This is a genomic window from Acetobacterium fimetarium, assembly GCF_014284475.1.
GTDB lineage: Bacteria > Bacillota > Clostridia > Eubacteriales > Eubacteriaceae > Acetobacterium > Acetobacterium fimetarium.
Window position 1 is genome coordinate 1 of the sequence record NZ_WJBC01000016.1, and the last position, 57,671, is coordinate 57,671.

The 57,671-nt window shown below is 47.0% G+C and carries 44 protein-coding genes, 1 other RNA gene, 2 riboswitches and 1 other annotated feature (1 of these 48 running past the window's edge); of the genes, 12 read left to right on the plus strand and 33 right to left on the minus strand.

Features of this window, described 5'->3' with window-relative positions; all coding sequences use genetic code 11:
• The first annotated feature begins 413 nt into the window (after positions 1-413).
• Positions 414-1,625 carry an ATP-binding protein gene (locus tag GH808_RS10775; protein ID WP_186842800.1) on the plus strand — a complete coding sequence of 404 codons (1,212 nt, stop codon included), beginning with the start codon at positions 414-416 and terminating at the stop codon, positions 1,623-1,625.
• A 258-nt stretch (positions 1,626-1,883) separates the two neighbouring features.
• On the opposite strand, the gene mcrC is transcribed toward GH808_RS10775, so the two are convergent.
• The 9 genes from mcrC to gltB form a co-directional block, all read right to left on the minus strand.
• Positions 1,884-2,933 (minus strand): 5-methylcytosine-specific restriction endonuclease system specificity protein McrC, encoded by a 1,050-nt coding sequence (gene mcrC / locus GH808_RS10780; protein ID WP_186842801.1) that lies wholly within the window; start codon positions 2,931-2,933, stop codon positions 1,884-1,886.
• Positions 2,930-5,431, minus strand: coding sequence for an AAA family ATPase (locus GH808_RS10785; protein ID WP_186842802.1), 2,502 nt, complete (start codon positions 5,429-5,431; stop codon positions 2,930-2,932). Before GH808_RS10785 ends, mcrC begins: the two co-directional genes overlap by 4 nt.
• A 489-nt stretch (positions 5,432-5,920) precedes the next feature.
• Positions 5,921-6,318: a transfer-messenger RNA gene (gene ssrA, locus GH808_RS10790) on the minus strand.
• Positions 6,319-6,329: 11 nt separating this feature from the next.
• Positions 6,330-6,788: an SsrA-binding protein SmpB gene (gene smpB, locus GH808_RS10795; RefSeq protein WP_186842803.1), complete on the minus strand. Its 459-nt coding sequence runs from the start codon at positions 6,786-6,788 to the stop codon at positions 6,330-6,332.
• Between the two features lie 134 nt (positions 6,789-6,922).
• On the minus strand, positions 6,923-9,091 hold the full coding sequence (rnr, locus tag GH808_RS10800; RefSeq protein ID WP_186842804.1) for a ribonuclease R: 2,169 nt from the start codon (positions 9,089-9,091) through the stop codon (positions 6,923-6,925).
• 16 nt (positions 9,092-9,107) lie between these two features.
• Positions 9,108-11,753 carry a DNA mismatch repair protein MutS gene (gene mutS / locus GH808_RS10805; protein WP_186842805.1) on the minus strand — a complete coding sequence of 882 codons (2,646 nt, stop codon included), beginning with the start codon at positions 11,751-11,753 and terminating at the stop codon, positions 9,108-9,110.
• The gene (gene miaB / locus GH808_RS10810; RefSeq protein WP_338000874.1) at positions 11,707-13,092 is read right to left on the minus strand and encodes a tRNA (N6-isopentenyl adenosine(37)-C2)-methylthiotransferase MiaB; all 1,386 of its coding nucleotides are present in this window, start codon (positions 13,090-13,092) and stop codon (positions 11,707-11,709) included. The genes mutS and miaB overlap by 47 nt, the downstream gene beginning before the upstream one ends.
• A gap of 778 nt (positions 13,093-13,870) precedes the next feature.
• Positions 13,871-15,346: a glutamate synthase subunit beta gene (locus GH808_RS10815; RefSeq protein WP_186842807.1), complete on the minus strand. Its 1,476-nt coding sequence runs from the start codon at positions 15,344-15,346 to the stop codon at positions 13,871-13,873.
• A gap of 17 nt (positions 15,347-15,363) precedes the next feature.
• Positions 15,364-19,947, minus strand: coding sequence for a glutamate synthase large subunit (gltB, locus tag GH808_RS10820; RefSeq protein WP_186842849.1), 4,584 nt, complete (start codon positions 19,945-19,947; stop codon positions 15,364-15,366).
• 448 nt (positions 19,948-20,395) lie between these two features.
• On the opposite strand from gltB, the gene ybaK reads away from it, so the two are divergent.
• Positions 20,396-20,881 carry a Cys-tRNA(Pro) deacylase gene (gene ybaK / locus GH808_RS10825; protein ID WP_186842808.1) on the plus strand — a complete coding sequence of 162 codons (486 nt, stop codon included), beginning with the start codon at positions 20,396-20,398 and terminating at the stop codon, positions 20,879-20,881.
• 65 nt (positions 20,882-20,946) lie between these two features.
• On the opposite strand, the gene GH808_RS10830 is transcribed toward ybaK, so the two are convergent.
• The 14 genes from GH808_RS10830 to GH808_RS10895 form a co-directional block, all read right to left on the minus strand.
• The gene (locus tag GH808_RS10830) at positions 20,947-21,954 is read right to left on the minus strand and encodes an RnfABCDGE type electron transport complex subunit B (RefSeq protein ID WP_186842809.1); all 1,008 of its coding nucleotides are present in this window, start codon (positions 21,952-21,954) and stop codon (positions 20,947-20,949) included.
• Positions 21,955-21,966: 12 nt separating this feature from the next.
• Positions 21,967-22,545, minus strand: a complete 579-nt coding sequence (rsxA, locus tag GH808_RS10835; RefSeq protein ID WP_186842810.1) for an electron transport complex subunit RsxA — start codon at positions 22,543-22,545, stop codon at positions 21,967-21,969.
• A gap of 13 nt (positions 22,546-22,558) precedes the next feature.
• Positions 22,559-23,149 carry an electron transport complex subunit RsxE gene (gene rsxE / locus GH808_RS10840; RefSeq protein WP_186842811.1) on the minus strand — a complete coding sequence of 197 codons (591 nt, stop codon included), beginning with the start codon at positions 23,147-23,149 and terminating at the stop codon, positions 22,559-22,561.
• A gap of 11 nt (positions 23,150-23,160) precedes the next feature.
• The gene (locus GH808_RS10845; RefSeq protein ID WP_186842812.1) at positions 23,161-23,784 is read right to left on the minus strand and encodes an RnfABCDGE type electron transport complex subunit G; all 624 of its coding nucleotides are present in this window, start codon (positions 23,782-23,784) and stop codon (positions 23,161-23,163) included.
• Complete coding sequence (locus GH808_RS10850) at positions 23,784-24,740, minus strand: RnfABCDGE type electron transport complex subunit D (protein ID WP_186842850.1); 957 nt, start codon at positions 24,738-24,740, stop codon at positions 23,784-23,786. Before GH808_RS10850 ends, GH808_RS10845 begins: the two co-directional genes overlap by 1 nt.
• A gap of 10 nt (positions 24,741-24,750) precedes the next feature.
• A complete protein-coding gene (rsxC, locus tag GH808_RS10855; RefSeq protein ID WP_186842813.1) occupies positions 24,751-26,082 on the minus strand; it encodes an electron transport complex subunit RsxC in 1,332 nt (443 codons plus the stop codon).
• A gap of 78 nt (positions 26,083-26,160) precedes the next feature.
• Positions 26,161-26,216 (minus strand) — a sequence feature (sodium ion sensor (DUF1646 type); this cis-regulatory element may regulate processes involved in with the transportation of sodium ions).
• Between the two features lie 103 nt (positions 26,217-26,319).
• On the minus strand, positions 26,320-27,123 hold the full coding sequence (locus tag GH808_RS10860) for a metalloprotease family protein (RefSeq protein ID WP_186842814.1): 804 nt from the start codon (positions 27,121-27,123) through the stop codon (positions 26,320-26,322).
• An 85-nt stretch (positions 27,124-27,208) separates the two neighbouring features.
• The gene (locus GH808_RS10865) at positions 27,209-27,604 is read right to left on the minus strand and encodes a hypothetical protein (RefSeq protein WP_186842815.1); all 396 of its coding nucleotides are present in this window, start codon (positions 27,602-27,604) and stop codon (positions 27,209-27,211) included.
• 39 nt (positions 27,605-27,643) lie between these two features.
• Positions 27,644-29,137, minus strand: coding sequence for an NAD(P)H-hydrate dehydratase (locus GH808_RS10870; protein ID WP_186842816.1), 1,494 nt, complete (start codon positions 29,135-29,137; stop codon positions 27,644-27,646).
• A 124-nt stretch (positions 29,138-29,261) separates the two neighbouring features.
• Positions 29,262-29,951 (minus strand): peptidoglycan-binding domain-containing protein, encoded by a 690-nt coding sequence (locus GH808_RS10875; protein WP_207722312.1) that lies wholly within the window; start codon positions 29,949-29,951, stop codon positions 29,262-29,264.
• Positions 29,944-30,681 carry a YebC/PmpR family DNA-binding transcriptional regulator gene (locus tag GH808_RS10880; RefSeq protein ID WP_186842818.1) on the minus strand — a complete coding sequence of 246 codons (738 nt, stop codon included), beginning with the start codon at positions 30,679-30,681 and terminating at the stop codon, positions 29,944-29,946. The genes GH808_RS10875 and GH808_RS10880 overlap by 8 nt, the downstream gene beginning before the upstream one ends.
• An 84-nt stretch (positions 30,682-30,765) precedes the next feature.
• Positions 30,766-31,569, minus strand: coding sequence for a GTP pyrophosphokinase (locus tag GH808_RS10885; RefSeq protein WP_186842819.1), 804 nt, complete (start codon positions 31,567-31,569; stop codon positions 30,766-30,768).
• A gap of 6 nt (positions 31,570-31,575) precedes the next feature.
• Complete coding sequence (mnmL, locus tag GH808_RS10890) at positions 31,576-32,520, minus strand: tRNA modification radical SAM protein MnmL/YtqA (protein WP_186842820.1); 945 nt, start codon at positions 32,518-32,520, stop codon at positions 31,576-31,578.
• A 70-nt stretch (positions 32,521-32,590) separates the two neighbouring features.
• The gene (locus GH808_RS10895) at positions 32,591-33,001 is read right to left on the minus strand and encodes a hypothetical protein (RefSeq protein WP_186842821.1); all 411 of its coding nucleotides are present in this window, start codon (positions 32,999-33,001) and stop codon (positions 32,591-32,593) included.
• A 139-nt stretch (positions 33,002-33,140) separates the two neighbouring features.
• Here GH808_RS10895 and GH808_RS10900 point away from each other — a divergent pair, with 139 nt between their 5' ends.
• The 3 genes from GH808_RS10900 to GH808_RS10910 all read left to right on the plus strand — a co-directional run bounded on the left by GH808_RS10900 (position 33,141) and on the right by GH808_RS10910 (position 36,239).
• Positions 33,141-33,923 carry a PP2C family protein-serine/threonine phosphatase gene (locus GH808_RS10900; protein WP_186842822.1) on the plus strand — a complete coding sequence of 261 codons (783 nt, stop codon included), beginning with the start codon at positions 33,141-33,143 and terminating at the stop codon, positions 33,921-33,923.
• Positions 33,924-34,082: 159 nt separating this feature from the next.
• The gene (locus GH808_RS10905) at positions 34,083-35,219 is read left to right on the plus strand and encodes an MGDG synthase family glycosyltransferase (RefSeq protein WP_186842823.1); all 1,137 of its coding nucleotides are present in this window, start codon (positions 34,083-34,085) and stop codon (positions 35,217-35,219) included.
• A gap of 174 nt (positions 35,220-35,393) precedes the next feature.
• On the plus strand, positions 35,394-36,239 hold the full coding sequence (locus GH808_RS10910) for a DegV family protein (protein WP_186842824.1): 846 nt from the start codon (positions 35,394-35,396) through the stop codon (positions 36,237-36,239).
• Between the two features lie 198 nt (positions 36,240-36,437).
• Here GH808_RS10910 and GH808_RS10915 read toward each other — a convergent pair whose 3' ends face one another.
• Positions 36,438-36,905 (minus strand): ribonuclease H family protein, encoded by a 468-nt coding sequence (locus GH808_RS10915; RefSeq protein WP_186842825.1) that lies wholly within the window; start codon positions 36,903-36,905, stop codon positions 36,438-36,440.
• Between the two features lie 7 nt (positions 36,906-36,912).
• Positions 36,913-39,324, minus strand: coding sequence for a leucine--tRNA ligase (gene leuS, locus GH808_RS10920; RefSeq protein WP_186842826.1), 2,412 nt, complete (start codon positions 39,322-39,324; stop codon positions 36,913-36,915).
• 317 nt (positions 39,325-39,641) lie between these two features.
• Here leuS and GH808_RS10925 point away from each other — a divergent pair, with 317 nt between their 5' ends.
• Complete coding sequence (locus tag GH808_RS10925) at positions 39,642-40,757, plus strand: alanine/ornithine racemase family PLP-dependent enzyme (RefSeq protein WP_186842827.1); 1,116 nt, start codon at positions 39,642-39,644, stop codon at positions 40,755-40,757.
• A 36-nt stretch (positions 40,758-40,793) separates the two neighbouring features.
• Positions 40,794-41,912, plus strand: a complete 1,119-nt coding sequence (locus tag GH808_RS10930) for an Ldh family oxidoreductase (RefSeq protein WP_186842828.1) — start codon at positions 40,794-40,796, stop codon at positions 41,910-41,912.
• A 248-nt stretch (positions 41,913-42,160) separates the two neighbouring features.
• Here the strand turns inward: GH808_RS10930 and GH808_RS10935 are convergent, their stop codons facing one another.
• Entirely contained in the window at positions 42,161-43,396 is a 1,236-nt protein-coding gene (locus tag GH808_RS10935; RefSeq protein WP_186842829.1) for a GGDEF domain-containing protein, read from the minus strand.
• 297 nt (positions 43,397-43,693) lie between these two features.
• Positions 43,694-43,790: riboswitch (NiCo riboswitch) on the plus strand.
• A gap of 120 nt (positions 43,791-43,910) precedes the next feature.
• Here GH808_RS10935 and GH808_RS10940 point away from each other — a divergent pair.
• Positions 43,911-46,439, plus strand: a complete 2,529-nt coding sequence (locus tag GH808_RS10940) for a cation-translocating P-type ATPase (protein WP_186842830.1) — start codon at positions 43,911-43,913, stop codon at positions 46,437-46,439.
• A gap of 98 nt (positions 46,440-46,537) precedes the next feature.
• Here GH808_RS10940 and GH808_RS10945 read toward each other — a convergent pair whose 3' ends face one another.
• Entirely contained in the window at positions 46,538-47,020 is a 483-nt protein-coding gene (locus tag GH808_RS10945) for an FMN-binding protein (RefSeq protein ID WP_186842831.1), read from the minus strand.
• Between the two features lie 270 nt (positions 47,021-47,290).
• A riboswitch (Fluoride riboswitch) is annotated at positions 47,291-47,350 on the plus strand.
• Positions 47,351-47,465: 115 nt separating this feature from the next.
• Between GH808_RS10945 and GH808_RS10950 the strand changes: the two genes are divergently transcribed.
• The 3 genes from GH808_RS10950 to GH808_RS10960 all read left to right on the plus strand — a co-directional run bounded on the left by GH808_RS10950 (position 47,466) and on the right by GH808_RS10960 (position 48,800).
• Complete coding sequence (locus tag GH808_RS10950; protein ID WP_186842832.1) at positions 47,466-47,906, plus strand: fluoride efflux transporter FluC; 441 nt, start codon at positions 47,466-47,468, stop codon at positions 47,904-47,906.
• Between the two features lie 11 nt (positions 47,907-47,917).
• Positions 47,918-48,055, plus strand: coding sequence for a hypothetical protein (locus GH808_RS10955; protein ID WP_186842833.1), 138 nt, complete (start codon positions 47,918-47,920; stop codon positions 48,053-48,055).
• A 100-nt stretch (positions 48,056-48,155) separates the two neighbouring features.
• Complete coding sequence (locus tag GH808_RS10960) at positions 48,156-48,800, plus strand: DUF3786 domain-containing protein (RefSeq protein WP_186842834.1); 645 nt, start codon at positions 48,156-48,158, stop codon at positions 48,798-48,800.
• Between the two features lie 54 nt (positions 48,801-48,854).
• Here GH808_RS10960 and GH808_RS10965 read toward each other — a convergent pair whose 3' ends face one another.
• From GH808_RS10965 to GH808_RS10985, 5 genes are all read right to left on the minus strand, one after another.
• On the minus strand, positions 48,855-50,411 hold the full coding sequence (locus GH808_RS10965) for an ABC-F family ATP-binding cassette domain-containing protein (protein WP_186842835.1): 1,557 nt from the start codon (positions 50,409-50,411) through the stop codon (positions 48,855-48,857).
• A gap of 224 nt (positions 50,412-50,635) precedes the next feature.
• A complete protein-coding gene (locus tag GH808_RS10970) occupies positions 50,636-53,041 on the minus strand; it encodes an MFS transporter (RefSeq protein WP_186842836.1) in 2,406 nt (801 codons plus the stop codon).
• Positions 53,025-53,498 carry a MarR family winged helix-turn-helix transcriptional regulator gene (locus tag GH808_RS10975; protein WP_186842837.1) on the minus strand — a complete coding sequence of 158 codons (474 nt, stop codon included), beginning with the start codon at positions 53,496-53,498 and terminating at the stop codon, positions 53,025-53,027. The genes GH808_RS10970 and GH808_RS10975 overlap by 17 nt, the downstream gene beginning before the upstream one ends.
• An 88-nt stretch (positions 53,499-53,586) precedes the next feature.
• Positions 53,587-54,507 (minus strand): DMT family transporter, encoded by a 921-nt coding sequence (locus GH808_RS10980; protein ID WP_186842838.1) that lies wholly within the window; start codon positions 54,505-54,507, stop codon positions 53,587-53,589.
• 39 nt (positions 54,508-54,546) lie between these two features.
• On the minus strand, positions 54,547-56,181 hold the full coding sequence (locus GH808_RS10985) for a C39 family peptidase (RefSeq protein WP_186842839.1): 1,635 nt from the start codon (positions 56,179-56,181) through the stop codon (positions 54,547-54,549).
• A 320-nt stretch (positions 56,182-56,501) separates the two neighbouring features.
• Here GH808_RS10985 and rsmH point away from each other — a divergent pair, with 320 nt between their 5' ends.
• Entirely contained in the window at positions 56,502-57,551 is a 1,050-nt protein-coding gene (gene rsmH / locus GH808_RS10990; RefSeq protein ID WP_186842840.1) for a 16S rRNA (cytosine(1402)-N(4))-methyltransferase RsmH, read from the plus strand.
• A gap of 83 nt (positions 57,552-57,634) precedes the next feature.
• On the opposite strand, the gene GH808_RS10995 is transcribed toward rsmH, so the two are convergent.
• Positions 57,635-57,671, minus strand: the 3' portion of a protein-coding gene (locus GH808_RS10995) for a hypothetical protein (protein ID WP_186842841.1). The gene runs 224 nt beyond the window's last position; the window shows 37 of its 261 coding nt (coding positions 225-261); its start codon lies beyond the right edge, outside the window — the gene reads right to left on this strand; it ends in the stop codon at positions 57,635-57,637.

Below are 57,671 nucleotides of genomic sequence, written 5' to 3' on the forward strand. Positions count from 1 at the left end.
CTTTAGTATTAACGATGCTTCTTCGGTCTCTTCACTTTCGTTCAGCTTCATGGCACATACCTGACTGATTATTCAGCCTTTTCCATTTGCGCTCAGCACCATAACTTTTGGTTACAGCACCCAAAGGCGGTTTGAAACCCACACCTGAATGTCGATTTCGAGAGGTCTACTCTCATCTCTTATAAAGCATGAATTCAGATTTTCTTCTTTCCTCCTTTCACTTCCCTGAATCCTTCAGGACACACTGAGGCACTTACAAATAATTCTTCTCCAGAAAACAGACATTCACAAAATTATACCTGACAAATTTTTCAAAGGTCATAGCAGATATTATTTTACGGTTATAACCGTAAAAACTATTTTATTTCTCTGCGTTTTGCGGTATAATACGGAATATGGAGGTGATAATAATTATGATCAAAAGACCACTTTACACGGAAAAGATTATGACGTATGTCAATACACCATTTGTAAAAATACTGACTGGTGTGCGTCGCTGCGGAAAATCGACAATATTAAAAATGGTGATGCAAGAACTTAGACAGCGCGGCATCGATGAACGTTGTATTTTACACTACAACTTTGATTCGCTGGAGTATGAGGAACTAAAAACAGCGGAAACTTTATTTTTTGAAATCAAGCAGCATCTTTCAACAGAAGCTAAAACCTATCTTTTCCTAGATGAAATACAGGAAGTGAAATTCTGGGAAAAGGTCGTCAATTCACTGATGACCGATTACGATGTTGATATCTATGTGACCGGTTCCAATTCAAGAATGATGTCATCGGAAATATCCACTCACCTTACGGGAAGATATATATCGTTTCGGATTTTTCCACTTTCCTTCGCTGAATATTTGGTTTTTCGCAAAACTTATACCGAAGTATCGGACAATCACTCAGAGCTTATAAATTACTTGAAATTTGGTGGTTTCCCAGCCATCCATCTGCAAAGTTATTCACAAGATGACGCATATACCATCATTAGAGATATTTACAACTCTACAATCTTTACAGATATTGTCAAAAGAAATCAAATTCGCAAAGTCGACCAGTTGGAACGCATCGTCCGTTTCGTATTTGACAATGTCGGTCGAACGTTTTCTGCTTCGTCTATATCAAAATATCTGAAAAGTGAGAATCGAAGCATTGACAATGAAACAGTTTACAGTTACCTGGCAAAGTTGGAAAGCGCCTACATTGTTCATCGATGCTCACGATATGATGTGCAGGGAAAAGAGATTTTAAAAACACAGGAAAAATTTTATCTAGCCGATCCCGCATTTCGATACGGCGTGTTAGGTTATTCCTCTGATAGTGTGGTAGCGATGCTTGAGAATATTGTCTATCTTGAACTGCGCCGCAGGGGATATGAAGTGTATGTTGGTAAGCTAGATAATATGGAGATTGATTTTATCGCGACAAAACAGGAAAGTAAACTGTATATTCAAGTGACACAGCAGATCAACTCACCTGAAACAGAACAGCGTGAATATGGTCGTCTCTTAGATATACATGACAACTATCCCAAATATGTTCTTCGTACTGATGCTTTTGCCGGCGGCAATTATGAAGGCATAAAGACCATGCACATTGCAGAATTTTTACTAAGCGCGGAGTATTAAAATAACGTACTCCCCGCTTTAGAAACGTACATCAATCCAATTATTTAACCAAGGAGCATCACATCATGAAAAAAGCCGCAATATATGCCCGTTACAGCAGCGATAATCAGCGAGACGAATCAATTAGATGCCCAAGTGAGGGCTATTAACGAATATGCTTCAAAAAACATCTAAGATTATCGGTCAAGTATCTACAGATAGTGTATCTAAGCTGAATACCTTTTTAGTTATTCAAGCAGAAAAAATTAAAAAGTGTAGTTAAAATTGATAGGAACTAACTCCAAAATACTCGGATGCTACAGCGTCAAGCTGGGCTGTAATATGCCCAAAAGTGCAATTCAAATCCAATGTCCGAACGCTTATCCTATTGCCACTCATCCTATATGTGTTATTTGGCAGCACGTTTTCATCGGTTCTAGCATAAAGCAACATACCGGATACTTCGTGCGGATGGCTACTTAGCTGGCTTTCTTTGTTCTTCACATAAGTAAATATCTGATATAGATTTCCGGAATGAAGTGTCTGCACATCGTAATGGATCTGCATTGTATTAGCATAATATTTTGCATCGATTATCAATGTCTTTTCATCTTTCGTAAGCATAATATCGGTCTGCATAACCGGAAGCATGGCATTCATATTATCATCCAACTGCCAAGGTATCTGAGATGCATTTGCCGTTATCTCTGGGTGTTCTCTCCTGAAATATTCCAGTATAAATTTCTCGTAAAGTCGCGACATGCGCTGTTCATCAATGAAATCCATCAGCTTTTTTGTTCCATCTGAATTAGTTTGAAGCAAGCCTTTCACAATCAAGTAACAGATTGAAATAAGCATCTGATAAGTTTGATTATTCTGATTGTACTGAAAGCTCCAGTTTATGTTATGAACGTCAAGCAATTCAACTTCGTCAAAGAATATGAACAGTTTACGAAGTTCTTTTTTTCGCGCTTTTGAAATTCCCGAACGCAGCAGAAGTGCAACAGTAGTTTTGATAACCTGATTCATATAGGAATTCACTGAGAAATCATCATACATGCAAACCAACTGCTTTTTTAACAGAGTACGCGTTTTTATCGATTCAGATACATTGATCTTTCCACGAATTGCAGATAAAGCATCCGTTTCCGGGATGTATTCGCGCCCGAGCCCTCTCTTGAGTTGAACCGAAATACCTTTTGACAGAATGGCTGCGCAGAGCTCTGCAACGTTATTAAATTGTTCTGTCGCTATATTTTTATAGCCTTGCTCATTCAACACTTGAAAAGCGTATGCCAGCATATAATAAACATTCTGTACCGGTATCACTTAATAGCACTCCTTAAATAGTTAGCCCACTCTTTGATTTTCTGCGGTTCATCAAACCAGTATTCCTTTAATAACGGGATGAGCTCATACTCGACGATATTCGAAAGCACAGAGTGTGTAATTTCTGCCAGCCCACAGAAGTAGCTGTGTCCTATACAAAAACCCTCACCGAGAGATTCATCCACTGTAATGACTCCGTTCAGATTTTCAACACAATTGATGAGATTATCGAATTTTTGGCTCTTCAGAGCCAGACGGTATTCTCTAAAACCATCCGATTCAAATCCTGGCTGCATTTCATAAAAAGCAAAACGCCTGCGAAGTGCGTAGTCAAGCATAGCTAAACTTCTATCCGCCGTGTTCATCATGCCAATAATGCAGATATTCTTCGGTACAAAGAACTTCTCATCAGAATATAGAAGTTGCAGCGCATTTCCGCGTTTATCGTTCTCAATAAGCATAAAAAGCTCACCAAATATTTTACTCAGGTTTCCTCTGTTAATCTCATCAATAATAAAGAAGTATTCATGCTCAAGGTCTTCGGCTGCTTTCTTGCAGAAGTTATAAAATGAGCCCTTCTTAATTTCAAATCCGTCACCAGCAGCCGAAGGTCGAAAACCTTCAATAAAATCTTCGTAACTGTAACTTTGGTGGAATTGGATCATCATCACACGTTCCTGATTTTTAACACCCATCATGGAGTAGGCCAAACGCTTGGCTGCGTATGTTTTGCCGACGCCTGGTGCGCCCTGGAGAATAACGTTTTTCTTAGTTCGAATAAGGCCAACAAGAGTATTATAGCTGGCTTCATCCATATACACTTCATCAAGAAACTTGACTATGCCATAAAAAGGATAGGAAACCTCCGGCATCTCATCGTCATCTACATTTTGATCCGTATCAAACAAGACACATAATTTCTCAACATAATCTGTGTACGAAGTAATATCCGTCAAGGTTTTCATTACTGCCTGTCCAGGATGGTCCTTTGGCTGTTCTAAACAGTTGTCAGTCCAGTTCATCTTTCTGAGATTGGAGTACTTAACATCAATAGATGAATCAAAGAAATAATCCGAAGCTACAACACCTCGGCCAACAAGCTGATGCATCCCTTTCTTTACAAAGACTATGTCGCCTGGCTTCAGATCATGGACAAACTGCCAAGTGGCGTGGGCTGCATTTTTGTAAGGCTTTGATGAGTCAATTTTCTCCTTCATAGCAGCCTTCATATCGTCTTTGCTGGCATATTGCGTTAAATCACCAATCTCACTCCAGCCGATACCCATTATGTTTTCCCGATAAAAATCTTCCCACTTAATAGCACCGTCACCCGGTGAATAGATCCAGTAATGAACCGTGTCAACATCTTCATCTGCAAGGCCATCACCTTTATCATCACGATTAGCCTTAACGCCTTTCTTGAATACTTCAGCGGCCAGACTTTCTGTCATATCGACTTTCCAACCTTCATCTGTCAACCTCCATATTCCATATGTTGAATTATCTACATAACCTCCGTACACAAGATAATTTCGTGCAAATGCCACTTCATTTTCAAACTTATTTACATTACTTTTTCCTCTTGTCTCGTTTATTTCCGCCTTTGCAAGATGTTCATTTTCGATGATTTTATTGCGTGTAACTTGAGGTGTCGCTGATCCACCAAGATCACGCAACGCTTGAATAACCGGTTTAAACCACTTTAAAAACGCAGCATTTGAGGCTTTTGTTTTTTTTGTTTTCTTTTCCTGATTCACCGCCTCCGAATAACGCCATGCTTCAAATGACATTTCTTTGAAATCCTTCAAACTGCTCTCACTGCTGCTTAGGAAGCTACGAAGCTTCTCAACTATGTCAAAATACTTATCAGCCTTTATTTTTGTTTCAGTGGCAGGTAGCGACGCGACGACAGCGGCCGGAACTTTCCCTGATTCGTATATGTACCAAGTGTTTCGTTGGTCCAAATTGAGGAAAGAATTAGGGGCAATCCAATAAAGAGCCATCGTTATTTTGCTATTACCATTGCCTTTTTTATTGATGGCAAGGTCAAAATATTTCGAGAGAACTTCCCGGTTTTCTCTTGAAGGATTATCAGAATATGCCAAAGCTGCTTCAAACAGATTCCATAACTCGTCAATATCATGCTCCGCCCGCTCGCCTACAAAATAGTAAAAAGTAGCATTCTGATTATTTAATACCGGAATGCTGTCAAAGGACGTGGGGGTGTCCGTTCGAACTCCGAACTTCTCTGCTAATGCTGAGATGATTTTTACACGGTTTGATTCCTTCATAGAGCTCTTGTTGAACAGCCCAAATACAGTAAACGGGTCCATGTCAACAATCAGGTTATCTTTCTCCAGTGTCGGCAGATTAATACCGGCATCGCTATAGCTGCTTTTCACCTTATCAATGAGTTCCTGTCGATTACTTTTATAATCTAACAGCAGATGAGAGAACTCCTTGTAAAAATTTACCCAATCATATTGATTTGTTTCCATTTTAATTTCCTCCAACTATTCTAAGCCCAATTGCTACTAAATTGCCTTTTTTATTACTTGACTGCCGCCATCAAACGGCTGTTTAATATAGTTTTTCAGCATCTCACTAATTGTGAGGTGAGCCTTTTCTGCAAGGTACGATTCACATCCGTATGCCATGATTCATACCGCCAACTACATGACAGCAATAATCTGGTGGCGGCTTGGTTTCAATCAGGCTTCCAGCATAAAATCCAAGTGTTTTAACAATGGTGCCCCAACGATACTTTGAGCAGCTTCCAGAGCGTGTTTTAGCTAATCGCCATTTTTGCACTTCCCACTAAATATACTCTATTGTATCTTATCGGTGAGTGAATAACAATAACATCTAACAACGCATCATTTTCAATCATCCTTAAAGCCGCTTCATAAAGTCATTTATACCCAAACAGAAAAAAAGCCACCTCATCACAAGGTGGCCTTTATTGTATCAATTTTTGGGTTTTTATTTGGTGGAGGCGAGGGGAGTCGAACCCCTGTCCGAAAGTCCATTCACAGGAGCTTCTCCGAGTGCATTCATTGTTTATTTTCTCATTTCTCTTCTCCTCCAATGACAAAGAAGAAAAGAAACCAGCCTCTTGATCGTTAAGGGTGCGAGACACTACCCGAAACGGTTCCCTGCTTCAATGAACGCCTGAACCCGAAACCACAGGTTGAACCGGGAGGCGTGCGGCAATATTTTACCGCGAAAGTGTTAAAATTACTTTAGTGCGTTATTACGCAGCTAAAGCCATTCCGTAACTTTTGTCTGTTTTTGCGTTTATATTTATGCGCCGCTTTTTACGATGATCAGCAACATCGACTCGCTACTCAAGCTTCAAAACCCCCGTCGAAACCAGTGCGCCCCCATAAGTATCAGCTAACCCTCATGTCTCATGCTTTTTTGAATGCGTCGGTTGGAATCCCGCTCGGCAATGGCATGACGCTTGTCATAAAGCTTCTTGCCTTTGGCCAGAGCCAGTTCCATTTTAACCTTGCTATCCTTAAAATAGAGTGAGAGTGGAATCAGAGTGTAACCTTCCCGCTGCTTCAAGCCGATCAGTTTTTGGATCTGCTTTTTATGCATCAGGAGTTTTCGCGTCCGCAAGGGATCCTTATTATAAATATTGCCCTGTTCATAAGGATCGATGTGCATTTGATAGACATAAATTTCGCCGTTGTAGATATCGGCAAAACTTTCCTTCAGGCTGACCTTGCCCTGTCTTATCGACTTGACTTCGGTACCGGAAAGGACGATGCCCACTTCATAAGTATCCTCAATGAGAAAATCATGACGTGCTTTTCTGTTTTTGGCAATAATTTTAATGCCTTCTCCCATACGTTACTCCTCTGTTTCTTATCTAGCATCTCATTCTATCACTTCTGTCAACTTTAGTCAAATCGCTTAAGGATCAGTTAAATTAACTTCAACAGATCCTTAGCCGCTCCGTCACCCAAAAATACATCATTTGATCACAGTTTCTCATTCACGATTTCAAAATCAATCTGGCGCAGATTGATATCAGCTTTGACAGCCTGCACTTGGATGTCCTGTCCCAGTCGATAGATTTTTCTGGTATGCTCCCCGATATGTTGGTGCATTTCCGGGTCGTAAATGTAGTAGTCATCGCGCAGGTCCTGAAGTTTAATCAGACCTTCGATGGTATTCGGAAGCTCCACGAACATCCCGAATGAAGTGACGCCGCTGATCCGGCCTTCAAACACTTCCCCGAGATGCTTTGTCATGTATTCGGTCATCTTGAGCTTGGTGATTTCCCGTTCGATGTTCTCGGCCCGGCGCTCAGTTTCCGAGGCATGTTCGGCAATCGCAGCGATGTTTCTTTCGACATAGGATGCCATCTTTTTCCCGATTTTATCCTGGAGCGATTTCGCCAGGTAGCGGTGAACAAAAAGATCGGGATAACGTCGGATCGGCGAGGTGAAATGGGTGTAAAATTCAGCGCCCAGCGCGTAGTGGCCATGATTCTCGCCTTCATAGACGGCCTGCTGCATGGTGCGCAGCATCAGCAGGGTGATGACGCGTTCCTCATTCTTCCCATCGATATCTGCTACCAGCTGCTGGAAATCCTTGCCGGTGGGCATTTCGTCATCGTTGGTTCCGAGCTTGAAGCCGTAACGGTTGATGAAGGTCCGAAACGCGGTGATCTTCTCCGGCAGCGGGTCGGGATGGTTTCTGAAAATAAAGGGCAGACTGATTTTCGAGTTGTGCTCAGCGATGGTTTCGTTGCAGATCAGCATGAATTCCTCGATGATCCGGTTGGACTTGAGCCGCTCGTCGACAATGATATTTTCCGGAAAACCGCTCTGATCGAGAATGATTTTAGCTTCCGGAAAATCAAAGTTGATGGCGCCGCGGCTGATCCGACGCTTGACCCGCAGAATCTCATGCAGTTCGTCCATCATCAGTAGTTCGTTCCGGAACGGCTCCAGCCGATTGGTCTCACCCAAAAGGAGATCCTCCACCAGCCGGTAGGTCATTCGGCATTTTGAGCGGATGACCGATTTGAAAATGCTGTAATTCAGAACTTGTCCGTTTTTATCGATTTCCATTGCGCAACTGAAGGTCAGACGGTCTTTGTCAGGCACAAGACTACAGACATTGTTGGACAGTTTGAAAGGCAGCATCGGTACCACGCGATCCACCACATAGACGCTGGTGCCGCGTTCCATGGCGGATTCGTCAATGGCGCTGCCGGACAGGATGTAATGGCTGACATCCGCGATGTGCACGCCCAGTAAGTAGTTGCCGTTGTCTTTCCTGGAAATGGAAACGGCGTCGTCAAAATCTTTGGCATCATCGCCATCGATGGTGAAAATGGTCTCGCCTCGGAGATCCTCGCGCCGCACAATTTCGTCGTCATCGATGCTGTCCGACAACTGCTCTGCTTCTTTTTCAACCTCTAGCGAGAAATCCATCGGAATATCGTATTCCTTCAGCACCGAGAGGATGTCGATGCCCGCTTCATCCTGTTTTCCGAGGATCTCCACAATTTCGCCCTCGGGGCTTTTGCCGGTTTCCGGCCAGATCAGAATTTCAGTGACGACCTTGTCGTCGGTTCGCGCATCGTGATCGCGTCGTTCGGGAATAAAGATATCCTTGCAGATGCGGTCGTTGTCCGGAATGACGAAGCCAAAGCCTTTGCCTTTTTCATACCGGCCGACAATCTTTTTATGGCCCCGCTCGATGACGTCGACGACTTCCCCTTCCGGGCGTTTATCGCCGGGTTCGGAGATCAGCCGCACTGCCACCTTGTCCATATCCAGGGCACCGTGCAGACGCTTCTCGTGAATATAGATATCCTCCGAAAAAATGGCATAGTCGGGAATGACAAAACCAAAGCCGCGCTGATTGCCTCGGAGAATCCCGACAACAAGTGTTTCCCCGCTTTCTTTTTTGCTGTCCTTGCCGCGATCTTTTCTGACTTCATCTTTTTGAATCTGTTTTTTGTCTTTATCGGAAACGAGCTTTATTTCTAGCTCCTTGATGACATGGGACAGCATCTGCCGGTCTTTCTTTTTTTCAAGACCGATGACAGCCGCCAATTCGTCGAATGTCATCTGCTGGTAGAGCCGCTCGCGCATCAATCGTTTTACGATTCGTTTTAATTCTTTGGTTTTCATTGTTATTCCTATCACCTTATATTTTTTCCCGCAATTGATAAACCACATTCATGACTTCCATCGGCGTCATTTCTTCAATTTTCAAATCACGGATGGTTCCCAATGCTTCTTCTTCCTCTTTAGTCATGCCCTGGGCAATCTCAAAGAAATTCAGCTGGTTACCCTTTTCCCCGCTGAGCATCGGCGGCTCGGTCACCAGCAGTTCCTGCCGGTAGGTATCTTCGCCGGATTCCAGATGCCCGAGGATTTCCCGGGCCCGTCTCGTGACGCCAGCCGGGAAACCGGCGAGCTTGGCGACTTCAATACCGTAGCTCTGATCGGCCGGACCGGGGATGATCTTTCGCAGAAAGATGACGCCGTCGGGCGTATCCTTCAGGCGGATGCTGAAATTCTTGATGCCGGGTTTGAGCGATTCCAGCTCGGTCAGCTCATGGTAGTGAGTCGCAAACAGCGTCTTCGCGCCGATGGTCTGCTGATTGTGGAGGTGTTCCACCACGGCCCAGGCGATGCTGATGCCGTCGAAGGTCGAGGTTCCGCGGCCGATTTCGTCGAGGATGACCAGACTTTTTTCGGTGGCGTTTTTGAGGATATTAGCCACCTCGGTCATTTCCACCATAAAGGTGCTCTGGCCGCTGGCCAGGTCATCGCTGGCCCCAACCCGCGTGAAGATCCGATCCACCACCCCGATGTTGGCGGCTTCAGCAGGAACGAAGGAACCAATCTGCGCCATCAGGGTGATGATCGCCACCTGCCGGATGAAAGTCGATTTCCCCGCCATGTTCGGTCCGGTGATCAGCAGCATCCGCTGTTCATCGTTGTCCAGAGTGCAGTCATTCCCGATGAAATGATCAAACCCGATCATCTCCTCCACGACCGGATGCCGCCCGTTTGTGATGACGATCGCTTTATCATCGGAGATTTCCGGACAGACAAAGTGATTGTGCAGGGCCACGGTCGCCAGCGAATAGATCGCATCCAGCTGGGCCACTTCTTTGGCTTTTTTCTGAATCCGCGGGATCTGGGTCAGAAGATCGTCTCTGATTTCCTGAAAGACCTGGGTTTCACAGCGGAGCAGGCCTTCCTGGGCACCGAGGATTTTGTTTTCCATGTCCTTGAGTTCCGGCGTGAAGTAACGCTCCGCGTTTGCCAGCGTCTGTTTGCGGATATACTCTTCCGGCACCTGGGAGAAATTGCTTCTGGTTACCTCAATAAAATACCCGAAAACACGGTTGTATTTCACTTTCAGATTTTTTATTCCGGTTTTTTCGCGTTCGCGGCATTCCAGATCCCGAATCCAGTCCTGCCCCTTTTCAGTGGCCTCCCGGAATTCGTCGATCTCCGGATGATAACCGGTTTTAATCACATGACCGTCTTTGAGAACCATCGGGGCCTCGTCATCGATGGCGCGTTCGATCAGTTCCCAGACATCGGTGATCAGATCTTCTTTATCGAAAAGATACATGAGCTTTTCGGAGTCGAAGGAATCGAGAAAACCACTGATCAGGGGCAGCGCACCCAGAGACTGTTTGAGTGCCAGCAGGTCTTTCGGATTGATGCTCCCGAAGGAAAGCTTGCCGCAGAGCCGTTCAAGATCATAGACTTTGGTGAGCATGGCCTTGAATTCAGGCAGACGCGATGAGTTGTCGTAAAAAGCCGTGACACAGCCCTGTCGTTCGAGAATCGCAGCGCTGTTGAGCAGCGGTGCTTCCACCCAGCGGCGCAGGGTGCGTCCGCCCATGGCGGTAACGGTTTTGTCCAGAACGCCGAGCAGGCTGCCGCGCTTTTCCAGAGTCCGCAGGGTTTGGGTCAGTTCCAGATTGCGCCGGGTTGACAAATCCAGGACCATGTAGTCGCGGCTGTTATAGTACCGAACGGTCTTGATATGCGTCAGCACGCGTTTTTGGGTTTCGTCAAGATAGCCGAGCAGCGCGCCAGCAGCTGCAATCGCATGATCCCGTCTTTCCAGATCCAGCGCGCCGAGCGCATAGACATCAAACTGTTCAAGCAATCGCTTGCTGCCGTTCTTGATGTTGAAATATTTTTCAGGATAGAGGCTGGCAAGAATTCCAAAGCGGTTTTCGATCAATCCCAATGCCTGGGGGTCTTTAAACAGGGCCGGGTTTAAAATGACTTCCGCCGGCAGCAGCCGGCCCAGTTCATCTGACAATTGCGACAGCCACTGTTCTTTCGTTTTGCCTTTGATTTCGGTGACAAAAAAATCGCCGGTTGACACATCAAGACTGGCCACACCCAGCCCGTCGTTTTCCAGATACAGGGTCATCAGATAGTTGTTCTTTTTTGACTCCAGCAGTTTACCTTCCGAAATCGTGCCCGGTGAAATGACGCGGATGATTTCCCGCTTGACAATCCCCTTGGCGTCTTTCGGATCCTCCATCTGTTCGCAGATGGCGACCTTGTAGCCTTTTTCCACCAGCCGTGTGATGTAGTTCTGGGCAGCGTGGTAAGGCACCCCGCACATCGGGGCGCGTTCTTCCAGGCCGCAGTCCCGCCCGGTCAGGGCAATTTCGAGCTCGCGGGAAGCTTTCAGCGCATCATCAAAAAACATTTCATAGAAGTCTCCGAGGCGAAAGAAAAGGAGGGCGTCGGGTACCTCCTCATGAATTTGCAGGTATTGAGTCATCATGGGGGTCAATTGTGCCATGGGTCGCCTCCTGTTCGATTATTTCGCCGTCCAGACTGAATGTTTTCGCCGCCGTGATTTTTACCAGCAGCTGTTTCCCGATATTTGACGCATCGCCGGAAAAATTTACCAGCTTTCCGGTCCTGGTTCTTCCGGTCAGCCGTTTAGGATTGTTGCGGCTGGGTTCTTCAGCCAGCACTTCCACGATCTGATCCTGATAGCCCTGATTGATGTCGTGGCTGATCTGATGAAGCACTTCCAGGCAACGGTTGATCCGATCGTGCTTGACGTCCTCCGGTATCTGGTCGTCCATGGTTGCTGCCGGTGTGCCGGTGCGGATGGAATAGAGAAAGGTAAACGCCGAGTCAAATTCGCAGGCCTTGATGACCTTCAGCGTCTCCTGAAAATCCGCTTCCGTCTCGCCGGGGAATCCCAGAATCAGATCGGTGGTAATGGCAACACCGGGAATCCGCTCTTTGATCTTCTTGACCCGTTCAATGATGTTCTCCTGGGTGTATTTACGGTTCATCTTTTTCAGGATGCGGGTGCTGCCGGACTGGATCGGCAGGTGGATATAGTTGCATACTTTTTCGCAGTCCGCGATAGCATCAATCACCTCATCCGTTAGGTCTTTCGGATGGGAAGTCATGAAGCGGATGCGCTTGATTTTTTCAATCGTGTTCAGCTGTCTGAGCAGACTGGCAAAGTTGACATCTTCCCCCAGATCGTTGCCATAGGAATTCACATTCTGCCCCAGTAGCGTCACTTCGACACAGCCATCATCGGCCAGCGCTTTGACCTCATCGAAAATCCGATCCGGCTCACGGCTGACTTCTCGCCCCCTGGTATAGGGTACGATGCAGTAGGTGCAGAAATTGTTGCAGCCGTTCATGATGGTCACAAAGGCCTTGAAAGGATAGCGGCGGTCCATCGGGAGATCTTCCACAATGGTATCGGAATCCTCCCAGACTTCGATTAGGCGTTTCCCGTTCGTCAGATAATTGTGCAGCAATTCCGGAAACTGGTGAATATTATGGGTGCCGAAAACTAGATCAACCTGCGGATATGTTCGGGTAATCTGGTTGACAATTTCAGGCTGCTGCATCATGCAGCCACACACCGCCAGGATCAAATCCGGGTTCGTTTTTTTGACGGTCTTAAAGGCGCCGATATTGCCGAAAACGCGCTCATCAGCGTTTTCGCGGACGCTGCAGGTGTTGAGAATGACCAGCCCCGTTTTTTCGACGTCGTCTTCTTCCGTATAGCCCAAAGCCTTCAACATGCCGGCCAGCTTCTCGGAGTCATTTTCATTCATCTGACATCCGAAGGTCTTTATACAATACGTTTTATTTTGTTTTATTTCTCTTTTTACTTCTTTTTTACGACTCATTTATGTTTGGTTTCTCCTAATTGACGATGTTTTAAATATTCTTTCTTTCTATTATACACTAAACAAATTTAAAAAAGAATGTTATTCGTAAAACGGATGTTCAGATTAAGAAAAATCCTATTGAACTGACCAGAAAATTTGGCTGAGATACAGAAAAAGAATCCTGGAATCCACTGGATCCAGATGACCAAACGATTCGCCTGGTCATAGCAGTATTTTAATCAAAAAATAAAAACAACGGGTAATCGACTACCCGCTGCTTTTATAGGAATAAAAAGTGGAATGAAAAAAGAGAGAGGATCTCTTGATTTCTTACTTGCAATAATAAGCGCTGAAGCTTGAATGAATCTGAAAATGATAAACCATTAAGAATTAGCTAAGCTTTTTTCAGTAATAAAAAGCCACCCGCGAAGGAGAGAGTCTGGAGTGACTTTTCAAAAGGTTTTGCGCTAATTTCATTTTAGCACGATCTCTTTTTTTATCAATACAGAAAATAATTTCCATTGGAACCAGCCGGATTCACCGGATAAAACAAAAGATCCCTTATTCTGGGATCTCAGGTTATCGCCAAACCCGTACCGACCAATTGTTAATCAGTTGTTTGCTTGCAATTCGTACAGGCTGATCGCCTGTTCGCCTTGATGCAAAGAGCCTGCCCCTTAGGGTGCAACACGATGTAACAATTGTCGGTACTACGTTAGTGTTTTGGCTACAGTCTTAGATTCCATATTTGGGGATCTTTTAAAAACTAAACAGTTTTCAGATATTCATGACAGGCTCTAGCGGCTTCGCGGCCTTCATGAATGGCCCAGACAACGAGGCTCTGGCCTCTTCGCATATCGCCAGCGGTAAATACCTTGGCCACGTTGGTCTGATAGCTGTGATCATCGGCTTTGACATTGGAACGCGGATCACGGTCCAGTCCCAACTGGTCAATCAACTGATCGTCCGGTCCCAGAAAGCCCATGGCCAGCAAGACGAGATCGGCCGGGTGTGTTTTCTCGGTACCGGTAATTTCTTTCATGGTCATTCTTCCGGTTTCATCCGGAACCCATTCAATTTCTACGGTCTGAATTTCCTTGACATGTCCGGCGGCATCACCGACTATTTTTTTCGTGGTGGTGCAGTATTGTCTGGGATCAGCCCCGTAAATGGCTGCGGCTTCTTCCTGGCCGTAATCCAGTTTATAGGTTTTCGGCCATTCCGGCCAGGGGTTGCTGGCTGTTCTGGCAACCGGCGGTTTGGGCATGATTTCAAGCTGAATCACATCTTTACAGCCGTGACGGATAGAGGTGGCAACACAATCGGTTCCGGTGTCGCCACCGCCGATGATCACTACGTGTTTGTCCTTGGCTGATGTGTAATTGCCATCTTTCAGATTGGAATCAAGCAGGCTCTTGGTGTTGGCTGACAAAAAGTTGATCGCAAAATCCACCCCGGCAAGGTTTCGACCTTCGACCGGCAGATCTCTTGGTTTGGTGGCGCCGCCGCATAAAACGATGGCATCGTAGTCAGCTTCAAGGGCCGCGACGGGATAATCCTTACCCACTTCGGTATTGGTGACAAAGCTGATGCCTTCGGCTTTCATCAAATCAACGCGGCGCTGAATGACTTCGTTCTTGTCAAGCTTCATATTGGGAATGCCGTACATCAGCAGCCCGCCGATCCGGTCAGCGCGTTCATAGACGGTAACCGAGTGCCCGGCTTTATTGAGTTCATCCGCACAGGCCAGACCGGCCGGACCGGAACCAACAATCGCCACTTTTTTATCGGTACGTTTCTTGGGCGGATTCGCTGTGATCCAGCCTTCTTTGAAAGCGCGGTCGATGATCGCGCACTCATTGTTTTTAATCGTGATCTGCGGCTGATTGAGACCAGCGGTGCAGGCGCCTTCGCAGGGCGCCGGGCAGACCCGACCGGTAAACTCCGGAAAATTATTGGTTTTAAGGAGACGATTGATTGCCTCTTGCCACAAACCGTGATAAATCAGATCATTCCATTCCGGAATCAGATTGTGGAGCGGGCAGCCTGAAGCGCCGCCGGCCAGCATGATGCCGGAATGACAGTAAGGCACGCCGCAATCCATGCAGCGGGCGCCCTGAATTCGCTGGGTATCTTCCGGGAGTTCGAGATGGAACTCCTTGAAGTCTTTGATGCGTTCGAGAGGTGCACGATCCTGGGGTACTTCTCGATTATATTCTAAAAATCCTGTTGATTTTCCCATAATAGTTTACCTCCTCACTAATTTCCGCTGACGCGGGATAAATCCTGGTTGTTTGCCTGAAAAGCCGCCATTGCAGCTTCTTCTCCGGTGAGACCCTGTGCCTGAACCCGTTCCATGGCATCCAGCATGCGTTTATAATCTCTTGGCAGAACTTTGATAAACTGCTTTGCGGTTTCATCGAAGTTGCCGAGAATTTTTTCTGCCAGCGTGCTTTGGGTGTAATCCAGGTGTTTTTGAATGATCCCTTTAAGATCGGCTAATTCGGCCGCATCTGTTATTTTAACCAGGTCCACCATGTTGGTATTGCAGTTGTCTGCAAATGTAGCGTCCGGATCAAAAATGTAGGCGACGCCGCCGGACATACCGGCCGCAAAGTTACGTCCGGTTTTTCCGAGAATGACGACTTTTCCGCCGGTCATGTATTCGCAGCCGTGATCACCGACTGCTTCAACCACTGCGGTAACGCCGCTGTTTCTGACGCAGAAACGTTCACCGGCCGCGCCGCGGATATAGGCTTCGCCAAGCGTTGCACCATACAGGGCCACGTTTCCGATCAGAATATTATCTTCGGGCACAAAGGTCGATGTTTTCGGCGGATAGATGATCATTTTCCCGCCGGACAGTCCTTTTCCGAAATAATCGTTGGCATCCCCTTCCAGTTTAATCGTGATGCCTTTGGGAACAAAGGCGCCCAGACTCTGACCGGAAGAACCGGTGAAATTAAAGGTGATGGTATCATCCGGCAGTCCCGCTTCGCCGTAACGTTTGGAGACTTCGTTGCCGACAATGGTTCCCACGACGCGATTGATATTTTTGATTTCGGCAGTGATGTCAACTTTTTCACTGCGTTCCAGAGCCGGTTTACATTGGTCAAGCAGTTCGGTCAAATCCAGCGATTTTTCCAGCTGATGGTTCTGTTCGATTTGACAATACAGACCGCCGCCCTGTGGCACTTCGGGCTGATAGAAAATGTCTGAAAAATCAAGACCCTTCAGTTTCCAGTGATCAATCGCCTTATTCATTTCAAGTTTGTCTGAACGTCCGATCATTTCATTGATTGTTCTAAAGCCCAGTTCAGCCATGATTTCGCGCAGTTCCTGAGCCGCAAATTTCATGAAGTTCACCACGTGTCCGGGATCTCCCGTGAACCGTTTCCGGAGTTCCGGGTTTTGGGTGGCTACTCCGACCGGGCAGGTATCGAGGTTGCAGACACGCATCATCACGCAGCCCAGAATAACGAGCGGCGCAGTGGCGAAGCCGTATTCTTCGGCACCCAGCAGCGCTGCAACGGCCAAATCCTTGCCGGTCAGGAGCTTGCCGTCTGTTTCAAGCGTGACGCGGGTTCGCAGATTATTCAGAACCAGTGTCTGATGGGTTTCGGCCAGGCCGAGTTCCCATGGCAGACCGGCATGACGAATACTGGTTCGTGGCGAAGCACCGGTGCCGCCGTCATAGCCACTGATCAGAATCACATCCGCCTTGGCTTTGGCGACGCCGGCGGCAATGGTGCCGACTCCGACTTCGGATACCAGCTTGACATTGATGCGGGCATCGCGGTTGGCGTTTTTACAGTCATGAATCAGTTCCGCTAAATCCTCAATGGAATAAATATCGTGATGCGGTGGCGGCGAAATGAGCCCGACCCACGGTGTTGAGTGACGTGTTTTGGCAACCCATGGATACACTTTACGGCCTGGCAGCTGACCGCCTTCACCCGGTTTTGCGCCCTGCGCCATTTTAATCTGAATTTCCTTCGCGTTCGACAGATAATAGCTGGTGACGCCGAATCGTCCTGATGCGACCTGTTTGATGGCACTGCAGCGTGAGTCGCCGTTTGCCAGCGGAATATTTCTTTCCGGATCTTCCCCGCCTTCGCCGGTATTGCTTTTACCGCCGATGCGGTTCATGGCAATGGCCAGGCTTTCGTGGGCTTCTTTGCTCAAAGAACCGTAGGACATCGCCCCGGTTTTGAAGCGGGTGCAAATGCTTTCGACGGATTCCACTTCATCGATGGGAATCGGCTGTGCGTTTTTAAAAGTCATCAGGCCCCTCAAGGTACAGGTTTTCTGGCTTTGTTCATCAATCAGACGGGTGTACTCCTGATACAGTTTGTAATCATTGTTGCGGCAGGCCGTCTGAAGTTTATAAACCGTTTCCGGATTGTAGGTATGGTATTCGCCGTCCGCACGCCATTGGAAAACGCCGCCGGAATCCAGTGTTTTATTGTCAGTAAAGGGATTGCTGTAGGCTTCATCGTGTCGCATCTGGGATTCCTGAGCGATTTCTGGCAGTCCGATGCCCTCAATTCTTGACGGGGTTCGGGTAAAGAACCGGTTGATGACATCGGAATTGATGCCGACCGCTTCAAAAATCTGAGCGCCGTGATAACTTAAAATCGTTGAAATGCCCATTTTTGATAGAACTTTGACAACGCCTTTGGTGACGGTTTTGATGTATGTTTTAATGGCCTTTTTAGAATCGGTATCGGTTAATAAACCTCTTTCGATGAGATCATCGATGGTTTCAAACGCCAGGTATGGATTGATGGCGGTGGCACCGTAACCGATCAGCACGGCAAAATGATGCACTTCCTTGGGTTCACCGGATTCCACAATCAGGCTGACTTCGGTACGCGTCAGGTTGCGGATTAAATGTTGGTGAAGCCCAGAAATTGCCAGCGCCGACGGAATCGGAACATGATTCTCGTCAACCCCACGGTCTGAAAGAACAATGACTTTGGCTCCGTTTTGAATTTCTTCATCCGCTTGAGCACAAAGAGCGATCATTGCTTTTTCTAGTCCTGCACCACCGGAATGACTGTCGAACAAAGTGGACAGCGTAACCGTTTTGATACTGGGATCGCTGAAGGCCTTGATTTTAGCCAGGTCGTGATTGCTTAAAATAGGCGAATGTAAACTGATCTGACGACAGCTTTCAGGCTTCGGATCAATCAGGTTGCCTTCCCCGCCTAAATAGACTTCGGTTCCGGTAATCAGTTCTTCCCGGAGGGCGTCGATGGGCGGATTGGTTACCTGGGCAAACATCTGCTTGAAATAGTTGAACAGCAATTGCGGTTTGTCAGACAAAACAGCCAGCGGAATATCGTTGCCCATGGCGCCGATGGGATCAACGCCGTCCTTGGCCATCGGGATCACCACCGCTTTCAAATCCTCATAGGTATAGCCGAATGATTTCTGTCGCTGAACCAGGGTATCTTTGTCAGCAGCCGGGATCGTTTCCGGCTCAGCCAGCATGTCCAGAGTGATATTGTTTTTCTGAAGCCATTTTTCATAAGGCTGCTGCGAGGCAACCGCATGTTTAAGGTGCTCATCATTGATGATTTCACCTTTTTCGGTGTCGATCATCAACATTCTTCCCGGTTTCAAACGTTCTTTGCAGAGAATGTTTTCCGGGGCGATATCCAACACGCCAACTTCCGAAGACAGAATCACCATATCGTCCTTGGTGACATAGTAACGGGAAGGCCGCAAGCCGTTTCTGTCCAGCACCGCGCCTAAGCGGACGCCGTCAGTGAAAGCGATGGCCGCCGGTCCGTCCCAGGGCTCGAGTATACGGGAGTGATAGTTGTAAAAAGCTTTCTTTTCAGGACTCATGGACTGATGTTTGGACCATGGTTCAGGGATCATCATCATGGCACAGTGTGCCAGTGAGCGACCGGATAAGCTTAAAAATTCCAGGCAATTGTCGAAGATGGCGGAATCACTGCCGTCGGTGTCGACAACCGGGAATGTTTTTTCCAGTTCGTCGCCGAAGAGATCGCTCTTCAATTGGGACTGTCTGGCGTACATCCAATTGACATTGCCACGGAGGGTGTTAATCTCGCCATTGTGGATGGCATAGCGATTGGGATGGGCTCTTTCCCAGCTGGGGAAGGTGTTGGTACTGAAACGGGAATGAACCATCGCAATCGCTGATGTCACATCCTCATCCTGCAAATCTTTATAAAACAGTCCAACCTGATCTTCAGTCAGCATTCCTTTATAAACGATGGTTCGTGAGGAAAAGCTGGCAGCATAAAAATACAAGTCTCTCTTTTTTGTAATCTTTTCTGTCTGTTTACGAATGGTATAAAGTTTTCGTTCAAAATCCATCGGATCGGTGATCGCTGGATTCTTTTTGATAAACACCTGTTTGATGTAAGGCATGCTTTTGATGGCAGTTTCTCCCAGATCACAAAGATCAGTGGGGACATCACGCCAGCCAATCACGCTTTGGCCTTCTTTGACAATCAAATCTTCCAGAATTTCTTCGCACTGCTTTCTTTCAGCCGCATCAGTCGGGAGAAACAGCATGCCCAGCCCGTAATCGCCGGCTTGAGGCAGTACGAAATTTTCTTTGCGGGAAATCTTTTCCAAAAATTGGTGTGGTATCTGGATCAGAATTCCGGCACCGTCGCCAGTATTTTGCTCAAAACCACGGCCGCCGCGATGTTGCAAATTAACAAGGGTTGTTAAAGCTTGTTCCACAATATGATGGGATTTTTTCCCTTTAATATGGACAATCGCTCCAATACCGCAGGCATCATGCTCTAAATCTGGATCATAAAGTCCCTGTTTAGGGGGTAAATTGGTGTGTTTCATATGCATTTTAACCTTCCTCAGAAAAATCTTATACGTAACAGATAGAATACTATTAACCAAATAAAAAGGCAATCACGATATTCATGTCTGATCGATAATTTAAGTAATTATTTGTACGGCAAACACAACTAATAACGCAAAACGGAAAGGGTTCTGCTTTGGATTATTAATAATAATTCATGTTAACTATGTAATTATAACCATATTATTACCAACAATCAACTAAATCATGACGAAACGAGGAAATTAATTGCCGGTAAATGATTACATCTTATTAACAAATCCCCGGACAGCTGTTTTTGTAGGGAAAACAGAAAAAGCGTGAAAAAAAGAATATTTTCTGGTAAAATTAAAAAAAGCTTATCGCTAATCTAAAAAATCAGAAGTTTGCGAAACAAATGCTGTTTCACTCACTGCTGACTAAAATATACAGAACAGGGAGACCTCCATGGCCAAACAGAAGGAAATTAAAACGAATGCGATGCGCATTCTCGACAAACTGAAAATTGATTACGAGCACCAGTCCTACGAAAGCGACGAATTTACCGATGGACGGCAGACGGCCGACAAGCTGAAGCTGCCCTACGAGCTGGTGTACAAGACGCTGGTGACGGTTGGCAAAAGCAACCAGTATTTTGTCTTTGTGATTCCGATCGATGAAGAGCTGGATATGAAGAAGGCCGCCAAGGCCGTCGGCGAAAAATCGGTGGCGATGATTCACGTCAAAGACTTGACCAGTGTGACCGGCTACGTGCGCGGCGGCTGTACCGCCATCGGCATGAAAAAGCCGTATCAAACAGTTGTCAGTGATACGGCAGAAGAATGGGAGCAGATTTATGTGAGCGGTGGCAAGATCGGCTGTCAGCTCAAGCTGCGCCCGGACGATTTATGCCGGGCGGCAAAGGCCGGCTATGGCGATATCATCGTGAAATAGTGAAAGCGCCGGAACCGTTTTTATAAACGGTTCCGGCGCTTTAAAATTTTAGTGTAGCTTGAGTTTCAGTTCCCAATTTGGTTTTGTTTTCGCAGATCGATGGCATTCTTTCGGCATTTCTCAAAACAAATACCGCAGCCAATACACATATCCTGATCAACCACATAAGGCGGCTTTTTAATTTCGCCGCTGATAGCATTGACCGGACAGTTTTTGGCGCAAAGGCCACAGGCGATACAACTCTCCTCAATAATAAAGGCCGTTAACTTGTTGAATTCCAGTGTTCCGGAAATACAACTCATCGGGCATTTTTCAACGCATTCATAGCATTGACGGCATTTATCATAATCGATACTGGCACAATTGTTCTCCACTTTGATCGCGTCAAAATGGCAGGCTTTCTCGCAGGTTTTGCAGCCAATACAGGCCGTGCTGCAGGTTAATCGGGCGCGCTTTCCTTTGTCCTGGTTATGGCATTTTACAATAATTTTTTGAGCTGCCGGCACCAGACTCATGACTGATTTGGGGCAGGCCTCCACGCATTTGCCGCAGGAGGTGCATTTATCCGGATCGATTTCCGGCAGTCCGGTCGCCCCGATGTGAATCGCATCAAATGAACAAACGGACACGCAGGTCCCATACCCCATGCAGCCATAGCGGCAGCCTTTGGCACCGCCGGAAGCAATCATCGCCTCCCGACAGTCCCTTTCGCCGTAGTATTCGGCCCGATTCGGCGCTGTTTCACAGGTGCCCTGACAGATAACGGCCGCAATTTTTCTGGCACCGCTGCCGGCCTCCTGACCCATGATGCCGGCAATTGCAGCAGCACATTCAGCCCCGCCGACAGGGCAGGCATTAACGGCCGCCTGCTCTGAGACAATGGCGTTCGCCAGGGCATCACAGCCCGGCAGTCCGCACCCGCCGCAGTTTGCGCCGGGCAGCGCCGCCCGAACCATGGGCATCCGCGGATCCTCCGGCACCTCAAAAACTCTGGCCGCAATCGCGAGTCCAATCCCGAAAAGCAGGCCGAAGGCGCTCAGGATACCAATCGGCACTAATATCGCATTTAACATTTCCATCTCCTCCTAACCCAGCTTCATTCCGGAAAATCCCAGAAAGGCGATCGCCATCAATCCGGCGCTCAACAGCGCGATCGGAAAACCTTCCAAAGCTGACGGAATCACCGCGTTGTCAAGACGCTCGCGAATTCCTGCAAAAAGGACAATCGCCAGGGTGAATCCCATCGCCGCACCAATGCTGTTGACAAAGGTTTCAATAAAATTATATTCATACTGAATATTAAGCAGCGCGACCCCGAGTACGGCACAGTTTGTGGTAATCAGTGGCAGGTATACGCCAAGGGCCTGATACAGCGACGGTACCATCTTTTTCAGGATCATTTCGACAAACTGAACCAGCGAGGCAATTACCAGGATAAAGGCAATCGTCTGCAAATATTCAAGATTCAGCGGTTCCAGAATGGCATACTGAACCACGTAGGTGATCGCCGAAGCCAGAGCCATTACAAATGTGACCGCGCCACCCATCCCCAACGCTGTTTCGACTTTTTTTGAAACGCCCAGAAACGGACAGATACCTAAAAAGCGGGATAATACAAAGTTGTTGACGAATATCCCACTGATCAAAATAAAAATAAAACTCATCGTTCTCTTCCTCCTATGCCTTTTTCTTATTCCAGTTGATCAGCCCCATTAAAAGGCCGAGTGTGATAAAAGCGCCTGGTGGAAGAATCATCAACAGCACCGGTTCAAATGAAGCGCCGAACAATGAGAAGCCAAAAATACTTCCCGCGCCCAAAATCTCACGCACCGAACCGAGGATCGTCAATGACATTGTGAATCCGAGACCCATACCAAGGCCATCGGCCAGGGAATCGGCAATGGTGTTAGAAAACGCAAAGGCTTCCGCCCGGCCGAGAATGATGCAATTGACGACGATCAAGGGAATGAACAGTCCCAATGACGCATTCAAGGCCGGGAGATACGCTTTCATCAGCATTCCGATAATCGTGACAAACGAGGCGATAATGACGACAAAGGCCGGGATTCTGATGCTGGCGGGAATTACTTTTCGCAATGCCGATATCGCCACGTTCGAACCGATCAGTACGGCGGTTGTTGCCAGCCCCATCCCCATGCCATTGCTTGCCGATGTGGTAACCGCCAGCGTCGGACACATTCCCAGTACCAGTACAAAGATCGGATTTTCTTTGATCAGACCTCTGGTCATATTTTTAATAAAATTCATCTTGTCCCCCCCTATTTCGACAAAATCAGATAAACTTCATTTGAGATGTTTACCCCATCCGTCACAGCCTTGGATGTGATGGTTGCGCCGGTAATGGCCTGAATTGAATTGCTGCCGGAGGCGGGCGCCGTTTTAACAACGGTGATTTTTTCGGCTGCCGACAGATCTTTGTATTGATCTTTGAATGCCGGTTCCGTTGCCAGTGCTCCCAATCCCGGGGTTTCGTTATGTTTAAGAATGGTAACACCCTGAACGAGACCCTCCTTTGAAATACCGGTCAACACCTGCACTTCGCCACTGTATCCGCTTTGCGGCGCCGTTTTTACCGTATAGCCGATCACGTCATCACCAGTTTTCCCCTGATAGGCTTCAACCAGTTCATCCGGATTTTCAAGTCCGATTTCAGTCCTGATCTTGACCAGCTCAGCGGCGGGTATTTCCTCAAAATCTGTCGCTTCTGACAGTACTTCCTGTCGGGCTGCTTTGTTTGTTTCCTGATCCATTTTTTCAATCGTGCCAGCGGTGACGTAGTTGGTAAATGCCAGGCAGCAGGCGGCGACGGCAGAAATCACAAAGAGAATGAAGCCCAATTTGAAAACATTTTTCCAGTCAATCTGAGTTTTTCTTTTCTCCATTATGCCTGCACCTCCTTTTTCTTTTTAACGTCACCGTAAATCTTAGCTTTGGTGAAGCGATCGATGAGCGGGGCGGCAACATTCATCAGCAGGATGGAATAGGAGCAGCCTTCCGGATAACCGCCGTAGATTCGTATAATCATCGTGATCAAACCGCAGCCGAGGGCAAAGATGATTTGTCCTTTCGCTGTCACCGGCGAAGAAGCATAATCGGTGGCCATAAAAAAAGCCCCCAGCATCACGCCGCCGGAAAAGAGATGTACTAGCGGATCCTGTCCGACCAGCAGCGCAAACACCGCAATGGTCAGCAGATAGACCGTTGGAATTCGCCAGCTGATAATCCCTTTAAAAATAAGGTACAGCCCGCCGATCAGCAGCGCCAGCGCCGAGATTTCACCGATACAGCCATAAACCCCGTTCAGGCCGGTAAATAAATCCAGCGTTGACGGCATACTGCCCAGATCGCCGGTTTTAAGCAGCGCCAGCGGCGTCGCTGATGTCACTGTATCATAAGTCGGAATGTAAGCAGTACTGGTCATATGCGTCGGCCAGGATGCCAGCAGGAAGGCTCTTGCTGCCAGAGCAGGATTCATGAAATTCTGTCCCAGTCCGCCAAAGCACTGTTTGACAATACCGATCGCAAAAACAGAACCGATGACTGCCAGCCACCAGGGCGCATTAATCGGCAGATTGAAGCCCAGCAGCACCCCGGTGACAACGGCGCTCCAGTCATTGATGGTTACCGTTTTTTTACACAGTCGCTGAATGACGGCTTCGGTAGCGACACAAGAAACCACACAAATAGCCACTAAAGCCAATGCCCATACGCCGAAAACATAGCCGGCCACGGCCAAAGCCGGCAGCAGAGCAATCAGAACATGCTGCATGATGCTGGCGGTCGAATGTTTAGCGCGGATATGAGGGGATGAGGATACCGTAAGATTTAAATTGTTCATCATATTTCGCCTAATTTCCTTTCCTTCTTTGCGCAACAATCTCACGTTTGGCGACGCGGATTGAAGAAACCAAGGTTCTTTTTGCCGGACAGATATAGGAACAGCTCCCGCATTCGATGCAGTCCATAACATGGTTTTCTTCACATTCTGCCCACTTGCCTTTTTGCGAATAGGCAGCCAGATTAAGCGGTTCAAGATGAATCGGACAGACGCTTAAGCATTTTCCACAACGGATGCAATTGGTTGGCTTGGCCACAGCCGCCGATTCTTTTGTCAGACACAGAATGCCGGATGTCCCTTTCATGACCGGGACAGCGGTTTCAAATTGAGAAACCCCCATCATCGGCCCGCCCGAAATGACTTTTCCAGGTTCCGCTGCAAATCCGCCGCATTGATCAATGACGGACGAAAAGGCGACACCGATGCGAATTTCTAGTGTTTGCGGACGGTTGACCGCATCCCCGGTGCAGGTTAAAAGCCGTTTGTACAATGGCAGTCCGGTGGTCAACGATTCTGCGATCTGGGCTGCTGTTCCGACATTCATCACAATCACGCCGGCATCGGCCGGCAGTCCGCCGGAAGGCACTTCCCGTCCGGTGACGGCCGTAATCAACTGCTTTTCAGCTCCCTGCGGATACTTGGTGTGGAGCGAGACGATCTCTATGCGGCGATCGTTTCCAATGGCTTTTGCCAATGCTTCAATGGCATCGCTTTTGTTATCCTCAACGCCAATAAAACCTTTTTCGACCCCAACGGCTTTCATGGCCGCTTGCAATCCCAGTATCACGTTTTCCGGCCGCGTGCGCATCAGATGATGATCGGCAGTCAGGTACGGTTCACACTCCGCACCGTTTAGAATAACACAGTCCACCTTTTTATCCGGTGGCACCGCCAGTTTGACATGAGTCGGAAAAGTGGCGCCACCCAGACCGACGATACCGGCATTCAAAATCATTTTTTTAATGGCTTCGGCATCCATTTCATTCAGTGTGCCATAGGGTTTGATATCCGGATCAATTGTGTCCAGACCATCTGATTCAATGACAACCGCCATGACTTGATCTCCAGATGGATGCGGCCGTTCCTCAACCGCAACGACTTTTCCGGAAACACTGGCATGGATGGGCACGGAAACAAAGCCGTTCGGTTCACCTATTTTTTGACCCAGACAAATCGGATCGCCCTTTTTCACACAAGGCGTACACGGTGCCCCAATGTGCATCGACATGGGAATGGTGACCATTTTCGGTTTTTCACCAAAGCCCAGCGGTACTAATGCGGTGCTTTCCTTTCCATAAGGCGGATGGATTCCCCCCTTAAAGGTTCCATGTTTTAAATTCATTATTTCTTTTACACCCCTCATTCATGATTTTTATTAACCACCGGTTAGACAAAAAAAGGATGGGAAACTCTATCAAAGAGCTTCCCACCCAGGAAACATATTTTTCTTGAAAACAGACTTTCGCCTGTCCAACCGTCGTTTAATATTAAATTTGTTGTTATTATACCTGATTTCTTTATTATTTGCAATCTTTAAATTGCCCCGTTAGTGAAGTCTGATGACCGCGACAGGATAACTTTATCGCGGTAAAACAAGCCGCAGGATTAAACTGATCAGAAAAGATAATGTGGTAAAGATGACGCTGATGATCAGCACGCCGGTTGCCATGATGTTGTACTGCACCATGCTAAACGGCAGCAGAGCAAACTGATCCAGGTTCAGAACATTGAGCAGCAGCAGAATCAGAAAGATGAAAATCAGTCCGTCGAAGCTGCCTTTGATATCGGCAAAACTCAGGGACATATGCGATGAAATGCAGATGGCCAAAAACAGGAAAAGATAAAAATACGCGTTCTGAAAATTCGCCAGTGAAAAGATGGTTTTCACCAGATCCCAGTAGGTGCCGGCAATTCCCGCAATGTTGATGTCACTGACTGCCTGTGTATTCAAGCTTCCGGCCAGTATGTTTGCATAGGCAGCGTACGTATCGGGAATCAGAAAATACATCAACAGCACGATAACAAAGATGCCTCCCAGTATCGGAGCGATTCCGATGAAAAAATTGCCGACGCGCTGGTAGATATTTCTTTTGTTGAAGGAGTGGTTGACGTATCCCATCACCCCTTCCTGGTCCGGCCGCTGAAATAATTTGATATCAATAATCCGGTGCCCGAACAGCAATGCAAACAGCGCATGGCTGAGTTCATGAATCGGAGTGCCGATAACCCCCGTGACCAGAACCGTGCCGCGTCCGAGGCTGCCCTGAAAATTCCGCATGGTGTATTTTTGAATCACTTCAAGAAACAAACCAATTAAAATGATTGCACCGGTCAGCCAGAGTGTTTCAATCACAGTGTCAGCTAATAAGTCTAAGATATACATTTTTTTATTTTTTTACCCGTCTTTCCGCAATTAGAAGTGTCCGTTCAAAATGCGAGTCTGAAATTCCTGCTTTTTTTATGCTCTGCTAGACAATAAACGTGATAATCACGTACACGGCGGCAACGGCAAACAGAATAATGCCATTCCAACGCAGCAGCCTCACATCATTAATATCGTACCCTTCTTTTTTGTTAACCAGCATCAGATTGTAAACACCGCCGCCGATCATGATCAGCATCATAATCAGCATGATGTCACTCATGATGGCATAGGAAGCGAGCACCACCAGAAAGGCAATAACGACATACAAAATGCCATAAAGATTGAATTTATCCTTAAATTCTTTTACAACACCATCTTCCAAGCTACCGCCAACCAACCGTTTCTTGTATTTTGTGAAAGAAATGATCGATTGGATCCCAACGATCAAGCTCAGCACAATAATAATGTACGGTAAAAACTGTTGTCCCCAAAAATTCACGCGACTTCTCCCCACTTAATTATAACTTGATGATCCATTTTACTTCAGTACATATTTCAGTGAATCGATGATATTGTGCGCCGTAAGGGTGCTTTCGCCGAATCGGGAAGCATAAAAATCGCCCGATTTGCCATGGTAAAAGACACCGGCCTTGGCCGCTTCAAACAAATCCACGTTCTGTCCGGCGATACCCGCAATCATGCCGGCCAGCACATCGCCGCTGCCGCCGGTTGCCATGCCGGGATTGCCGGTGGAATTGAACCAGATTTCGCCGTTGGTTCCAAAAACGATGGTTCTGAAGCCTTTAAGGACAACCACAACCTGATATTCCATCGCAAATTTCTGACCGTATCCAATGGGATCCTCAAGAATTTCTTCTCGCGGCACATCGATGAGCCTTGAAAACTCACCAAAATGGGGCGTGATGACCACCGGTGTGGTGGATTCCTTCAGTGAATCGATGACCTTCGATAAATGGTAGATTCCATCCGCATCGATGACCACCGGCAGCGTGCCTTCCAGAAGATGCTCCAGAATAAAGCTGTAATTCTTCGCCCGACCAATACCAGGTCCGATCAGAATAACCCGTTTCTTGTCATTCTTTATGTCATCTTCGGTGATGTTGCAGTCATAGGTCTTGATCAATGCTTCAATCGGAGCGCGTGAAACAACCGGGATATAGATTTCATGGGGAACATAGCAGGTAACTAAACCGCTGCCGCTTTTTAAAGCGCCTTCAAGCGCCAGAATACCGGCGCCGCTCATCCCTTTTGATCCGGCAATGACCACGACAGAACCGTAATCGTATTTATGGGTATTCTTTTTTCTCTTTTGCGGGAACTTTAAATCACGCTCCTGAATATAGTATTTTTCGTTGTCAATGCTAGTCTCATCGATGCCAATGTCCACCAGAATGGTATCACCGGTGTAATCCGGACCGTCATTCAACAGACAGCCGGTTTTGTAATTCTGGATGACGATGGTTCGGTCTGCCATAATACCGTTTCCGATATTCAATCCCACATCGCCCCGCAGTCCCGACGGAATGTCGATGGCGATTTTTTCGCCCGCAAATGCATTGATCATATCGAAAAGGCGTAGATATTTTTCCGGCAGTTCCCGGTCGGCCAGACCGGTTCCGAAAATCGCATCGATGACGAGCGTTCCAGTAGCGAGATCCTGTTTCAGTTCGGCGAAATCAGATTCTTCCGTCAGGAAACGTACCGGAATATTTTTGGCTTCCAGTCTTTTCAAATTGACCTGACTGTCTGCGGATAATTTTTCCTGATTTTCCGTAAGATAAAGATGGACTTTATTGCCGTCTTCCAGCAAAAGCCGACCAATGACCTGGCCATCACCGCCGTTGTTTCCCGCTCCGCAAAGAATGATAATCCGGGAATGCTCATCGATATCCTTTTTGATGATGTCGGCACAGGCATGTCCGGCCCGTTCCATGAGCTCAATAATGGGTGTGCCAGCAGCGACCGCATTGCGATCCATAACAGCCATTTCACTTGGTGTAACAACTTTCATTTCTTTTCCTCTTTTCATGTGCACTTAGAAACTTTTCAGTTCCAAGTCATGCTATCATTATATCAAATATTTTTTATTTGTAAACGATAAAGCCGCCTCACGAGGCGGCTTCTATTATCGCTATTTATTTTTTTAAAGCATCCAGGGCTTTCATGGTATTCGCATCAATTTTCCCTGTTTCAGTCAGACCCTTGGCTTTCTGGAATGCTTTTACCGCAGCCTCGGTGGCATCATCAAACGTGCCGGTTGCTTTGTCTGCTGTCAGGTATTGATTATCAACCAGTATTTGCTGGTATGACTGGACCATTTTGCCGCTGTCGCCCTTTTCGTATTTAATGTCTTCGGCCACCAGCGAAATAATCGTGGAACGATCAAGCTTTCCGGTCTGTTCCAGACCTTTCATTGCCTGATAGGTTTTCAACGCTGTCTGAACCTCTTCCGTTATCTGATTGGTTGGCTGGCTCGATAAAAATCCAAGGGAATATAAAATTTGCGTATAATCCCTGATCTCATCGTTTGTATCGCCAAGCGCATATTCGGTGATCACCACCGTTGTGCCGTCCGATGTTTTGATTTCCGATGTTTTATTGTCACTGTCATCGGTATTACCGTTGTTGATCGTAACGTTTGACGGTGTTCTGCCGATGGCAATGGAATAAACATCGGATATCCCCTGTTCGTTAATGGTAAGCTGATCGGCCGCGGAGTAGACATCTTCAATAACGAATGAAGACATCAGAAAAATCAGCAGCATCGAAAAGACAACATAAAGGACGACGTCTTTGAATTTGCCAAAAAGCGTTTTCTTATTCATCATCTTCACCAGGCCAATTATGCCAGACTGCTTGAACATCTTCGTTGTCATCGAACATATCAATCATTTTGAGCATTTTCTTGATGTCGCCTGGATCTTCTAATTCTGCCTCTGTTGATGCGACCATTGCGATTTCTGCGGACGCGAGCTCATAGCCCGCTTCCTTCAGGGCATCGCACACAGCGCCGAAGTCTGCGGGATCGGTACTGATTTCATAGCCTTCATCCGACGTTTCAATATCATCAGCGCCAGCATCGAGAGCAACCATCATCAGCGCCTCTTCATCCAGATCATCCGTTTTCTCAATCATGATCTGCCCTTTTTTGGTAAAGATGAAGCCGACGCATCCGCTGGTTCCCAGATTTCCGCCATTTTTGTCAAAGGCGTGACGCACATCACCGGCGGTGCGGTTTTTGTTGTCAGTCAATGTTTCAACAATCACGGCAACGCCACCGGGGCCGTAACCTTCATAGATTATTTCTTCATAGGTACCGCCCTGTAAATCGCCGGCACCTTTTTTTATCGCCCGATCAATATTATCGTTGGGCATATTTGCCGCTTTTGCTTTAGCCACGGCTTCTTTCAATCTTGCGTTCATATCGGGATCGGGGCCGCCCTCCCGAGATGCAACGGCGATGTATTTTGCTAATTTCGTAAATATTTGACCGCGTTTCGCATCAATTTTTCCTTTTTTGTTTTTAATAGTCGACCACTTTGAATGTCCTGACATCGACAACCTCCTAGATATTTTATATGATTTTACAATGGTTTATTATAACATATTGTCCTTTTTACACAAACAAATTTTTTATAATTAAACTTCCGACTCGATCGAATTGACTTCCGTCTCCAGTTCTTTCCTGAGCAGGATGAGCTGAATGATATCTTCCTGCTCAAACAGATCATCAAAAATACGCTCGTAATGAGATGCTTTTTCGCCCTGGTTCAGCTTGTACAAATACCCGATATTGTCGAGAATGCTGGTCACCGAGCTTGATTTCAGACCGAAAACACGTTGTGCGTTCTGAATTTCTTCCCGGATCGAAGACATTTCACGATCGACATTATTGACCGCATTGGCAGCACTGACCAGCCGTTGTCTGATTTCGTCGGGAATATGTTCTTTGTACTTGTAGTTTAAGGAATGCTCAATGATCGACCAGAAATTCATCGCGAGCGTGCGAATCTGAATTTCGACCAGGATATTCTGCCGGCCGGATACGCAAAAAACGGGATACCGGATGATCAGATGGTAGCTCTTGTATCCGCTCGGCTTGGCTTCGCTGATATAGTCCTTGACCTTGACGATTTCCATGTCGCAATCAGCGCGTTTTTTAATCAGATCAACGACCTCGTAAATGTCTTCCTCAAACTGGCACATGATCCGGATACCGGCGATATCCTGAATGTTCTCTTCAAGCGTTTCAATATCGACGCCGTAGTTGTGGACTTTTTCCAGAATACTGGATACGCTCTTGACACGACCATAAACGGATTCGATCGGAGAGTATTCCCCGACCTTTGCATATTGTTCTTTAAGACTGTTGAATTTTAAAATGATCTCATCGACGGCCTGATGATAAGGGATGAGAAATTCTTGCCAATATTTTGTTCCCAAAAAAGTTTACCTCTTATTTTTCATATCAGAGAAACATTTGCCCTGATAGTAATTTTCTTTTTCCATGCAAGCTTCCAGCTCGTCTTTTATTTTCCACCAGCTAGTATCCCAGTTGGTGATGATACTGTCTTCTTTCGGAACTCTGCCGATGATGCGCTCGATCACAACTGCCGGCGAAAGATACGAAAGAAAGAGCATCGCCCTGCGGAGATAGTCTTCTTTGGAAAGAAGCGTTACCTTTTTTTCATCATACCATTGTTTCAGCAGGGTGTTCTTTTCGATATAAAGGCTGTGACACTTCACAAAATCCGTTCCTTTTTCGGAAACGACTTTTGCCGCTGTGATCACATCTGTATCCGTATCCCACGGCAGATCCAGGATCAAATGGGTGCAGGCCATGAATCCGGCGTTCTTAATGCGATCCATAGCGCTTTGATATTCATCTAATGTGTGTCCCCGATTGATAATCTCAAGTGTTTTCGGATTAGCACTCTGCAATCCGAGTTCAATGGTTATTTCAATCGCGTTTTCTTCTTTTATCCGCTGCAGGAAAAGCAGCTGTTCATCCCGAAGACAGTCGGGACGTGTAGAAATCGCGATCTCCACGATATCCGGGCGCAGGCTTGCCGTGATCCAGCGCTTGAAATCTGCAAATTCGCAATAAGTGTTTGAAAAGCTCTGGAAAAACGCGATGAATTTGCGGGCTTTATAGCGCTTTCCAATATACGCAATATTCTGATCCATCTGTTCTGAAACGGACAGCTTTTCCGACAGGGTTTCATTGCCCCCGCCTTTTTCCCCACAGTAAATACACCCGCCCCAGCCCTTTGTCCCGTCACGATTCGGACAGGTTACCGGAATGTTGATGGGTATTTTATAGACTTTCTCGCCATAATGCTCTTTCAGCCAGACGGAATAGACGCGATAGAGTTGATGTTCTGTTGTCTTCATTTATTTCCTTAGCATGAGATTAAATAGACGAACCCCTTTGAAATTCAAACAGGTCCGCCTTGTTTTTTTTCTATATTAAATTAGTGACACATTCGGGCATCTCTTCTTCGGCACAACTGATGCTGAGCACGAATTTGATTTCATGGTTTTCGTTGATTTTCTGAATTTTTTCAACCATACCGCAGACATCAGCCGGTGAATCTGCATTGATGAGACGTAGCAGATTATCGATAAAGATGATTTTGACATCGTAATTTTCTGCGATCACACCGTTCAAAAATCCATAAAGCTGATCGATTCCGGATATTCCAAATTCCTCCATGTTAATAAATCTGATCTTAGTATCTACTTTTACTCGATATTTGTCTCTGTCGTTAAGAAAAATGACGTTCCCCTCACAGGATTCCAACGCACTGTTTGCCATGTCAATCATTTTCTTTGTTTTGCCGCTTCCTTTTGCACCATATACAAATTCAATCATTTTAGACACCTCATTTCAATTTGATATTTTCATTATAATGGTTCGTATCGATAAATTCAATCATTTTTATAGAAATCCCGCTAACAACTCAAAAATAATGTGCTATAATAAGTTAAAGAAAAGTTTGAGGAGGTTTCCATTGAATAATTCTGACAAATACGAAGAATTGGTGGCTCTTTTTGATAAGCAGCTGGAATTTGCGCAGAACCTTCAGCGCAAGATAATTCCTGCTCCCGGTTCCTTTGTTTCTGATGATTATCATTTTTACAGCTATCTCAGGCCCTTCAGAAAAGTGGGCGGAGATTTTTTTGATTTTCATTTCATGGACAACGGAAGAATCAACCTCATCATCGCCGATGCAACCGGTCATGGGATTGACGCTGCGATGATCACGAGCATGTTCAAACTCAGTTATTCCTATACAATGAAGGATGAACACATCAATCAGTTCCCCAGTCTGGTGCTTAAACAGATTGAAACAGATATTTGCCAGCTGATGGACAATACTTTTTTCACGGGAATTGCTCTGATTTTTGATCCGGACGACAGCACACTTTGTTTTGCCAACGCCGGTCACCCCGCCGGGATTCTGCTGCGGGAAAACCATCAAGTCGAGCTGCTCAAGCCCAATCTTCCGATGATGGGATTATGCCAGTTTATGCCGTCGATGAATTATTTTGACAAACGCATCCGGTTTTCCAGGGGCGACAAGCTGTTTCTGTTTACCGATGGGCTGGTTGATGCGCAAAACCCGGATGAAGAGGAATTCTCCATTGAACGTGTGATTGATGTTGTAACAAAATACGCCAGGCTTCCGATCAATCGAATTGGCGAAAAAATCGTCGATGCCTGTATGACATTCAAGCAGGCTTTAACGCTTTCCGATGATATCTGCATCCTGGGAATCGAATTTGAAGAATAGCCAAACGGATGTTAATTCTTTGTTTTTAATGTTAAAATTGGCTTTAAAATGTGCAGAATGTCTTTTTTCTAATCGAAATCTAATAATATTTCTCTAAACTTAATAACTGAAGATACATAGAAATTTATGATGATCGATTTTTAGAAAGGACGGATTACCATGTTAGAACCAAAACGCATTCTTATCTTAACCTGTTCCCACGGGTCTGGCCATAAAATGGTAGCCAACACCCTAAAGGAAAACTTCGAGTCGCAGGGGCACATTGTCTCGGTACGTGACTTATTCAATGAAACCAATCCCGTACTCAACCGGGTTATCGAGAAATCCTATCTGCTTTCATACTCCATTGGAAGCAGTTTTTATAAGCAAATTTACTACGATTGTGAAAAGAAAGCCAACACAAAGTTAATCTACAATCTCTGGCATTTCACGGATCGTGCTCTGATGAAAATGGTCAATGAATTCAAACCGGACTGCATCATCAATACCTATCCCTATACGATTTCATCGATTATGAAGAAAAAGTACTACCCGGACATCAAAGTGTTCACCGTGGTGACTGATTTCTGTATTCCAAAAGCCTGGATTCATGAGGATACCGATCATTACTATGTCGCCTGTCAGAACGTGGAAGATTCGCTTTTATGTGAAGGCATTCCGAAACATAAAATACTCAAAACCGGCATTCCCCTTCGCAGCGCTTTTTACAAGCGGGAAAACCGCCTTGAACTGATGAAAAAATATCATCTGGACGCCAGAAAAAAAACACTGATTATTTTTGCGGGAACCTATGGCGTCCTGAAGAACATCACGGAAATCTGCCGGCGAACCGACAAAATGGAAAATCTTCAGACCGTTGTCATCTGCGGCAACAATCACAGCCTGAAGCAGGACTTGCTGCAGGAAGGCTTCGTTAACACAAAGATATTCGGTTTTGTGGAGAATATCCATGAATTTTATACAGTTGGCGACCTCATGGTCACCAAACCAGGCGGAATCACATTGAGCGAAGTGGTTGCAAAAAAAATACCGGTCATCCTGTATAATCCAACTCCTGGTCAGGAGGGTGAAAATGCCCAGTGGTTCAAACGGCAGGGCGCCGCTGTCGTCGTTCAAAACGCAACCGAACTGTTTCTTGCCATCGATGCCCTGAAAAGCAACGAGCTTAAACGTTTTTCTATGAAAAACATGCTGGGAAAAATCGACTATGGCCCCGCAACCCCTTTAATCACCAGCGATATTTTGATGAAATTGGATGCCGATGAATCCGTTTCTTATTTGACTGAATCAATTTGAAGCCTTTGTGAAAAGCTTATTTAAAGGATTCTGCTTTAATACGAATAAACAGGATGATCACTCTGATCATTTTTGGGGAAAGAAATAAGCATGAACGAATGAGTCATGTTTTGACAGCATACTGAGGATGGCAACATCTGCGAAACTGAGAAAGACTGAAACGAGGAAAATAAAGTGAAACCAAGAATTATCAGCGACAGCTCCTGTGATCTTCCAGCTAATTATTTGGAAAAGGATGGCATCGATTTTTCGGTCGTTCCCCTGAAAATAATTGTTGGCGATCATGAATTTATTGATGATGAAACCCTGAATACAAAGGTGCTCATCAACGCAATGAAAGAATATAAGGAAGCATCTTCTTCCGCCTGCCCTTCCCCGGAAGATTTTGCCGCCGAGCTTCGGAAAAACGATGAAAACTATGTCATCGCCATGACCTCTGGTCTCAGCGGCACTTACAACAGCGCCCGGGTCGCCGCGGATATGGTGCTTGAAGAAGATAGCAGCAAAAAAATCAGACTGTTCGATTCACTGGCAACCTCAACCTCGATGATCCTGATGATCATGAAGCTCCGCGATATGATCAAGGCAGGAACCATGGATTTTGAGGCCATTTGCGATAAGCTTTCCGAGTATCAGAAATCACTGACCCTGGTTTTTCTGCTGCAGGACCTCTCCAATCTTGTCAAGACCGGACGCATGAGCAAAGTTGCCGGCGTGGTGGCTTCCAAGCTATCGATCATGCCGATTGCCCGGGCAACGGATCAGGGCAAGATCGAAATCGTCGAAAAGACCCGCGGCATCAAAAAGGCTTTGTCCGCCATGGCCAACATGGTCAGCGAAAAAGCCATGACCCATCACGATTTTCCGGTGGTGATCAGCCACTGCAACAACTTGAGCCAGGCCGAAATTCTGAGAGACCTGCTGGAGAAACGGTTCAACCTCAAGGAGATTTACATTTTCCCGATGCACGGTCTGACGAGTTACTACGCCAATGATAAAGGACTGATCATGTCATTCTAGTGTCAGAATAAAAAAAGGGGCTTTTGCAAAAGTCTTAAGTTAGAAGATAAACCCCGTACCGACCAATTATTAATCTGTTGTCTGCTGCAGAATCGGACAGGCTTTCGCCGTGTCCGCTCTGATGCAGACAACATGATGTAATAATTATCGGTACTTTGTTCGTCTTTTATCTGAACTTTTGCAAAAGCTCCTTTTTATTTACGACAAGTCAGCGAGAAACTCGTCCATTGCCTGATTCACCAGCAGATCGGCCTGGTTGTTGTAGGGATTTTCGGCATGGCCTTTGACCTTGTGAAAGGTGACCGTGTGGCCGTTGACCAGGGCATCGAGTTCCATCCAGAGTTCCCTGTTTTTGAGTTCCCCCGCTTTTCCGCGAGACCAGTTTTTGGCCTTCCAACCGCCAATCCAGTTCTGGAGATAGGCATTGACCACGTAGGCCGAATCGCTGAAAATATGCACCTCACAGGGCTCTTTCAGCATTTTCAGACCGGTGATCACAGCCAGCAGCTCCATTTTATTGTTGGTGGTATTCTCATAGGCGCATTTATATTCTTTTTTTACATTCTTTTCCGGGAAAATCAGGACGCCACCGATGGCACCCAGATTATCCCCTTCTTTTCCATTTCCGCGGCAGCCGCCGTCGGTGTAGAGATGAATGACTTTCATGTTTTTCCTATTTCACAACGATGTTGAAAATCTTACCAGGCACGTAGATCTCTTTGACGATGGTTTTCCCCTGGGTGTAGGACAGAATCGTTTCCTGGCTGAGCGCAATGGCTCTGGCCGTATCTTTGTCTGCATCCACCGGCAGGGTGATGGTGCCACGCACTTTTCCGTTGATCTGGACAGCCATTTCAACAACATTGTCGACGGTTTTTGCTTCATCGTATTGCGGCCAGGTCGTCTGATCCAGTCGGCCGCCCATTTTCATTTCCTTCCAGATCTGGGAGGTGATGTGCGGTGCCACCGGATAAAGCAGCAGAATGAAGGTCTTCAGGTCATCCTGGGTAATTTTGCTCTGTTTGTTGAACTCATTGAGCAGCGTCATCATGGCAGCAATGGCGGTATTGTATTTCATTTCCTCGTAGTCGCTGCTGACCTTCTTGATGGTCTTATGGATTGCTGTTTCCAGTCCGTTACTGTAGCCTTCGCCGTCGGTGACGATATCCTGAAGCTTCCAGACCCGGTCAAGGAAGCGTCGGCAGCCTTTTGCTCCGTTGTCGGACCATGGCGCCGCTTTTTCGTAATCGCCGATGAACATGATGTAAGTTCTGAGGGTATCGGCCCCGTAGTTATCGATGATCTCATTCGGATTGACCACATTGCCCTTTGACTTGGACATCTTATCTCCGTCGTTGCCCAAAATCAGGCCCTGGGCGGTTCGTTTGGCATAAGGTTCCTTGGTCGGAACCAACCCGATATCATACAGGAACTGATGCCAGAAACGCGAATAGAGCAGATGCCGCGTGACGTGTTCCATCCCGCCGTTGTACCAGTCAACCGGCAGCCAGTATTTCATTTTGTCCATTGAGGCAAACTCGTCATCATTTTGATTGTCAAAGTATCGCAGGAAGTACCAGCTGGAGCCGGCCCATTGGGGCATGGTGTCCGTTTCACGTTCAGCCGGTCCGCCGCAGACGGGACAGGTGGTCTGATACCATTCCGGAATGTTTGCCAGCGGTGACTTGCCGTTGTCCGTCGGCTCGTAGCTCTCAACCTTCGGCAGTTCCAGCGGTAGTTCATTTTCCGGCACCGGCACCATGCCGCATTTCGGACAGTGGATGATCGGAATCGGTTCGCCCCAGTAACGTTGGCGGTTGAAGGCCCAGTCCTTCATTTTATAGTTGATGGTCTGCTTGCCCAGGTTCTCTTTTTCCAGATAGCTGATGGCGGCGGCAATGGCTTGTTTGACTTCCATGCCGTTGAGAAAGCCGGAGTTGACCATTTCGCCGGAATCGGTATCGGTGTAGGCAGCTTCACTGACGTCGCCGCCTTTGATGACCTCGATGATCGGCAGACCGAATTTGGTCGCAAACTCCCAGTCACGGGTGTCATGTCCCGGCACAGCCATGATGGCACCGGTTCCGTAGCCCATCATGACGTAATCGGCGATGAAGATCGGGATTTCGGTATGGGTGACCGGGTTGATGGCCTGAATGCCCAGGATACGCACTCCGGTTTTGTCCTTGGCCAGTTGTACCCGTTCGAATTCTGTCTTTCGTTTGGCTTTTTCCTGATAGTCCACCAGCTCAGCCATGTTGGTGATGTCAGCAGCCAGCTCCGCAATCAGCGGATGCTCCGGCGCGATGACCATGAAGGTTGCACCGAACAAGGTGTCAGGGCGGGTCGTGAAGACACGCAGCGCATTGTCATGACCGGCAATGGCAAAGTCCACTTCGGCGCCAATTGATTTTCCAATCCAGTTTTCCTGCTCCAGACGGATTCGTGGCAGATAATCGACATCATCCAGGCCAGCCAGCAGTTTTTCGGCGTATTCCCGGATCTTCAGGAACCAGACGTCTTTTTCCAGCTGCACGACCTCGCTGCCGCAGCGGTCGCATTTCCCGTCACGGAAATCTTCATTCGCCAGCACGACTTTGCAGCCGTTGCAGAAATTGACATAGGTGCGGTCTCTGAAAGCCAGGCCGTGTTTGAACAGCTGCAGGAAAATCCACTGGGTCCATTTGAAATACTTCGGATCCGTGGTATCAATTTCCTTGCTCCAGTCAAAGGAATAACCGATGCGTTTGAGCTGATCGGTAAACACAGCAATGTTTTCATCGGTGACTTCGCGGGGATGTCTCCCCGTTTTGATGGCATAGTTTTCCGTCGGCAAACCGAAGGCATCCCAGCCAATCGGGAAAAGCACGTTGAATCCTTCCAGGCGGCGCTTTCTGGCAATCACCTCAAGCGAGGTATAGGCGCGAACATGGCCAACATGCAGGCCGACGCCGGACGGGTATGGAAATTCAACCAATCCGTAGAATTTTTCTTTTTTTGAATTTTCTTCAATCCGGAAAGTTTCATTTTCTTCCCAATACTTTTGCCAGTCTTTCTCTATCTGCTTATGATCATATGTTGACATATTTCCTCCATCTATTTGCCTTTTATATCGAATGTATTATTTAAAACAAAAAAATCCGTACCCCATAAGGGACGAATTTCTACTTGTCTCCTAACGAATTCCATCATTAATTATAAATAAGGCGAACAAAACTGTCAATCATTTGTGCCTTTTTAATCGAAGTGTTTTTATTTTACTGCCGATTTAAAACAATAATGTGATGGGATCATCCGCGAATGCGCTGATTTGGCAGGCAAAGACAGTTCTGAAAGATTTTTTGTGAATTCCTTAAACATTTATGGTATACTGGACCACAGTAAATTGAAAAGGAGCATTCGATGTATCCCCTTTTAACAATAAACAAACAGAAAATCATAGCAAACACAAAAGAAATCGTCACCCGGGCTGCGCTGAAGGGCATCAATATCACCGCCGTTACCAAAGTCACCGGCGGCAATGCCGAGATTGCCCAAGCTTTGCTCGATGGCGGTGTTACCGCGCTTGGTGATTCCCGGATTATCAATCTGAAAAAACTGGCGCACCTGCCCTGTGAAAAATGGCTGATCCGTATTCCCATGCCCAGTGAAGTCAACCAGACCGTCGCCTATTCCAATCTGTCTTTAAACAGCGAGATCAAAACCATCCGTCTGTTGAATGAGGCCGCAAAGACCATGGGCAGAACCCACAGTATTCTCTATATGCTCGACCTTGGAGACCTTCGCGAAGGTCTTTTTATCGGCGATGGACAGCCCGCAGCGCCTGAAATTGAAGCACTGATTTCAGATTCCTGGCAGAAGTTGGATGAAAACCTTCGCGAAATTAAGACCATGGAGCATATTCGGCTCCGGGGAATCGGGACCAACGCTACCTGCGTCGGGGCAACCATTCCCACGCCCGACAGCTTCACGGCCTTTTTCAAGGTCAAAAAAATGCTGGAAGAAAAATACGAGATCCCCTGTGAAATTATATCCGGCGGAAATTCCAGTGCCTATTACCTGATTGAGAACGACACCTTTCCGGAGCAAATCAATAACCTGCGTCTCGGCGAAGTCATCCTGTTCGGACGGGAATCGGCCTATTTCAAATGCTACGATTATCTGCATCAGGATGCCTTTATTCTGGATGTGGAAATCGTCGAGCTTCAGGACAAACCCACCTTCCCGATCGGCGAAATCGGCAAAAACGCCTTCGAAGAAATCCCGGATTTTGAAGATAAGGGAATCCGGCGCCGTGCCATTTGCGGACTGGGCCGCCAGGACACCGACACCGATCACCTGTTTCCGCTGGATGCCGGGATCACCATTGAAGGTTCCAGTTCCGATCACCTGGTGATCGATGTGACTGATGCCAATACAACCTATGAAGTGGGCGACATCATCAGCCTCCGCTGCGACTACGTCGGAGCGCTGCACGCCGCCACCTCAGCCTATGTTGACAAAATTGTGATAAGTTAAATTAAGATAGAGATTAATTCAAAAGGAGAACAATCAATGAAAAACGAAACCACCTACACGATTCCCTTTGACACGATGGAAGCATTCATGGCCGCCGCCCTTAAAGGCGTCGGTGTTCCGGAAGCAGACGCCAAAATCTGCGCGGACATCCTGATTTCCGCAGACAAACGCGGTATTGATTCTCACGGTATCGGACGACTCAAGCCCATTTACTACGACCGTATCAAAAAAGGCATCCAGCACCCAGTAACAGAATTCGAAATCGTCAAGGAAACCTTTACCACCGCCGTGATCGACGGCCACGACGGCATGGGCCATGTTATCGCCAAGCGCGCCATGCAGATGGCCATCGACAAAGCCAAGGTTTACGGCATGGGCATGACGGTTGTCAGAAACTCCACCCATTACGGCTTCGCCGGTTACTATCCGCTGATGGCGATCGAAAACAATATGATCGGCATCACCGGCACTAACGCACGCCCCTCCATCGCCCCAACCTTTGGCGTTGAAAACATGCTGGGTACCAATCCGATTACCTTCGGGATGCCCAGTGATGAACCCTTCCCCTTCGTGCTTGACTGTGCCACTTCTGTTTCCCAGCGCGGCAAAATCGAAGTTTATGACCGTGAAAACAAAGAGCTGCCGGACGGCTGGGTCATCGACCGTCAAGGAAAAAGCCGTACCGATACCAAACAGATTCTGATCGACCTGGTCAAGGGCGAAGCTGCCTTGACGCCGCTGGGCGGAATCGGCGAAGACACCGGTGGATACAAGGGTTACGGCTACGCTACCGTGGTGGAAATTCTATCCGCTGCGCTGCAGGGTGGTTCCTTCCTGAAGGGACTGCTGGGTTTTGATCCCAACGGAAATGCACAACCCTACCATCTGGGCCATTTCTTCATAGCCATCAACATCGACAACTTCATCGAACCGGATGCTTTCAAAAAGACAACCGGCGATATTCTGAGAGATCTCCGCAATTCCGACAAGATGCCGGGACAGGAACGCATCTACACCGCCGGCGAAAAGGAATATGACGTCTGGCTGCAGCGCAAGAATACCGGTGTTCCCGTCAACGATGCCCTGATCAAGGATATTCTCGATATCAAAGCTGAACTTGGTTTAAACCAGTACAATTTCCCGTTTGAAAAATAAATAATTGCTCAAAGTGCCGTGAGCTTTACGATCAGTTTCGCACGAACCAGTTTTTACACTGTACAGCGGACAGTCTATCGACTGTTCGCCTACACGTTACAAAACTGGTTGTGGAAACCGACCGTAAAGCAATAATTGTTCGTCGCTTATGTATTTCTCAATTTTTTAAAAATAAAAAAAAGGAGACTCCGTAAAAACAATCTGTTTTTCAGGATCTCTTTATTTTTTTTACCCAAAATTTCTATTATTTAAATAACGTTGACATCAATCACGTCAATGCTCTGAAAATGGATGCTGTTGCGGATCTTTTTCGCCTCATAAAGGGCCTGATCCGCATTTTTGATCAAGTCTTCACTGGATGAATTTTCCGACGGAACCACGCAACAGACACCGATGCTGATGGTGATCGATTGACACGCCTGTGAATCAATCCCGGAAATGACCAGTTTTGAAACATTCTCCCGAAGTTTGTTTGCAATCGTCATCGCCCCGTCTTGATCTGTCTGCGGCAGAATGACAGCAAATTCGTCGCCGCCGTATCTGGACACGACATCGCGAGAACGGTTGGCACAGAAAACAAGAACATCCGCAACCTGCTGTAAGCAATGATCCCCGATCTGATGTCCGAAACTGTCGTTCAATGATTTGAAAAAATCGATGTCGACCATAATCAGGGACAATGGTAACCGGTTCTTGCGGCAACTGCGCCATTCCAGCTTCATTGACTTATCGAACATGGAACGGTTGAAAATATGCGTCAGCCCATCCCGCTGGGAAAGAAGTTTCAATTTTTCATTGGCTTGCTTCAATTCTTTGTTGACCGTTTCCAGTTCTTGACTTTTTTGCTCCAGTTTTTTTCCATTTTCAAAAATGCTCACACAATCCTTAAATCGCATCCGTGAAATGACTACAGCCAATATAAGAATCAGGGTGCTGTTGGCAATATTTCCGAAAACAATATTGCCGGATGGCTGAAACAGTGAAATCAGCAGTATAAAAGCGGCCTGCACCAGCGTATAAATCAGTAGCAGAATATAGGGTTGAAAAAGCGGTATCACAGCCAGAGAAATGATGGCTCCAATATAGATAACGATTTGGCCGTAGGAAATCTGGTCCAGTAGTGAAATACCGGCACACCATGATAGAATTGAGATGGAAAAAATAATCGTAACCGCCTGGATGCCACGCACATGTTGATCGATGTTCTTTTTCATTCCGTTGAACATAATCGCGCTTGCGGACGCTGCCACTAACAGAACCAGATACATTGCAAAATAGTAAATACCCGGTTGAACAAATAGATCTCGACCTTTAAAAAGCCACGAAAAAATGATCATTGCCAATTCCCAAAAGACAAAAATACGCGAAAAAAGGACTACTCTGTCGATGTTGGTTTGGCTGATCGTGGTGCTCAGCTCATCGCGGTAATCGTCTGCAACCGAAATATAAAACAGATCCTTGATAGTTTTTTGTACTCTGGACATCAAAATTTGCCACCTCAAATCTCGTGAATTATTTTGATATTTTTCATCTTCTACCTGATCTTGACGGATAATTGTTTTCCCGACAAGCGTAAATACAGATTGATAATTAAACGTCAGATAAATCCCCCAGTAAAATCATTACCTTCAATATAACAGAAAACAAAGAAAACCACAAGAAATAAGCAAGACCTTTGCCGCATTGTTAGTGGCAAACGTCGCCAGATTTTCAATCAGGCTTGAAAAAAAAGTGCAGATGTATTACAATAGTATCAATCTCTTTGCACTGCATTTTATTCTACAGTACAACCTGATCAGGCGATGAACAGATTTCTGTTCATGAGGCCGGGCCGTTCAGACGGCAGCAGATTATCTTCATCACATCTGCGGGACAGTAGTATGTTCCCGCAGGTGTTTTTTTATACCTTTTTAAGAACATACGTAAAACACCGACAATCAGTGAAGTGTCAGGAGGCGATTAAATATAAAGCCATACGGCTGAAAACGGAGGTATGTTTTGATTGAAAACAGAACCGGTCCGAACGGACTTACGACTCAGGAAGCAAATAACCGGCAGGAACAATTTGGAAAAAATGAATTGACAGCACAGAAAAAAGATAGCTTTTTTCACAAGCTGCTGCACATCATCTGCGAGCCCATGTTCCTGCTGCTGCTGGTCGCTGCAGGCATCTACTTTATTCTGGGTGAACCCCGGGATGGTGCGATCATGCTGGTATTCGTCATTGGAATTATCAGCATTGACGTCATTCAGGAATGGAAAACCGATAAAACCCTCAGCGCACTCAAGGATCTGTCTGCCCCCCATATCAGGGTCATCCGCGATGGAAAGGAAATCATCATCGCCAGTGTGGATCTCGTTCCCGACGATCTGATGATGATCTGCGAGGGTGTGAAAATTCCGGCAGATGGGATCATTCTAAAATGCAGTGATCTGTGCGTGGATGAATCCTCACTCACCGGAGAAGCCGAGGGGGTTTGGAAAATCGCAACAGAAAGTGCGGATCCATCCCGTGATTACTGGCGCAAAGATTACTGTTATGCCGGTACGCTTGTCACGCAGGGATCTGCGACCGTCGCGGTTGACAAAATCGGAAAAGCAACAGAGTACGGAAAAATCGGCGCCAATGTGGCCTCAGCCCCGGATAAGCCTTCTCCGCTGCAGCGGCAAACCGGCAGCCTGGTCAAACTATGCGCCGGGATTGCCTTATTATTGATGACGCTCGTTGGTCTGGTAACCTATCTCAATATTCCCGACCATGCCTTCAAAGACCGTATCATCGAGAGCATCCTCTCAGGGATCACTCTGGCCATGGCGATGATTCCGGAAGAATTCCCGGTCATTCTGACCGTCTTTCTTTCAATGGGCGCCTGGCGGCTGGCTAAAAAGCAGTCGCTGGTGCGCAAACTGCCTGCAGTTGAAACCCTCGGTTCTGTCTCGGTGCTCTGCGTCGATAAAACCGGTACCATCACGATGAACCAGATGACCGTTCAGGATACCTGGGTGCTGAACGGTAACGCTGATACCCTTTGCGAAATGATGGGACTCGGATGTGAAACTGATACCTATGATCCCATGGAGAAGGCAATGCTCAACTACTGCGAAAAGCAGGGCTTTTCCAGAGCGCATCTTTTCGGTGGCGACTTGATTACCGAATACGCCTTTACCAATGAACTCAAGATGATGGGACACGTCTGGCACCATGACGGTGAAATCATCGTTGCCGCCAAAGGTTCTCCCGAACACATCCTGACCATTAGCGAGCTTTCCAAAGATGAACGCAAAATCATTGAAAATAAGATCCGTGAGATGTCCGAGCAGGGTCTGCGGGTGATCGCCGTTGGCACGATGAAACCAGAAACTGAATCGGATATTCCTGCTGATATTACTGCCTGCACGCTTTCATTTTGCGGGCTGATCGGCCTGGCTGACCCGCCGAGAGAATCGGTGAAAGATGATATCGCACTCTGCAATAAGGCTGGAATTCGCGTTGTCATGATCACCGGCGACAACGGCATCACAGCTGCCAGCATTGCGAAAAAAATCGGCATGACCGGTTGTGAGAACATCATCACGGGCGACATGCTCGAAGCAATGGCAGATGAAGAACTGCGTGAAAAAGTGAAAAAAGTCAGCATCTTCTCCCGGGTTGTTCCGGAACATAAAATGCGGATCGTCAGAGCCTTTAAAGAAAACGGCGAAATTGTTGCAATGACCGGGGATGGCGTCAATGATGCACCGGCATTGAAGTATGCCGATATCGGGATTGCCATGGGCAAACGCGGTTCGGAAGTGTCACGGGAAGCGGCAGATCTTATTCTAATGGACGACAATTTCTCAACCATCGTCTACACGGTTCGCGACGGTCGCCGGGTCTATGACAACATCCGAAAAGCCGTCGGGTATGTGTTTACGATTCATATTCCGATTGCGTTTGCCGCTCTGCTGGCACCTTTGCTCGGGATTGGTCCCGCCAGTCTTTTATTGCTGCCGTTGCATGTGGTGCTGCTGGAGCTGATCATCGATCCAACCTGCTCCATCGTGCTTGAGCGGCAACCAGCCGAGCTGGATATCATGGAAAGAAAACCGCGGAATCCTGCTGAAAATCTGGTTGATGCCCGATTATTATTAAAGAGTTTTTCACAGGGGTTTGTTCTGTTTGCTGCTTCCTTTGGCACCTACTATTTGATGCTGGAGCAGAATCCCGGCAACGCACCACTGGCCAGAACGATGGGCTTTTCGGTCATCGTGATCGCTAATCTTTTTCTCGTTCAGGTCAACAGTTCCTATCATGATTTTGCCTTGCAGTCCATGAAACGATTGATGAAGGATAAGCTGATGTGGTTGGTTAACATAGCGACCCTATCTGGTCTGCTGATCATTCTCTACACGCCGGCCAGTGCTTTTCTGAAACTCACGCCCCTCTCACCGGCCCAGTTGCTTACCGTGTTTGGAATCGCCGCTGTTTCGGTTTTGTGGTATGAAGTGGTTAAACTGATTCATAAATTAAAGAACCCGGCAAATTGAAAAGCAATCAACCAGACAAATTCGAATCATGATAAAAGCAGGAGTTGCCGATTTAATGTCGGAGCCCCTGCTTTTTTATTCCTGTTTATCATGCATTTTTACTGCATAACGGCCTGTGACAGGGCGTCATTGACCGCCTCGAGAATGCCTTTGGAGCTTAACGTTGCGCCGCTGAAGGTGTCGACTTGTGTGGACTGAGCTGCAATGATGTCTGGGATGAGCACATCGGCAGCATCATCAAAATACACATAGGTATCATTGTAGCTGACAACTGAGATATCACAGATAGCCCCGCCCATTATGGTCACCTCGACGACAATCCCGGGAGATCGTCCTGATCCATTGCCGGTATAAACGCCGTCGCGATATGTGCAGACCGCAGCTGCATTAGGATCGGCCGGTACTGTGCTGTCAGTATTGCTTTGGATCGCACTGTCTGACGGGCTGTCCGTTGTGACATTATCTGCCTTCTCTGTTGTGGTATCCGATGCGCTGTCGGTATTGCCGGAACTGCATCCGGAAAAAAACAGCAGCAATAAAAGAACGGCCGTCATTATACCAATTATTGGTGTTCTTCTCATGATATCCGCCTCCTTTTTTCATAGATACCCTTTTGTGGTTTATTTATTTATGAAAGTAGGATGGTCGAAAAATTTCAGAGGTTTTCTGCATACAGTCTTAGTGCCGTGCAGATCGCTGTTCAGTTCACTGATTTTTCCGCTGAATTCAGCGCTGGTCTTTGATATTCAGTTTGTCAGCATCCAAAATGATTTCGATTACATGATTTTGATTACGGTTTCAACCGGTGATCATCTTGACGCATTTATTTCCTCATGCTATCCTTAGTTCACAACGAAAAAGGTGATGGAGTTCACCTGAAATGCTGATTAGCTAATGACTCCTGCAGATTAGATTCATGATTCTGCAGGTTTTTTATTGCCTAAAATCATTTCTCTGTTTTTTACTCAAACAAATAATAATAAAAACCTTCACGACGGAAATAGTTTGTCATTTCAGAGGAGGACAATGATGAAAAAATATTGTTTTATTGCGGCCGGCGGCGCCATCGGTGCCCTGCTGCGTTATGGATTCAAAACAACGGCAAATTTATTGCCGGCTACCGCTGTTTTGCCAAACAGCGCATTCAATATTCTGCTGATCAATCTGCTTGGCTGTCTGCTGCTGGGTATGTTCAACGCCGTATTTTCCAGAACAGAGCGGATCAGCACCGATCTGAAACTGGGAGTTACCGCCGGTTTCGTGGGAGCCTTTACGACATTTTCAACCTTTTGCAAGGAAAGTCTGGATCTGCTTGATGTCGGTTTAACCGGAACCTTTTTTTATTTCATCGCCGCCTCCCTAATCCTGGGAATCACCGCCGTCTACATTGGAAATATTGTCGGGCATCGCGTTGTCCATCCCGTTGGAAAAGCCATTGTTTCCCAGTTCGGCTTTGACTACAATTAGGAAACTGGCCCATGGAAACCATACTCGTCATTCTCGGCGGCGCACTTGGAAGCACAACCCGATTCTATCTCGGTAGAAAATTCGCTTCCTGCCACGACCGCCTTCCCATCGGCTCCTTTTTTTATTGGCAGATTTTCACCTGCTTATAGCGCGTTTTTACCTTGAAATGATCCATCACTTCTGTTACAGTGATGCTAAGAAAATAACAAACAATTCCGCTTAAACAAAATAATTGTGAGGAGTAATTATATGCCAAATGATACAATAAACAACTACGAAAAAGCCTGTGCTGAATGGCGCCGGAAATTTATCGAAATGGACCATCAGCTGCTGCTGGAAAAACTGCCCGAAATCAAACAGGAGGATGAATACCTAACCTTGAAGCATTACGGACGGAAATACGGGATTCATACGGAAACCGGAAGAATCATTTCCCCTGAAGATTTTCAGCCGGTGGATGTCAACAAGCAGCTGAACATCTATACGCTTCTCTGGTATGCCTCGCCCCATGCTGTTTTTCAGAACAAATGGGTACCCTTTCGGGAACTTAAAGGCGCATCCCCTTTCACATCGGCTTTTGAGAAACACGTCCTGACGCCTTTTGCCCGGACATTTTCCGGTCAGCCCGAAAAACTGATGATGGCCTGCGAGGCGCTCGGCGGCATCCGGCTCCCGAACTCCGATGCCGGCTGTCAGATCAACGCCTTCGACTGCATCCCTGTGCAATATCTTTTCTGGGATCACGACGATGAATTCCCGGCCGAGGGCAACATCCTCTTTGACAACAGTGCGACGGATTTCATCCATGTCGAAAGCACCGTCAGCATTGCTGTTGAAGGTATTCTGACTCTGGCGGAAGCCGCCGGTATTGAAACCAAGGGACCGATGTTCTGAATGCAGTAAAAAAGGTTAAGTGACACCGATCACTTAACCTTTTTTTGTTGCCAATTAAAAAACTTTGGTTGTCCACTGGGAACAATCCCATACTTCACTGATGAAACTTTCATAGAATTCCGGTTCGTGACAGACCATCAGAATCCCGCCGTTATAGGCTTTGAGGGCGCGCTGCAGTTCCGCTTTCGCATCCGCATCCAGATGGTTGGTCGGTTCGTCGAGCACCAGAACATTCGTCTGTCGGTTGATCAGTTTGCAAAGGCGCACCTTCGCCTGTTCACCGCCGCTGAGCACCCGCACCATGCTTTCAATGTGTTTTCTGGTCAGCCCGCACTGCGCCAGTGCCGAACGCACCTCGTTCTGATTAAGCGAAGGGAACTCTTCCCAGACTTCCTCGATACAACTGGTATTGATATTCTGATCCATTTCCTGTTCGAAATAGCCGATTTCCAGCTTTTCTCCCTGTTCAACACTGCCGCTGATCGGTGGAATCAATCCCAGAATGCTTTTCAGGAGGGTCGTTTTACCGATGCCATTGGTGCCGGTCAAGACAATTTTCTGTTTCCGTTCCATGAGTAAATTAAGCGGTTTGGAAAGTGGTTCGTCATAGCCGATGACCAGATCCTGAGTTTCAAAAACCCGTCGTCCGGTTGCACCGGCTTCTTTGAAATTAAACCGGGGTTTTGGTTTCTCACCGGCAAGCTCGATGATTTCCATCTTATCCAGTTTTTTCTGCCGGGACATCGCCATATTTCGCGTCGCCACCCGCGCCTTGTTGCGCGCAACAAAGTCCTTCAAATCCGCAATCTCATTCTGCTGTCGGTTGTAGGCCGATATTTCCTGGGCTTTTTTGGCTTCCAGCACGGCCTGGAATTTTTCGTAGTCGCCCACATAACGAGTCAGTTTCTGATTGTCCATATGATAAATGATATTGATAACCTGATTGACAAAAGGCATATCATGGGAGATCAGAATAAACGCATTTTCATAATCATTCAGATAGCGCTTCAGCCATTCGATATGCTGTTCATCCAGATAATTTGTCGGTTCATCCAACAGCAGAATATCCGGTTTCTCAAGCAGCAATTTTCCGAGCAGCACTTTGGTACGCTGACCGCCGCTCAGTTCGGTAATATCTTTATCCAGGCCTATTTCATTCAGGCCCAGAGCCTTTGCGACTTCTTCCACTTTTGAATCGATCAGATAGAAGTCATGAAATTCCAGCAGTTCCTGTAAATCCCCCACTTCCGCCAAATCCTTTTCCATTTCCTCCGGACTGTCTTCAGCCATTTTTTCATAGAGTAAACCGATACGGCTTTCAATCTCCAATAAAAATTCAAAGGCAGATTTTAACACATCGCGGACGGTCATGCCTTTTTGCAGTACGGCGTGCTGATCCAGGTAGCCGACGCGAACATTTTTTGACCATTCGACTTTGCCTTCGTCCGGCATCATTTTTCCGGTGACAATATTCATAAAGGTAGACTTGCCCTCTCCGTTTGGACCGATTAAACCGATATGTTCTCCTTTCAGCAACCGAAACGAGACCTGATTAAAAATCGCCCGATCGCCAAAGCCGTGAGAAAGATTTTCGACATTTAAAATACTCATTCATTCTCCATTTCAATATTTTTTCAAATTAAAAACACTTCCTAATGGATGTTGCTGATCAGGAAGTGTTTATCACATGATTTCCAATGATTTTATACGTTATTATACCATATCGTTACTTAATTGAAAAGCATATGAGGGACGATTCTTATCAGCATTTCGATACTCAGTGATTCAGAGATTCGTCTTTATGATTGATATGCAGAAAGTTCATGAGTATATATTCAGTCTTCTTCCAAATCCATCGGTTTTTTATAAAACGCCAGGATAATCAGGGCCAGAACCGAAGCGATGGCAACAGTCATGTATACCTGTTTGAACCCGCTGTTCAAGGTTTTCTGAAACTCATTTTCAACGGCCAGACTGCGGCTGTCAATGGCTGCTAAGTATTCGTTTTTCGCCGTTTCAAAAGCACCGGGCACGGCATTTTTCATAGCCGTCATCTGGCTGACCATGGTGATCAGCTGGTTTTTCACATCCGCCATCGCGTCGATGGCCGTCTTCATCTCCGCCTGACTTGTCTGTGCAGCAGCAACCTGATTGGACAGGGTTGCGATGGCGTCTTCCAGCTCGCCAATCTTCACATCCAGATCATCGATGCTCTTCACATCACTGAGCTCATCCAGAACAGTTTGGGGAAGCTGGCTACGCACACTTTCGGGGATCATGCTGACCACATCCATCGTCCCTCCACCCATGCCTGAGGAGACTGCGGCCGGTTGCCCGGTTATATTTGAAGGCATGGTGTAGGAGGATTCTGTTCCGCTTGAAGGCATGCTGGTTGCTGCAGCCGCCGACGCCATCTGTTCAGCTGCTGCAGCCATCATTTCCGACATGGTCGCTCTCAGGCTTGCCAGCTGCCCCAGTGCCTCTTCCTGGGATGCAATAGCTGATTCCATGCCGGTAATTCCTTCGCCTATGCCATCGTAGGCTGACTGAAGATCAGCAATGCTTCCATCCAGCTCGGTCATGCCGGTTGTCAACCCGTTGATACCGCTGTCAATGCCGTTGTTGATTTCGGCAATAGGTTCCGGTGTCATCTGTGCAAACATCCGCTCTGCGAAGACTTTACTGTTTCCGGTGATGGTGGTCACGTCCGATTCCTTCATCATCGCGACCAGATCGTCTGGTATTGGTGTCGCGCTGTCGTCGGTCATGTTGATTTCGATCTTCTCTTTTGAGTTGAGATCCGGCAGGTTAACGGTTGCCAGTTTATCTTTGATGGTGTCGTCGGCTTTCAGCTGGTTTAACTCATCGGTGAGCTCCTGGGTATAAGGCAGCGTCGGTACATTCACCTCGTCGGGCAGCAGACTGGTTACATTGGTCTGGACGGAAAGCCCTGCATGGGCGATGAAGCCGACCATGATGGCTGGCGCGATGGCGGTGCCGATGGAGCGGATCAGGGATACGGTGGCCAGGGCTGAGTTGGATTCTGCCAGTTTCGTATTATCCAGCATCATATAATTGATTGGGGTACCCATGGTGAAGCCAATCCCCAGTCCCATCAGAATCAGACTGATGACCACGGTCAGGGTGCTGGGATAATTGGTGGTCACAAAAATCAGGAAAAGTGACCCGATAAACGACACCAGAAAGCCGAATCCCAGTGTGATTCTGACGCCGAACCGGTCGATGAGCTTTCCTGAAAAAGGCGCTCCGACGCCGGCAAAAAGTCCCAGGATAATGACATAATATCCGCCTTTCCCCGTGGCCGTCTTCATGGCGTTTTCACAGAACTGAGGCACAAAAATCATTCCCATCAGCACCACCCCGGTAATGAAAGACAGTACAAGGGTGATGACAATGTTCTTATTGGTAAAGTAGGATAAATTGATGACCGGGTCTTGCGCTCGCTTCTCAATAAAAATGAATATTGGCAGCAGCAGCACGAAAACGATCAGGAAGGGATAGACAGCGGTACTGAGAAATGTATTATTAAAATCAAAGAAGTCAATGTTCTTTAATCCATACAGGACACACAGAACCATGATGGTTACGACGGTGATGCCGCCAATGTCAATTTTTTTGACATTGGCCACCTTGGTATTGGGCAATGAAAAAAAGCCAGCTATCAGAATAAAAATGGTGATGGGAACATTGATGTAAAAAACATACTGCCAGTTGGCTGTTCCCGCCAGATCCAGAATGGCGCTGCCGGCGGATGCGCCAAATATATTGGCAATCCCGTAGACTCCGCCCACCAGGCCTAAAGCCATCCCCCGCTTTTCCTTCGGGAAGGTGGTGCCAAATTCAGCGGTTGCAACCGGCACGATACCACCGCCGCCGACGGCCTGAACGGCTCGGGCGGCCAGCAGCATCGGGAAACTTTCAAAATTCTGGGACAGACCGCATAAAAGGGATCCCAACCCGAACAGAAAGATACTTAAGAGATAGATGGTTTTTCTTCCGAACCGATCCGCCAGTTTTCCCATCACCGGGATGCTGGCGGCATAGGCCAGGGTGTACATCGTGATCATCCAGATGCCGGTTTTGTCATCCACCATCAAACTGGTTTGAATCACCGTTCTGGCTGGTGTGACGATACCGGTATCCAACGCGCCCATGAAAATACCCAGAAGATACACCACCATTATGATGGCAAAGCTTCGTTTTTTATTTTGATTTGTCATTTTTAACTGCTCCCATTTTTTTTTGATCCTGCTCGCTGTCTTTTTCTGTCAGCTTTGCCACATTGTCCGCGATGGTTTTTGTAATTCGCTCATATTGCCAGATATCTTCTTCACTCAAGCCCTCAAAAAAACTGGCATTCCATGCCTGCAGCGCCTTTCCCATTTCCCCCATGATGCCTTGTCCCGCCGGGGTAATTGAAATCAGGTTTTCCCGTTTGTTCTCCGGGTTCTGATGCCGCAAAATCAAGCCTTTTTCTTCAAGCTTTCGCAGGGTTTTGGCAATGGCTCCCTTGTCCAGCAAAAAATGCTGGGCGATGGCATCCTGGTTGATCCCATCGTTCGATGCCAGAAACATCAAAATTACTTGTTCCGGAAATCCCACCCCGTAATCCTGCAGCCGCCGTTCACAGAAAACTTTGCTGTGACGGACAATTATCGAAAGATTATTCATTAACATCTGTTTCACCCTGAATCCCTAAATTTAAAAATAGTTGTCGTTACAATTGTTGTAACGGCAACTATTTTAGCATGACCCTGATTGTTTGTCAACATTTCGAATTTTCTGTTTCCCGGTTGACCAGCCAGATTCCAAAACTGACACTGGCCAGGGCCGCCAGCGTCCGCAGGCTCAGGAAAGCTTCCCCAAGCAGCATCCCCGAGAGAATGACACCGAAAATCGGGAACATAAAACCGTAAATAGCGATTCTCCCGACTGGGTTATACTTCAACAGAATGGTCCAGATGGTAAACGCCAGGGCCGACAGCATGGCCAGATAGAAAAGCAGCCATAATCCCGCAGCAGAAATTTGAGTGATGGATCCCCCCATCAGCAACCCCACGCCAATGAGAATCACACCGCCGAACATCAGTTGGTATGCCGTTAGAAGCATCGCATCACTGCTCCGGGTGAAAATTCGCGTGAGGACTGAACCAAGAGCGGTTGTGAGACTGGCGATGAGAAGAAAGCCCTCCCCGAAAAAAGAAAAACTGCCGTCAATGGCACCCCCGTTGACCTGTATGATCACAACCCCCGCCATTCCGAGAACCGACCCGACAATTTTATATTTGGTCAGCTTTTCTCCTTTTAATATATAGTGCGCCAGAAATATCGTGAAGAAATTTGAAGCCGCGCCGATGATGGCACTTTTCACCCCCGTCGTGTTGGACAAGCCAATGTAGAAAAAGATGTATTGACAGGTGGTCTGAACCAGGCCCAGGGCGACAATTCCTTTTAGCTCATCCCTTCGGGGAATCACCCATTTTCGGAAATAAAAAGCCGCTATCAAAAAAGTGATGCCGCCAGCCACGGTAAATCGGTAGCCGGCAAAAAGAATTTGAGCCCCGGTGGTTTCAATATCAAATAGTGAATAGCCGATTTTTACGCAGGGATAGGCGCTTCCCCATAACAGGCAGCAGAAGGTTGCCAGGGCAAGAACCACCCATTTGTTTTGCAGTCGCTCGGACATAAGTCCTCCTTTAATTGATGCTTCAACCTTAACCGCTGTTTAGTGAATAATATAAGTGATGTTTCCGGACTCCGCCCAGGCCGCGGCAAATTGATCAAGCCGATAGCGCACGCGAACGCCGGCATCACTGTCTGCTGCCGGATCATTGATCACGATATATTCGGTGCCGCCTTCATTGACAAAACCGCAGACGACAATCAGATGCCCGTAAGTGTATGAGATCGGCGCACCATCGATAACGGGTAAATCTTCATCAACATAAACGCTGTTTTTATAGGCCACACTGGCCACGGCAGGATGTCCGGACGCTATTTCCCGCTTCAGGCCATCGATCGTTGAATAATCAACATAGGCCGTATAACCAAAGCTTGAAGCGTAAGCCGTGTTAAATGGCCAGTTGCCAAATTCGTCACAGCTGTAATCATATGCTCCCCAGGCGGAATCTTCCGGCTGTACGGCCGTTCCATAATAATTCAAAATCATTGCAACACTGGTCGGACTGCAGATGTAATGGGCGATTGACGGATCCCTGACCATCTGAGAAAACTGCGGCACATCGAGCACCCGAAGATTCGATAAATCCGGATTATCCTTAAATACCTTGCCGATACCCTGACCGGGATTCGTGTTTCTAAGTGCGCCAGAGACCAGCCGAACAGTCGGCGCAACACCGGACCGATCCGAATTGAAGATGACGCGATACTGAATTTTTCTGGCCATTTGTCCATCTTTGACAACCAGAGTATCCACATCGACTTTTGCCACCGCATCATCCGTCACACCGGTGCCGGACGATCTTCTGATCGATGTTCCCCATATGCCAAACGAAAGCCAGTTTGACCAGGAATCATTTCCTGTCATCACCCTTGCCTCGAGCTGAATGGAAGTTCCCTCCGGGGTGTCACTGCTCCAGGATAGTACCAGCTTATTAAATAAATTGGTATTAAATGGGCTCGATGTATAAACGCCATTTTGGGCACCTGATTTAAGCGTGATTGCACCATCCCCGTTATTGCCTGAAATATCAACATTTTCCATGGACGATGCGTTTTCACTGAAATCGCTTTCGGTTGACTGAATCAGTGAATTTCCCTGAACGAACTTCGTTTCAAGAAACGGTCTTGCCTGATCCACGGTGCCTACTGGGGGTGTCTCCCCCTTATTAACGATCACGATGTGGATGCCCTCCAGGCGATACGCATAGCCAGCGGTTCCGGCACTTTCACCGTTTTTCGCCCAGCCCATCCAGCCGATATTCTGGGAGTGGACCTGGTAATACACATCAAACTGATCGGCATCCGCACCGGTGAGTTTGATCTGGATGGCTTCCAGACGCAGAGCCCTTGCGAATGTACCGCTCGTTTGCCCATCGCTTTTCCAGCCGATTTCGGTGTTGGCTTCCCAACCGATATTCTCGATATGAGTTTGATAGGCGATGCCAAGATCATAGTCCTGTTTGTCCAGCTTGACTTCAATGCCTTCCAGGCGGAGACTTCTCGCTGTGGTGCCGCTCAACGCACCATCGGCGACAAAATCCTGCCAGCCGTCATCCTGCACATGGGTCCGGTAACTTACACTGGGGGTACCGGCCGCCATAACGCCAGCCGGAATCGTCCCGACAATCAGAAACAGGGCCAGCACCGTCACCAGACTTCTCTTGATACTTTTTTTCACAAATAATCCTCCTGCTCGTTTATATGCTGCATTATGAAATCGTCACGCGAAATCAGTCACAGGATTTCCAGTTGTCTTACTTCCTGCTTCACTAACGCATTCGATTATGCTTTAATAATAATGGATAACTTCTTTAATTGCAAGGATGCTTCTCGATTTTGGCAGCCTGTTTGATTTACTGTCGTGTTTTTGGTATCATAGGATCAGAAACCAGACTATAAAAACAATTAAGAAGGTGGCGAAAAGAATGAGCACAACATTTTGTATGAGATCCGTCTCAGATTACTCATGCCCGGATACAATTTTTTCAGAGGTGCACTATGGATAATCAAGAGCAAAAACATCAACGACGTCCACGATATAAAGGCACTCACCCCAAAACTTACAAAGACAAGTATAAGGAACTGCAGCCGGAGAAATATACTGATACGGTAGAAAAAGTGATTCAAAAGGGTGGCACACCGGCCGGCATGCATCGTTCGATCTGTGTCAAAGAAATATTGGAATTCCTGCAGATTGAACCCGGACAGACGGGACTGGACGCAACTCTGGGTTTCGGCGGCCATACCCAGGAAATGCTGAAATGTTTGGATTCAAAGGGGCACTTGTACGCCACGGATGTCGATGCCATTGAGCTGCCACGCACTCAAAAGCGCCTGGAGAACCTGGGTTACGGACCCGAAATTCTGACCATCCGGCAGATGAACTTTTCCGATATCGATCGCATTGTTGCGGAATCGGGACCATTGAATTTTGTGTTGGCCGATCTGGGCGTTTCCTCAATGCAGATCGACAATCCCGAACGGGGATTTTCGTTTAAAAACGACGGACCACTGGACTTGCGCCTGAATCCCGAAAAAGGGGTATCTGCAGCTGATCGTTTAAAGACAATTTCGCAGGATGAACTGGCAGGGATGCTGGTCACAAACGCGGACGAGCCGAATGCCGACGTCATTGCACAGGCGATTATTTCTCAGCGAAATCAGGGCATCGAGATCGCGACGACGACGCAGCTTCAGCAGATTATTAAAGATGCACTCAAATCCGTTAAAGGCAGTAACGGAAAAGATGCGCTTAAAAAATCCTGTCAGCGATGCTTTCAGGCCTTGCGGATAGATGTCAATGATGAATACGAAGTGCTGTATGAATTTCTGGAAAAACTCCCGGCTGCCCTGGCAACGGGCGGGCGCGTCGCAATTCTTTCCTTCCATTCCGGCGAAGACCGTCTTGTCAAGAAATCATTTCAGCGCTTTTTCCGGGAAGGCGTCTACCGTGAAATAGCACCCGGTCCAATCCGGCCGTCACAGGAAGAATGTAGCAGCAATGGGCGCGCACGTTCGGCCAAACTGCGTTGGGCTATAAAAGCCTAGCAATACTGGTCTGTGATCATGCCTGCACAAAAAAAATCCCCGCAAGGGGATTTTTGCTCTATTGATACAGTTTACTACTAATCTCAGATATCCTTTCCAATTTCCTCGTAACCAAGCAGC

Coding starts and splice junctions, on each gene's coding strand:
- GH808_RS10905 (WP_186842823.1), top strand. CDS start 34,083: ATGTTAGAACCAAAACGCATTCTTATCTTAACCTGTTCCCACGGGTCT.
- GH808_RS10960 (WP_186842834.1), top strand. CDS start 48,156: ATGCCAAATGATACAATAAACAACTACGAAAAAGCCTGTGCTGAATGG.
- mnmL (WP_186842820.1), bottom strand. CDS start 32,520: ATGAAGACAACAGAACATCAACTCTATCGCGTCTATTCCGTCTGGCTG.
- GH808_RS10915 (WP_186842825.1), bottom strand. CDS start 36,905: ATGAAAGTCATTCATCTCTACACCGACGGCGGCTGCCGCGGAAATGGA.
- rsxA (WP_186842810.1), bottom strand. CDS start 22,545: ATGAGTTTTATTTTTATTTTGATCAGTGGGATATTCGTCAACAACTTT.
- rsmH (WP_186842840.1), top strand. CDS start 56,502: ATGGATAATCAAGAGCAAAAACATCAACGACGTCCACGATATAAAGGC.
- GH808_RS10955 (WP_186842833.1), top strand. CDS start 47,918: ATGGAAACCATACTCGTCATTCTCGGCGGCGCACTTGGAAGCACAACC.
- GH808_RS10860 (WP_186842814.1), bottom strand. CDS start 27,123: ATGTATATCTTAGACTTATTAGCTGACACTGTGATTGAAACACTCTGG.
- GH808_RS10895 (WP_186842821.1), bottom strand. CDS start 33,001: ATGATTGAATTTGTATATGGTGCAAAAGGAAGCGGCAAAACAAAGAAA.
- smpB (WP_186842803.1), bottom strand. CDS start 6,788: ATGGGAGAAGGCATTAAAATTATTGCCAAAAACAGAAAAGCACGTCAT.
- rnr (WP_186842804.1), bottom strand. CDS start 9,091: ATGAAAACCAAAGAATTAAAACGAATCGTAAAACGATTGATGCGCGAG.
- leuS (WP_186842826.1), bottom strand. CDS start 39,324: ATGTCAACATATGATCATAAGCAGATAGAGAAAGACTGGCAAAAGTAT.
- gltB (WP_186842849.1), bottom strand. CDS start 19,947: ATGAAACACACCAATTTACCCCCTAAACAGGGACTTTATGATCCAGAT.
- GH808_RS10980 (WP_186842838.1), bottom strand. CDS start 54,507: ATGTCCGAGCGACTGCAAAACAAATGGGTGGTTCTTGCCCTGGCAACC.
- GH808_RS10775 (WP_186842800.1), top strand. CDS start 414: ATGATCAAAAGACCACTTTACACGGAAAAGATTATGACGTATGTCAAT.
- GH808_RS10850 (WP_186842850.1), bottom strand. CDS start 24,740: ATGAACAATTTAAATCTTACGGTATCCTCATCCCCTCATATCCGCGCT.
- mutS (WP_186842805.1), bottom strand. CDS start 11,753: ATGGCACAATTGACCCCCATGATGACTCAATACCTGCAAATTCATGAG.
- GH808_RS10965 (WP_186842835.1), bottom strand. CDS start 50,411: ATGAGTATTTTAAATGTCGAAAATCTTTCTCACGGCTTTGGCGATCGG.
- GH808_RS10935 (WP_186842829.1), bottom strand. CDS start 43,396: ATGTCCAGAGTACAAAAAACTATCAAGGATCTGTTTTATATTTCGGTT.
- ybaK (WP_186842808.1), top strand. CDS start 20,396: ATGGCCAAACAGAAGGAAATTAAAACGAATGCGATGCGCATTCTCGAC.
- GH808_RS10950 (WP_186842832.1), top strand. CDS start 47,466: ATGATGAAAAAATATTGTTTTATTGCGGCCGGCGGCGCCATCGGTGCC.
- GH808_RS10830 (WP_186842809.1), bottom strand. CDS start 21,954: ATGTTAAATGCGATATTAGTGCCGATTGGTATCCTGAGCGCCTTCGGC.
- GH808_RS10845 (WP_186842812.1), bottom strand. CDS start 23,784: ATGGAGAAAAGAAAAACTCAGATTGACTGGAAAAATGTTTTCAAATTG.
- GH808_RS10880 (WP_186842818.1), bottom strand. CDS start 30,681: ATGTCAGGACATTCAAAGTGGTCGACTATTAAAAACAAAAAAGGAAAA.
- GH808_RS10970 (WP_186842836.1), bottom strand. CDS start 53,041: ATGACAAATCAAAATAAAAAACGAAGCTTTGCCATCATAATGGTGGTG.
- GH808_RS10925 (WP_186842827.1), top strand. CDS start 39,642: ATGTATCCCCTTTTAACAATAAACAAACAGAAAATCATAGCAAACACA.
- GH808_RS10875 (WP_207722312.1), bottom strand. CDS start 29,951: ATGAATAAGAAAACGCTTTTTGGCAAATTCAAAGACGTCGTCCTTTAT.
- GH808_RS10930 (WP_186842828.1), top strand. CDS start 40,794: ATGAAAAACGAAACCACCTACACGATTCCCTTTGACACGATGGAAGCA.
- GH808_RS10815 (WP_186842807.1), bottom strand. CDS start 15,346: ATGGGAAAATCAACAGGATTTTTAGAATATAATCGAGAAGTACCCCAG.
- GH808_RS10945 (WP_186842831.1), bottom strand. CDS start 47,020: ATGAGAAGAACACCAATAATTGGTATAATGACGGCCGTTCTTTTATTG.
- GH808_RS10785 (WP_186842802.1), bottom strand. CDS start 5,431: ATGGAAACAAATCAATATGATTGGGTAAATTTTTACAAGGAGTTCTCT.
- GH808_RS10975 (WP_186842837.1), bottom strand. CDS start 53,498: ATGTTAATGAATAATCTTTCGATAATTGTCCGTCACAGCAAAGTTTTC.
- GH808_RS10870 (WP_186842816.1), bottom strand. CDS start 29,137: ATGAAAGTTGTTACACCAAGTGAAATGGCTGTTATGGATCGCAATGCG.
- rsxC (WP_186842813.1), bottom strand. CDS start 26,082: ATGAATTTAAAACATGGAACCTTTAAGGGGGGAATCCATCCGCCTTAT.
- rsxE (WP_186842811.1), bottom strand. CDS start 23,149: ATGAATTTTATTAAAAATATGACCAGAGGTCTGATCAAAGAAAATCCG.